The organism is Stenotrophomonas sp. YAU14D1_LEIMI4_1 (genome assembly GCF_003086815.1).
Classification (GTDB): Bacteria; Pseudomonadota; Gammaproteobacteria; order Xanthomonadales; family Xanthomonadaceae; genus Stenotrophomonas.
This window is the reverse complement of record NZ_CP025997.1, coordinates 3214262-3271932: the sequence shown is the minus strand read 5'-3', so window position 1 is coordinate 3271932 and position 57671 is coordinate 3214262. Positions and strand designations below refer to the sequence as shown.

48 protein-coding genes, 1 tRNA gene and 1 pseudogene (2 of these 50 running past the window's edge) are annotated in these 57671 nt (G+C 67.5%); 31 read left to right on the top strand and 19 right to left on the bottom strand.

Annotated features, from left to right (window positions below; all coding sequences use genetic code 11):
* A protein-coding gene (locus tag C1932_RS15170; protein WP_108762718.1) for an aminotransferase class V-fold PLP-dependent enzyme crosses the window boundary here: on the top strand, positions 1-1245 show its 3' portion. 42 nt of this gene lie to the left of the window's left edge; only the last 1245 of its 1287 coding nucleotides appear in the window; its start codon lies beyond the left edge, outside the window; it ends in the stop codon at positions 1243-1245.
* A 228-nt stretch (positions 1246-1473) separates the two neighbouring features.
* On the opposite strand, the gene ybaL is transcribed toward C1932_RS15170, so the two are convergent.
* Both ybaL and C1932_RS15160 read right to left on the bottom strand, forming a co-directional pair.
* Positions 1474-3171 (bottom strand): YbaL family putative K(+) efflux transporter, encoded by a 1698-nt coding sequence (gene ybaL / locus C1932_RS15165; RefSeq protein WP_108762717.1) that lies wholly within the window; start codon positions 3169-3171, stop codon positions 1474-1476.
* A gap of 157 nt (positions 3172-3328) precedes the next feature.
* Positions 3329-5716, bottom strand: a complete 2388-nt coding sequence (locus C1932_RS15160; protein WP_108762716.1) for a TonB-dependent receptor — start codon at positions 5714-5716, stop codon at positions 3329-3331.
* Between the two features lie 336 nt (positions 5717-6052).
* Between C1932_RS15160 and C1932_RS15155 the strand changes: the two genes are divergently transcribed.
* Entirely contained in the window at positions 6053-7918 is a 1866-nt protein-coding gene (locus tag C1932_RS15155) for an ABC-F family ATP-binding cassette domain-containing protein (RefSeq protein ID WP_108762715.1), read from the top strand.
* Between the two features lie 70 nt (positions 7919-7988).
* Here C1932_RS15155 and ampR read toward each other — a convergent pair whose 3' ends face one another.
* Positions 7989-8855, bottom strand: coding sequence for a LysR family transcriptional regulator AmpR (ampR, locus tag C1932_RS15150; RefSeq protein ID WP_108762714.1), 867 nt, complete (start codon positions 8853-8855; stop codon positions 7989-7991).
* A 176-nt stretch (positions 8856-9031) separates the two neighbouring features.
* On the opposite strand from ampR, the gene blaL2 reads away from it, so the two are divergent.
* Positions 9032-9946, top strand: coding sequence for a L2 family extended-spectrum class A beta-lactamase (blaL2, locus tag C1932_RS15145; RefSeq protein ID WP_108762713.1), 915 nt, complete (start codon positions 9032-9034; stop codon positions 9944-9946).
* Positions 9947-10010: 64 nt separating this feature from the next.
* Here the strand turns inward: blaL2 and ggpS are convergent, their stop codons facing one another.
* A complete protein-coding gene (gene ggpS, locus C1932_RS15140; RefSeq protein ID WP_108763464.1) occupies positions 10011-12260 on the bottom strand; it encodes a glucosylglycerol-phosphate synthase in 2250 nt (749 codons plus the stop codon).
* Between the two features lie 65 nt (positions 12261-12325).
* Positions 12326-13567 (bottom strand): MFS transporter, encoded by a 1242-nt coding sequence (locus C1932_RS15135; protein WP_108762712.1) that lies wholly within the window; start codon positions 13565-13567, stop codon positions 12326-12328.
* A 134-nt stretch (positions 13568-13701) separates the two neighbouring features.
* Between C1932_RS15135 and C1932_RS15130 the strand changes: the two genes are divergently transcribed.
* The 3 genes from C1932_RS15130 (at position 13702) to C1932_RS15120 (ending at position 17281) form a co-directional block, all read left to right on the top strand.
* Complete coding sequence (locus C1932_RS15130) at positions 13702-14913, top strand: cation:proton antiporter (RefSeq protein WP_108753931.1); 1212 nt, start codon at positions 13702-13704, stop codon at positions 14911-14913.
* A gap of 105 nt (positions 14914-15018) precedes the next feature.
* The gene (locus C1932_RS15125; RefSeq protein ID WP_108762711.1) at positions 15019-16578 is read left to right on the top strand and encodes a glycosyltransferase family 39 protein; all 1560 of its coding nucleotides are present in this window, start codon (positions 15019-15021) and stop codon (positions 16576-16578) included.
* A 58-nt stretch (positions 16579-16636) separates the two neighbouring features.
* Positions 16637-17281 carry a hypothetical protein gene (locus tag C1932_RS15120; protein ID WP_108762710.1) on the top strand — a complete coding sequence of 215 codons (645 nt, stop codon included), beginning with the start codon at positions 16637-16639 and terminating at the stop codon, positions 17279-17281.
* A gap of 172 nt (positions 17282-17453) precedes the next feature.
* On the opposite strand, the gene C1932_RS15115 is transcribed toward C1932_RS15120, so the two are convergent.
* Positions 17454-18197 (bottom strand): DUF3011 domain-containing protein, encoded by a 744-nt coding sequence (locus C1932_RS15115; protein ID WP_108762709.1) that lies wholly within the window; start codon positions 18195-18197, stop codon positions 17454-17456.
* A gap of 159 nt (positions 18198-18356) precedes the next feature.
* Between C1932_RS15115 and aspS the strand changes: the two genes are divergently transcribed.
* The 19 genes from aspS to C1932_RS15020 all read left to right on the top strand — a co-directional run bounded on the left by aspS (position 18357) and on the right by C1932_RS15020 (position 34835).
* A complete protein-coding gene (aspS, locus tag C1932_RS15110) occupies positions 18357-20108 on the top strand; it encodes an aspartate--tRNA ligase (protein ID WP_108762708.1) in 1752 nt (583 codons plus the stop codon).
* Positions 20109-20124: 16 nt separating this feature from the next.
* On the top strand, positions 20125-20442 hold the full coding sequence (locus C1932_RS19855) for a DNA primase (RefSeq protein WP_159094550.1): 318 nt from the start codon (positions 20125-20127) through the stop codon (positions 20440-20442).
* 32 nt (positions 20443-20474) lie between these two features.
* Positions 20475-20996, top strand: coding sequence for a GNAT family N-acetyltransferase (locus C1932_RS15100; RefSeq protein WP_108753925.1), 522 nt, complete (start codon positions 20475-20477; stop codon positions 20994-20996).
* Between the two features lie 78 nt (positions 20997-21074).
* Positions 21075-21707 (top strand): cobalamin adenosyltransferase, encoded by a 633-nt coding sequence (locus tag C1932_RS15095; RefSeq protein ID WP_108753924.1) that lies wholly within the window; start codon positions 21075-21077, stop codon positions 21705-21707.
* Between the two features lie 246 nt (positions 21708-21953).
* Complete coding sequence (locus C1932_RS15090) at positions 21954-22685, top strand: YebC/PmpR family DNA-binding transcriptional regulator (RefSeq protein ID WP_108753923.1); 732 nt, start codon at positions 21954-21956, stop codon at positions 22683-22685.
* A 105-nt stretch (positions 22686-22790) separates the two neighbouring features.
* Positions 22791-23312: a crossover junction endodeoxyribonuclease RuvC gene (gene ruvC / locus C1932_RS15085; protein ID WP_108750853.1), complete on the top strand. Its 522-nt coding sequence runs from the start codon at positions 22791-22793 to the stop codon at positions 23310-23312.
* A gap of 13 nt (positions 23313-23325) precedes the next feature.
* Complete coding sequence (gene ruvA / locus C1932_RS15080) at positions 23326-23919, top strand: Holliday junction branch migration protein RuvA (RefSeq protein WP_108750852.1); 594 nt, start codon at positions 23326-23328, stop codon at positions 23917-23919.
* 49 nt (positions 23920-23968) lie between these two features.
* Positions 23969-25888 (top strand): potassium transporter Kup, encoded by a 1920-nt coding sequence (locus C1932_RS15075; protein ID WP_108750851.1) that lies wholly within the window; start codon positions 23969-23971, stop codon positions 25886-25888.
* A gap of 462 nt (positions 25889-26350) precedes the next feature.
* The gene (ruvB, locus tag C1932_RS15070; protein WP_108762706.1) at positions 26351-27391 is read left to right on the top strand and encodes a Holliday junction branch migration DNA helicase RuvB; all 1041 of its coding nucleotides are present in this window, start codon (positions 26351-26353) and stop codon (positions 27389-27391) included.
* Positions 27381-27812, top strand: coding sequence for a tol-pal system-associated acyl-CoA thioesterase (ybgC, locus tag C1932_RS15065; RefSeq protein WP_108750849.1), 432 nt, complete (start codon positions 27381-27383; stop codon positions 27810-27812). Before ruvB ends, ybgC begins: the two co-directional genes overlap by 11 nt.
* Before the next feature lie 10 nt (positions 27813-27822).
* Entirely contained in the window at positions 27823-28602 is a 780-nt protein-coding gene (gene tolQ / locus C1932_RS15060) for a protein TolQ (protein WP_108750848.1), read from the top strand.
* Positions 28603-28626: 24 nt separating this feature from the next.
* The gene (gene tolR, locus C1932_RS15055; protein WP_108753920.1) at positions 28627-29055 is read left to right on the top strand and encodes a protein TolR; all 429 of its coding nucleotides are present in this window, start codon (positions 28627-28629) and stop codon (positions 29053-29055) included.
* On the top strand, positions 29045-30097 hold the full coding sequence (gene tolA / locus C1932_RS15050) for a cell envelope integrity protein TolA (RefSeq protein ID WP_108762705.1): 1053 nt from the start codon (positions 29045-29047) through the stop codon (positions 30095-30097). The genes tolR and tolA overlap by 11 nt, the downstream gene beginning before the upstream one ends.
* A 179-nt stretch (positions 30098-30276) precedes the next feature.
* A complete protein-coding gene (tolB, locus tag C1932_RS15045) occupies positions 30277-31596 on the top strand; it encodes a Tol-Pal system beta propeller repeat protein TolB (RefSeq protein ID WP_108762704.1) in 1320 nt (439 codons plus the stop codon).
* A gap of 64 nt (positions 31597-31660) precedes the next feature.
* Positions 31661-32176: a peptidoglycan-associated lipoprotein Pal gene (gene pal, locus C1932_RS15040; RefSeq protein WP_108762703.1), complete on the top strand. Its 516-nt coding sequence runs from the start codon at positions 31661-31663 to the stop codon at positions 32174-32176.
* A gap of 3 nt (positions 32177-32179) precedes the next feature.
* Positions 32180-33007 carry a tol-pal system protein YbgF gene (gene ybgF / locus C1932_RS15035; RefSeq protein ID WP_108762702.1) on the top strand — a complete coding sequence of 276 codons (828 nt, stop codon included), beginning with the start codon at positions 32180-32182 and terminating at the stop codon, positions 33005-33007.
* A gap of 156 nt (positions 33008-33163) precedes the next feature.
* Positions 33164-33865, top strand: a complete 702-nt coding sequence (queE, locus tag C1932_RS15030; RefSeq protein ID WP_108750842.1) for a 7-carboxy-7-deazaguanine synthase QueE — start codon at positions 33164-33166, stop codon at positions 33863-33865.
* A 78-nt stretch (positions 33866-33943) separates the two neighbouring features.
* Positions 33944-34609, top strand: coding sequence for a 7-cyano-7-deazaguanine synthase QueC (gene queC / locus C1932_RS15025; RefSeq protein WP_108750841.1), 666 nt, complete (start codon positions 33944-33946; stop codon positions 34607-34609).
* 150 nt (positions 34610-34759) lie between these two features.
* Positions 34760-34835, top strand: a tRNA-Lys gene (locus C1932_RS15020).
* Positions 34836-34881: 46 nt separating this feature from the next.
* Here C1932_RS15020 and C1932_RS15015 read toward each other — a convergent pair.
* From C1932_RS15015 to yghX, 4 genes are all read right to left on the bottom strand, one after another.
* Complete coding sequence (locus C1932_RS15015; protein ID WP_108762701.1) at positions 34882-35211, bottom strand: hypothetical protein; 330 nt, start codon at positions 35209-35211, stop codon at positions 34882-34884.
* Positions 35212-35323: 112 nt separating this feature from the next.
* Positions 35324-35614 (bottom strand): XRE family transcriptional regulator, encoded by a 291-nt coding sequence (locus C1932_RS15010; RefSeq protein ID WP_108762700.1) that lies wholly within the window; start codon positions 35612-35614, stop codon positions 35324-35326.
* Positions 35615-35704: 90 nt separating this feature from the next.
* Positions 35705-36067 (bottom strand): hypothetical protein, encoded by a 363-nt coding sequence (locus tag C1932_RS15005; RefSeq protein WP_108762699.1) that lies wholly within the window; start codon positions 36065-36067, stop codon positions 35705-35707.
* Positions 36068-36597: 530 nt separating this feature from the next.
* Complete coding sequence (gene yghX, locus C1932_RS15000) at positions 36598-37485, bottom strand: YghX family hydrolase (RefSeq protein WP_108750838.1); 888 nt, start codon at positions 37483-37485, stop codon at positions 36598-36600.
* A gap of 93 nt (positions 37486-37578) precedes the next feature.
* Between yghX and C1932_RS20055 the strand changes: the two are divergent.
* Positions 37579-38406 (top strand): annotated as a pseudogene (locus C1932_RS20055) (alpha/beta hydrolase-fold protein); the annotation flags it as partial.
* Positions 38407-39273 (top strand): alpha/beta hydrolase-fold protein, encoded by an 867-nt coding sequence (locus tag C1932_RS14995; protein ID WP_325051535.1) that lies wholly within the window; start codon positions 38407-38409, stop codon positions 39271-39273.
* Positions 39274-39365: 92 nt separating this feature from the next.
* Here C1932_RS14995 and C1932_RS14990 read toward each other — a convergent pair whose 3' ends face one another.
* On the bottom strand, positions 39366-39788 hold the full coding sequence (locus tag C1932_RS14990; protein WP_108750836.1) for a response regulator: 423 nt from the start codon (positions 39786-39788) through the stop codon (positions 39366-39368).
* 164 nt (positions 39789-39952) lie between these two features.
* On the opposite strand from C1932_RS14990, the gene C1932_RS14985 reads away from it, so the two are divergent.
* Positions 39953-40273, top strand: a complete 321-nt coding sequence (locus tag C1932_RS14985) for a zf-TFIIB domain-containing protein (protein WP_108762698.1) — start codon at positions 39953-39955, stop codon at positions 40271-40273.
* Positions 40274-40370: 97 nt separating this feature from the next.
* On the opposite strand, the gene C1932_RS14980 is transcribed toward C1932_RS14985, so the two are convergent.
* The 6 genes from C1932_RS14980 to C1932_RS14955 form a co-directional block, all read right to left on the bottom strand.
* Positions 40371-40883, bottom strand: coding sequence for a GNAT family N-acetyltransferase (locus C1932_RS14980; RefSeq protein ID WP_108762697.1), 513 nt, complete (start codon positions 40881-40883; stop codon positions 40371-40373).
* 68 nt (positions 40884-40951) lie between these two features.
* Complete coding sequence (locus C1932_RS14975; protein ID WP_108762696.1) at positions 40952-41887, bottom strand: copper resistance protein B; 936 nt, start codon at positions 41885-41887, stop codon at positions 40952-40954.
* A complete protein-coding gene (locus C1932_RS14970; RefSeq protein WP_108762695.1) occupies positions 41884-43701 on the bottom strand; it encodes a copper resistance system multicopper oxidase in 1818 nt (605 codons plus the stop codon). The genes C1932_RS14975 and C1932_RS14970 overlap by 4 nt, the downstream gene beginning before the upstream one ends.
* A gap of 74 nt (positions 43702-43775) precedes the next feature.
* Positions 43776-44156 (bottom strand): CopL family metal-binding regulatory protein, encoded by a 381-nt coding sequence (locus C1932_RS14965; RefSeq protein WP_108762694.1) that lies wholly within the window; start codon positions 44154-44156, stop codon positions 43776-43778.
* A 100-nt stretch (positions 44157-44256) separates the two neighbouring features.
* Positions 44257-46062, bottom strand: a complete 1806-nt coding sequence (recQ, locus tag C1932_RS14960; RefSeq protein ID WP_108753906.1) for a DNA helicase RecQ — start codon at positions 46060-46062, stop codon at positions 44257-44259.
* Positions 46063-46818: 756 nt separating this feature from the next.
* Entirely contained in the window at positions 46819-47367 is a 549-nt protein-coding gene (locus C1932_RS14955; RefSeq protein ID WP_108753905.1) for a Dps family protein, read from the bottom strand.
* Positions 47368-47453: 86 nt separating this feature from the next.
* Here C1932_RS14955 and hrpA point away from each other — a divergent pair, with 86 nt between their 5' ends.
* Positions 47454-51536, top strand: coding sequence for an ATP-dependent RNA helicase HrpA (gene hrpA, locus C1932_RS14950; protein WP_108762693.1), 4083 nt, complete (start codon positions 47454-47456; stop codon positions 51534-51536).
* Positions 51537-51569: 33 nt separating this feature from the next.
* Here hrpA and C1932_RS14945 read toward each other — a convergent pair whose 3' ends face one another.
* Complete coding sequence (locus C1932_RS14945) at positions 51570-52109, bottom strand: hypothetical protein (RefSeq protein ID WP_108762692.1); 540 nt, start codon at positions 52107-52109, stop codon at positions 51570-51572.
* A 132-nt stretch (positions 52110-52241) separates the two neighbouring features.
* On the opposite strand from C1932_RS14945, the gene C1932_RS14940 reads away from it, so the two are divergent.
* Positions 52242-54398: a bifunctional (p)ppGpp synthetase/guanosine-3',5'-bis(diphosphate) 3'-pyrophosphohydrolase gene (locus C1932_RS14940; RefSeq protein ID WP_108762691.1), complete on the top strand. Its 2157-nt coding sequence runs from the start codon at positions 52242-52244 to the stop codon at positions 54396-54398.
* 30 nt (positions 54399-54428) lie between these two features.
* A complete protein-coding gene (locus C1932_RS14935) occupies positions 54429-55994 on the top strand; it encodes a hypothetical protein (protein WP_108762690.1) in 1566 nt (521 codons plus the stop codon).
* Here the strand turns inward: C1932_RS14935 and C1932_RS14930 are convergent.
* On the bottom strand, positions 55991-57671 hold the 3' portion of the coding sequence (locus C1932_RS14930; protein ID WP_108762689.1) for a glycosyltransferase. Its footprint extends 419 nt past the window's final position; the window shows 1681 of its 2100 coding nt (coding positions 420-2100); its start codon lies off the right edge, out of view; it ends in the stop codon at positions 55991-55993. The genes C1932_RS14935 and C1932_RS14930 overlap by 4 nt on opposite strands.

Below are 57671 nucleotides of genomic sequence, written 5' to 3'. Positions count from 1 at the left end.
GGCGGCTACCGTCCTGACCCGACCACGCGTGCGGTGGCAGTGCCGATCTACCAGACCGTGGCCTATGCCTTCGATGACACCCAGCATGGCGCGGACCTGTTCGACCTGAAGGTGCCGGGCAACATCTACACGCGCATCATGAACCCCACCACCGATGTGCTGGAGCAGCGTCTGGCCGCGCTGGAGGGCGGCATCGGTGCGCTGGCCCTGGCCTCGGGCCAGGCGGCGATCGCCTATGCAATCCAGACCATCGCCGAGGCAGGCGACAACATCGTGGCGGCCAGTGCGCTGTACGGCGGCAGCCTGAACCTGCTGGCGCACACCCTGCCGCAGTACGGTATACAGGCGCGTTTCGCCGACCCGGCCGACCCGGCCGCGTTCGCCGCACTCATCGATGCGCGCACCAAGGCGGTGTTCGTCGAATCCATCGGCAACCCGCGCGGCAATGTCACCGACATCGCGGCCATTGCCGAGGTGGCACACGCCGCCGGCGTGCCGCTGATCGTCGACAACACCGTGGCCACGCCCTTCCTGCTGCGCCCGTTCGAGCACGGTGCCGACATCGTGGTGCATTCGCTCACCAAGTACCTGGGTGGCCACGGCAACAGCCTGGGCGGGGCGATCATCGATTCGGGGCGGTTCGACTGGGCCGCGCACGCGCAGCGCTTTCCGCGGCTGAACCAGCCCGACCCCAGCTACCACGGCGTGGTGTACACCGAAGCGCTCGGGCCGGCCGCCTATATCGGCCGTGCGCGGGTGGTGCCGTTGCGCAACACCGGCGCTGCGCTGTCACCGTTCAATGCCTTCCTGATCCTGCAGGGCATTGAAACACTGGCACTGCGCATGGAGCGGATCAACGCCAACGCGCTGGCCGTGGCGAAGTTCCTGAAGGCCCACGCCAAGGTGGCCTGGGTGCGCTATGCCGGCCTGCCTGACGACCCCGAACACGCTGCCGCGCAGCGCTATCTGGGCGGGCACGGTTCCGGCGTACTGACCTTCGGCCTGCCGGGCAGTCGCGCGGCAGGGGCGCGCTTCCTGGATGCATTGAAACTGTTCACCCGGCTGGTGAACCTGGGCGATGCCAAGTCGCTGGCCACCCACCCGGCCTCGACCACGCACCGTCAGCTGGATGCTGCAGAACTGGCGCGGGCCGGCGTGAGCGAGGATACGGTACGGCTGTCGATCGGCATCGAGCACATCGGCGATCTGCAGGCCGATCTGCAGCAGGCGCTGGACAGCGCCTGATAGCCGCACGCTTGGTCGTCATCGCCGAAGGCGATCACCACCGGTCGCGCGATGCGTTACGGTGGAACTGCCTCTCCAAGGCGTGGCAAACATGGAAATGCAGATCCCCGGCGGGTGCGGGCCCGCCGGGGATTTTTTGTTTCTGGGGTCAGATCCGTTTTCCGCAGGAAAACGGATCTGACCCCATGCGCCACCGTGTCGACCAAGGTCGACACCTACCCACGCCCGTTACACCACCGGAATGCTGTTCTGCCCCAGGTTCCGGTACGGCGGGGTGGACATGATCATTTCCGCCAGCGAATAGGCCAGCTCGCGCTCGGCCATCACCGTGCCGTCGGCGCCGTGTTCCAGCAGATGCTTCACTTCGGCATCGCTGTGCGCGCGTGCCAGCAGGGTCAGGTCGGGATTGATGGCGCGCAGCTTGGCCAGCGCTTCACCGGCTTCCAGCGGCTGCGGAATGGCCAGCACCGCGATCTTGGCGCGTTCGGGATGGGCCTCGGCCAGCACCCGGTCGGCGGCCGCACTGCCGCGGATCGCCGCCAGGCCCTTGGCATGCGCCTGCTCGACGTGTTCCTTGTTGTCATCGATCACCAGCACCGGCACGCCGCGGTCGCGCAGCACCTGGGCCAGCTCGCTGCCCACCCGGCCGTAGCCGATCACGATGGCGTGGTCATGCAGATCGCGCGAGGGGCCAATGGCCTCTTCCGGTTCCGCTGCCTGCGGCAGCTGCTCCTGCTTGGCCTGCCAGCGGTCCAGCAGGCCGAACACCAGTGGGTTCAGCATGATCGACACCAGCGCACCGGCCAGCACCAGCGACTGGCCTTCCTTGGGCAGGATCTGCAGCGCCACGCCCAGGCCGGCGATGATGAAGGCGAACTCGCCGATCTGCGCCAGGCTGGCCGAGATGGTCAGCGCGGTGCTGGTGGGGTGGCCGAAGGCGCGCACGATGAAGAATGCGGCGGCCGACTTGCCGAACATGATGATCGCCACCGTAGCCAGCACCTGCCAGGGGTGCTGCACGATGATGTTGGGGTCGAACAGCATGCCCACCGAGACGAAGAAGAGCACCGCGAAGGCGTCGCGCAGCGGCAGCGAATCGTGCGCCGCCTTGTGGCTGAGCTCCGATTCGTTCAACAGCATGCCGGCGAAGAAGGCGCCCAGGGCGAAGGACACGCCGAACAGCATGGCCGAGCCGAATGCCACGCCCAAGGCGATGGCCAGCACCGAGAGCGTGAACAGTTCGCGCGAACCGGTGCCGGCAATGCGTTCCAGGATCCACGGAATGACCCGGCGGCCGACCACCAGCATCACCGCCACGAACAGGCCCAGCTGCACGAACGTCCAGCCGATATCGGCCAGCACGCTGCCCAGGGTGTGGGTTTCCTTGGCGGCATCGGGGCCGAACACACCGGCCAGCACCGGCATCATCACCAGTGCCAGCACACAGGCCAGGTCTTCCACGATCAGCCAGCCGACGGCGATCTTGCCGCGCATGGTTTCCAGCAGGCGCCGCTCTTCCATGGCCCGCAGCAGCACCACGGTACTGGCGGTGGCCAGCGAGAAACCGAAGATGACCCCGTGCAGCGCCGGCCAGCCCATCAACCAGGCCACGCCCCAGCCGAGCAGGGTGGCCACGGCGATCTGGCCGATGGCACCGGGAATGGCGATGGCCTTGACCGCCATCAGGTCCTTCAGGGAAAAGTGCAGGCCGACGCCGAACATCAGCAGCATCACGCCCAGTTCGGCCAGCTGGTTGGCCAGGGCCTGGTCGGCCACGAAGCCGGGGGTGAACGGGCCGACGCAAACGCCAGCGACCAGATAGCCGACCAGAGGCGACAAGCGCAGCTTGTTGGCCAGGGCACCGAAAATGAAGGCGAGCCCCAGGCCAACGGCCACGATGTTGATCAGGTCGGTGTCATGGTGCATCGGCACTCGCAGGTAATCGGGGGATGCCCCGATTTTCACCGATGCGGCCACATACGGCAAACCGAAAATGCGAACGGGGTCAGATCCCTTTTCTGGCGAAAAGGGATCTGACCCCGGGTCAGCACCGCCGGGCGTGGCCCGGCACTACCGATACCGCTTACCAGTTGTACTTGATGCGGCCGTACACATACGCGCCGTTGAAGCCGAACGGCGAGTAGTTGCTGTAGGGCAGCATACCGAAGGTCGAGTTCTGCAGGTCTTCGGTGCGGTCCGGGTACTCGTCCAGCAGATTGTCCGCGCCCAGGGTCAGGGTCCAGTTGCTGCTCGGCTTGTAGCTCACCGAAGCGTCCAGCACCCACTTGTCGCCGTAGGTCTGGTCACGCAGGGCGGTGGCGGAGTTGCGCACGGTGAATTCGCCGTAGCGGGTGGCCGCCAGGCCCAGTTCCCAGTGGTCCGAACGCCAGGTGCCGCTGACAATGGTCTTGTCGCGCGGGAAGCTGTCTTCGATGCGGCCGATCTCATCACGGCCGATCAGCGACTGGGTCAGGCCCAGCGTGCTGAACACTGCCGGGGTGCCGCCTACGCGGCGCACTTCGGTGTCGTTGTAGCTGTAGGCGGCGGTCAGTTCCAGGCTGCTGGCGCTGAACGGAATGGTGTAGCTGGACACGAAGTCCACGCCGCGGGTGCGGGTATCCAGGCCGTTGGTGAAGTACGAGAACGCGGTGACCTGCGGCAGCCCCAGACCGGCCAGCAGGTTGCTGGTGGCGGTGTTGGTGGTGATGCTGGAGGACAGCGCGATGCGGTCATCGATGTCGATCTGGTACGCATCCACGGTCACGTACAGGCGGTCCACCGGCTGCAGCACCAGGCCCACGCTGTAGCTGGTGGAGGTTTCAGCCTTCAGCGGCGAAGCGCCCAGTGCCTGTGCGGCGGTGCTGGTGGTCGGGAAGGTGCCGCGTTCGACGAACACGCCGTTGGTGAACTGGCTGGTGACCGCCTGGTAGCCCTGCTGGGCCAGCGACGGTGCGCGGAAGCCGCTGGAGGCGGTGGCCCGCAGCGCAACCTTGTCGGTGAAGGCGTAGCGGGCCGACAGCTTGCCCGAGAAGCGGTCGCCGAAGTCCGAGTAATCCTCGTAGCGACCGGTGATGCCGGCGGAGAACTTGTCGGTCAGGTCCGCTTCCAGGCCGGCGTAAACAGCGTAGTTGTGGCGGTCGGCATGCACTTCATTGGTGGGGGTGAAGCCGCCGAAGCCCTGCGCGCCGCTGCCGGTGTAGGAGTTCAGTTCGCCCGGGTTCTGGTCCCACTTTTCCTTGCGGTATTCACCGCCGAAGGACAGGGTGACCGGATAGGCCAGGCCCCAGTCCAGCGACTTGGTGATATCGGCATTGAACACGTCCTGCTGGTACTTCAGCGTGCCGTCGTAGAACGAGCGCGGGCTGGTCGCACCGAGGCTGTAGTTGATGCTGTTGCGGGTGTGGAAGTCCAGGGTGTTCTCGCCGTGGTTCAGGCTCAGGTCCCAGGTCCAGCCGCTGTCGGTGTTGCCCTTGACCCCGGCCACCACCGAACGGTCCTTGGAGTACTGGTTGATCTCCGGCACGAAGCCGTCCGGGTAGACCTGGGCCAGCAGCGCAGTCTGGCCGTTGTGGTTGCGCGAGCGGTAGAACGCGAACGAGGTGATGTCGCGGTTGCTGAGGATCGCGTTGGCGTAGCCGGTGATGTGGTCGCTGAAGTCGAAGCTGGCGTTGGCCGACACGGCGGTGGCGTCCACCTTCGGGTCGCCCACCACGAAGGTGGTCTGGCCGATGGACGGGTAGTTGCCGGTGTTCGGGGTGGTGCCGCGGTACGGGCCGGCGCGGTTGCTTTCATCCTGCTGGCTGATCTGGCCGGCCACGTGCACGCGGCCACGGCCGCCGCCGAATTCCAGGCCGGTATCGCCGGAGAGCTGGTACTTGTTGCCGTCACCGGCCGAGTACTGGCCGTAATCGACCGCCAGGCTGCCGCCACTGCCGCTGCCCTTCAGCACGATGTTGATGACGCCGGCGATGGCGTCCGAGCCGTACTGCGCCGAGGCACCGTCGCGCAGCACTTCCACGCGCTCGATGGCGGCGATCGGAATGGCGTTGATGTCCACCGCCGACGAACCGCGGCCGATGGTGCCGTTGACGTTGATCATGGCCGAGGTGTGGCGGCGCTTGCCGTTCACCAGCACCAGCACCTGGTCGGGCGACAGGCCGCGCAGCTGCGCCGGGCGCACGCCGCTGGTGCCGTCGGTCAGGGCCGGGCGCGGGAAGTTCAGCGAGGGCAGGGCGCGCGACAGCGCTGTGGCCAGTTCACCGCTGCCGGTGGACTGCAGGACTTCCGGGGTGATGATGTCGATGGGCGACTGCGATTCGGCCACGGTGCGGTCGGCCACGCGGGTACCGGTGACGATCACCGTGTCCAGGGTGTTGGCGGCGGTGCCGGTCTGCTGGGCCAGGGCGGCGAACGAGGAACCACCGAGGGCGACAGCGACGGCGGCGGCGATCAGGCTGGTCTTGCGGGTCATCGGGAGGGGGCTCCGGTTGGCGGGGGCGGGCACCGGAATCGACATCACAGGGTGAGGCGGACGACGGTTGTTGCGGTGCGCAATGCAGGAATTAACGGGATATTCAGTGCCTGTCAAATGGTGGTAACAGGAAAAAACGTTTCCGTGGCAACCATTTAGCTGTGACGGGCAGTGAAGCGGGGGGAGGGGCCGGGGGCTGCGCGGGGCCGACGCGGGAGAGAGTTGGCCTGCCACCGCGCATCCCGGGGCGCGTCAAGTATTCGTTAACGCTAGAATTGCGTCGCAGGAACAGTGCTCACCAGCACATTCCATTCGGTTATATGGACGCCTTCCCCCATGATTTCGCTTCGTAATTTCGCCTTGCGCCGCGGCGAGCGGCTGCTGTTGTCCAACGTCGACCTGACCCTGCACGCTGGTTACCGGGTGGGCGTGGTTGGCCGTAACGGGGCCGGCAAGTCCAGCCTGTTCGCTGCAGTGAAGGGCGAACTGGAAGCCGACAAGGGCGATGTGGACCTGCCCGGCAAGGTGCGCATCGCCAGCGTGGCCCAGGAAACCCCGTCGCTGCCCGACCCGGCGCTGAGCTTCGTGCTGGGTGGCGATACCGAGGTGGCCGCGGTGCTGGCGGCCGAAGCCGATGCAACCGCCCGCGAAGACTGGGAAGCGGTGGCCGAAGCGCATACGCGCATGGCCGAACTGAACGCCTACGACGCCGAAGCACGCGCCGGCAAGCTGCTGCACGGCCTGGGCTTCCCGGCCGAGACCCACCACCGCGCGGTGTCTTCGTTCTCCGGCGGCTGGCGCGTGCGCCTGAACCTGGCGCGCGCGCTGATGATGCCCAGCGACCTGCTGCTGCTGGACGAACCGACCAACCACCTGGATCTGGACGCGGTGTACTGGCTGGAACAGTGGCTGCTGAAGTACCCGGGCACCCTGCTGCTGATCTCGCACGACCGCGAGTTCCTGGACAACGTGGCCACCCACACCCTGCACCTGCACGGTGGCGGGGCCAAGCTGTACCCCGGTGGCTATACCGACTTCGAGCGCCAGCGCGCCGAACAGCTGCGCCAGCAGCAGATCGCGCACGAGAAGGAGCAGGCCGAGCGCGCCCACCTGCAGAGCTTCATCGACCGCTTCAAGGCGCAGGCCAGCAAGGCCGCGCAGGCGCAGAGCCGCATGAAGCGACTGGCCAAGCTGGCCGGTACCGAAGCGGTGCGTGCCGAGCGCGAATTCCGCATCGAATTCGCACCGCCGGCCAAGCTGCCGTTCTCGCTGATCCGCCTGAACCACGTCGAGGCCGGTTACGGCAGCGACGCGGTGATCCTGAACAACGTGGGCTTCGGCCTGGAAGCGGGCCAGCGCATTGGCCTGCTGGGCCCCAACGGCGCCGGTAAGACCACCCTGGTGAAGACCCTGGTGGGCGAGCTGAAGCCGATTGCCGGCGAGCGCTCGGCGCACCCGGACCTGCGCATCGGCTACTTCGCCCAGCACACGGTGGAATCGCTGCACGAAGGGCAGTCGCCCATCGAGCATTTCCGCGAGATCGCCCCGGATGCGCCGAACCAGGCCTTCCGCGATTTCCTCGGCAAGTGGAATTTCCCCGGTGACCGCGCATTCGAGCCGGTGGACGGTTTTTCCGGTGGCGAGCGCGCGCGCCTGGCGCTGGCCCTGATCGCCTGGCAGCAGCCGAACGTGCTGCTGCTGGACGAACCGACCAACCACCTGGATCTGGAAATGCGCGAGGCGCTGGCCGAAGCGCTGGCCACCTTCGAGGGCGCGATCGTGATGGTGTCGCATGACCGCCATCTGATCGGCCTGGTCTGCGATACCTACTGGCGCGTGGCCGATGGTGTGGTCGAACCGTTCGATGGCGACCTGGATGCCTACGCCGCCTGGCTGCGCACCCGCCCGCAGGCGCAGGGCACCAAGGCGCGCATGGAGCAGGTGGAAGAGCCGGTGGTGGTCAAGACCGCACCGGTGGCGCAGGTGGTGCAGAAGAAGCCGGCCAACCCGCACAAGCTGGCCAGCGCCGAAGCCAAGGTGGCCGAGCTGGAAGCCAGCCTGGCCGAGCTGGACCGCCAGCTGGCTGACCCGGCCAATTACGCCGATGCCACCCGCATGGCCGTGCTGGGGCGCGAGCGCGAGACCACCGCCGCGCAGCTGGAAAAAGCCGAAGCGGCGTGGATGGAGCTGCTGGAAGCCTGATGGCGTCCGCCGGGCACGGCCCGGCGGCTTTCCCCGATCCGCTGCGCTCGCCGGGCCGTGCCCGGCGGGATCACCCGCCCTGCGCCTGCAACCATTCGCGGAATCGCTTGGCCGGTTCGCGTTCGCTGCGCGAGCGCAGCCGGGTCAACCAGTAGCGGCCCAGTTCCAGCGTGGTGGCAAATGGCTGCAGCAGGCGGCCTTCGGCCAATTCCTGTTCGAACATGCGCAGCGGCAGCAGGGCAACCCCGGCGCCACCGGCTGCAGCGGCAGCCAGAGTCAGCGAAGAGTCGAACACCGGGCCTCTGGCCTCCACGCCGCTGGTGGTGGCCGCCTGCAGCCAGCGCGGCCATTCGTCGCTGCGGTACGAGCGCAGCAGCGTCACCGCGGCCAGATCGCGGGGGTGCTTCAATCGGCGCGCCAGCGCGGGCGCACACAGCGGCGCGAAGGGCGCCTCCAGGATGGCCGTGCAGTGTTGCCCCTGCCAGTCGCCCTCACCGAAGCGGATGGCCAAGTCCAGCCCTTCGCCGGCCAGATCGATGCGGTTGTTGTGGGTCTGCAGGCGCAGCTCGATATCCGGGTGCGCCGCCTCGAAGGCCGCCATGCGCGGCAGCAGCCAACCGGTGGCGAACGTGCCCACCACCCCGATCGTCAGCACTTCGCGCGCTGGCCCGCCGGTGTAGCGGGCGATGCTGGCCGAGATGCGCTCGAACGCTTCATGCAGCACCGGGAACAATGCGGCGCCCTCGTCGGTGAGTGCCACGCCGCGCGGCAGGCGGTGGAACAGGCGGATGCCCAGCCGGTCTTCCAGCCCACGGATCTGGTGGCTCAACGCGGCCTGGCTGACGCACAGCTCCAGCGCCGCACGGGTGAAGTTCTGGTGGCGGGCCGCGGCCTCGAAGGCGCGCAGGGCGTTGAGCGGCAGGGTGGGGTGCAGCATCGGGAGGTGTGAGGCAGGCTGATGGGTGCATCCTAGCCTGTTGACCCATGCAGCCGTCAAAGAAAGGGTTGAACACGTTAGGCATTAGATTTGTTCATGTCTGACCCTGAAAATTCGCGTTGGTCGCGTGTGCACCATGCTTTCAATAATCCGGGTTCGTTTCCCGGAGCCCGCCCATGCACGCCCGCCGTCGATTCCTGCAGTTCAGTGCCGCCACCGTCGCATCGTCCCTGCTTGCGCCCACCCTTGCGCGGGCCGCCGTGCCTGCCCCTGCCGGCCCGGCCACGTCCGCCGCCATTGCCGGTGCGGTGGATTTCGCCGCGCTGGAAAAAGCCAGCGGCGGCCGCCTTGGCGTGACCGTGCTGGACACCGGCAGCGGCCGCCGCCTCGGCGGGCATCGCCAGGACGAGCGCTTCCCGATGTGCAGTACGTTCAAATCGATGCTGGTGGCCCACATCCTGAGCCTGGCCGACGCCGGTCGTCTTTCGCTGGACACCCGCGTGCCGATCACCGAACGGGATCTGTTGTCCTACGCCCCGGTAGCCCGCCGCCACGTCGGCAAGGACCTGAGCGTGCGCGACCTGTGCCGCGGCACGCTGACCACCAGCGACAACACTGCCGCCAACCTGCTGCTGGGGGTGAACGGGGGGCCCGCGGCGCTGACCGCCTTCCTGCGTGCGCAGGGCGACCGGGTCACCCGCAATGATCGCTACGAGCCGGACATGAACCGGTTTGCGAAGGGCGACCCGCGCGACACCACCAGCCCGGCGGCGATGGCGGCCAGTCTGGCCCGGTTCGCGGTGGGCAGTGGCCTTCTGTCGCCTTCGCGGCTGCAGTTCGCCGATTGGCTGATCGACAACCAGACCGGCGATGCCTGCCTGCGCGCGGGCCTGGGCCCGCGCTGGCGGGTGGGTGACAAGACCGGCAGCAACGGCGAGGACACGCGCAACGACATCGCCGTGCTGTGGCCGCGTGCGGGCGGAACGCCGTGGGTCATCACCGCCTATCTGCAGGGGGCCCGCGTGGACGAGGCGCAGCGCGCTGCGGTGCTGGCGCGTGTCGGCGCCCTGGCCGATGCACTGATCGGCTGAAATGCAGGGGCGCGTTGCGGGGTCGGAGCCGCTTCCGGTGGAAACGGATCCGCCCCCCGCTGCATCAGCTGGCCGCTGTGTCGCTGCCTTCCACCGCGGCCAGGAAATCACGGCCCCAGCGGTCCACGTCGTAGTACTCCACGATGCCCTGCAACTGGCGCAGGCGCGCGCTGGCCTCTTCTTCGGGCATGGACAGCGCCTGCAGCAGGCCGGCCGCCAGATCGGCCGGATCGTGCGGATTGGTCAGCACCGCGCCCTTCAATTCGGCCGCCGCGCCGGCGAATTCGCTCAGCACCAGAACGCCGGGCGTGCCTTCAATGCCCTGGGTGGCGACGAATTCCTTGGCCACCAGGTTCAAGCCATCACGCAGCGGCGTGATCCACATCACCTGCGCGGCGGCGTAGTGCGCCACCACCTGTTCGAAGGGCAGGGCCTGGGCGAAGAAACGTACCGGGGTCCAGTCCAGCCGCGAGAAGCGGCCATTGATGCGGCCCACCGCCTGTTCGATCTGGTTCTGCAAGGTGCGGTAGACGGTCATCTCGCGCGCGGCCGGCACGCAGACCATCAGCAGGGTGACCTTGCCGCAGTGCTCGGGGTGCTGTTCCAGCACGCGTTCGAAGGCTTCCAGTTTGGCCAAGGTGCCCTTGGTGTAGTCCAGCCGTTCCACCGACAGCACCAACTTGCGTGCGCCGATCTCGCGGCGCAGCTTGAACAGGTCGTTGCGCACCTCGGCACGCGCCAGCAGGTTGCGGATGCGGCGCACGTCGGTGCCTACCGGGTGCGCACCCAGCGCCACATCGCGGTCGCCCACGCGCAGGCGGGTGGTCATGGTGTCCAGGCCCACCGCGCAACCATAGGTCAAAAAGCGCGGCGCACAGCTTTCCCAGGCCAGGCGCTCGGCCGGCATGGCGCCACGCACCACGTCCACGAAGTTTTCCACCTGGCGCGGAATATGGAAGCCGATGTAATCGCAGCACAGCAGGCTGCCGATGATCTCGCGCCGCCACGGCACCACGTTGAACACATCGGCGGAAGGGAAGTAGGTGTGGTGGAAGAAGGCGATCTTCAGGTCCGGGCGCAGTTCGCGCAGCGCGGCCGGCACCATCCACAGGTTGTAGTCGTGGATCCACACCGTGGCGCCGTGCGCGGCCTCGTCGGCCACGGCCTCGGCGAAACGGCGGTTCACCTTCAGGAACACCTGCCAATCGTCTTCGCGGAACCGCGCGCGTTCCCAGAACACGTGCAGCATCGGCCAGAACGCTTCCTTGGAAAACCGCTTGTAGAAAATGTCCACGTCCTGGCGACTGAGCGGCACGCGGGTGGCGCGCAGGGTCGGGTAGCGCTGCGCGTCCACCTGCACATGGCGCTGGAACGGGCGGTGCTTGGGATCGTCGATGCCCCAGGCCACCCAGCTGCCACGCTGGCCACCTTCAAAGAAGCTCAGCAGCGAGGGGATGATGCCGTTGGGTGAGCGCGGCGGTCGCTGCACCAGCTTGCCGTCCTCGATGGCTTCATCGAAGGGCAGCCGGTGGTAGACCATCACCAGTTCGGCGCCCTGCGCGCGCGCGGCGGTCGGCGCATGCAGGTACGGATCATCGGCGGCCAGCAGGCCGAAGTGTTCGATGGCTTCCACGATGCCGCCGCAGCCGGGTTCGCGGGCGTGGTAGGTGTTGGCCAGATCAGCGGTGGCCGCGGTCAGTGCCGGCTCCGATTCGCCCACGCACACACCGCGGAAACCGGCCTGGTACATGGACAGATCGTTCAAGGTATCGCCGGCCACCAGGATGCGCTCGCGCGGCAGTTCCAGCAGGCGCGCCAGCGCGGCCAGGGTGCGGCCCTTGTCGGTGTCCGGCGGCAGGATGTCCAGGTAGCGGTCGGCCGAATACAGCACGTCACAGCCCAGTTCCGCCGCGGTCTGCTGGATCTGCGCGCGCAACGGGGCCAGCGTGGCCGGATCGCAGAAATAGGAGCAGCGGCGTTCCTGCGGAACATCCTGGCGCTGCAGTGCGGTGAACGGCCGCATCGCTTCGGCCACCACCTGTTCGCCGGGCCAGTGCGCGTCGATCATCGACTGCAGCGGCTGCAACGGCTGCAGGGTGTGGCCGTGCACCACGGTGGCGCCCACGTCGCAGACGATGTAGTCGGGGCGGGGAATGGCCGGGTCGGACAGCAGCGGCATCACCGCTTCCAGACCGCGCCCGGTGATGAACACCAGGGCGATGCCCGGGTGCTGGTCTACCAGCCGGTACAGGCGGTGGCGCTGGGCGGCGCTGCCGGCCAGGAAGGTGCCATCCAGGTCGGTGGCCAGGATCAGCTGTGGCCCGGTGGCCGTGCTGCTGGAAAGAAGGGGGTTCGGAATCAGGGTCGGGGACTCGACAGTCAATGCACTTCCTTCGTGGGTACGGTGGGAGATTCGGTTTCCGGCATCAGTTCCAGGGCCGCAGGCGTGGTCCGCAGCATGGGCCGGAACGGCGCCGGGTGGGTGCGCAGGCGTGCGTGGCGCAGCAGGCGCAGAGCGGTGAAGGCGGCCAGCGCGGTCAGCACGGCGGTGAAGTACAGCGGCAGGGCTGGCGCGCCGTAGCGCTGCATCAGCGCACCGGCCAGCGCCGGCCCGATGGCCGCGCCGATACCGTGCACCAGCAGCAGGCTGCTGCAGCCGGACAGCAGGTCCGGCGTGGGCAGGTAGTCCAGCATGTGCGCCACGGCGAACGGATAGAGCGCGAACGCCAGGCCGCCATAGCAGAACACCAGCACGAACATCAGGTGCACCTGCTGCGACAGCGGCGGCAATGCGGCCAGCGCGGCCACGGCGGCGGCCAGCACGCTCAGGCACAGCAGGCCCAGTCGACGGTCATGGCCATCGCTTATTCGGCCCAGTGGCCATTGCAGCAACGCACCGCCAGCAATTGCCGCCAGCATGAACAGCGGTACCTGCGCATCGCGCAGACCGATCTGTTCGGCATATACCGGCAGCAGGCCCCAAAACGGCCCCATCGCCAGGCCGGACAGCGCGGCGGCGACGGTGGCCACCGGCGCCAGCGCGTACAGACGCTGCAGCGTAAGCCGCGGCACGCTGGGCACCTCCGGCTGCTGCAGGCGGGTGGCGGTAACCGGCAGCATGGCCGCGCACACCAGCAGGGCGGTGAGCGAGAACATGGTGGCCGCACCGGTATCGCCGGCGAGCAGCAGCACCTGGCCCAGCGCCAGCGCCGACAGGTTTACCATCATGTAGACCGAAAACACCTGGCTGCGCCGCTGCGGGTCGGGTTCGGCGTTGAGCCAGCTTTCTATCACCGTGTACAGGCCAACCAGTGCCACGCCGGTCACCACGCGCAGCACGATCCAGCCGGCTGCGCTGATCCATAGCGGGTGCAGCAGCACGGCCATGGTGGCCAGCGCAGCGTGGAAGGCAAATGCCCGGCTGTGGCCGATGCGGCGGATCAAGGGCGGGGCGGTGAAGGTGCCGATGAAATAGCCGGCGAAGTAGGCCGACATCACCCAGCCCAGGGTGCCGGCGCTGAAGCCTTCCTGCCCGCCGCGAACGGCCAGCAGGGTGCCCAGCAGCCCGCTGCCGGTCAGCAGCAGCGCCACGCCCAGTAACAGGGCCGTCAGCCGCCACATGGGTGCGGCCTCGATGGAGAAGGTGGAGAAAACACCTGTCCCACCCTAACACACCCGCATTTCAGCCCCGTTCGATTTGCAGCGCGGCGCAGCCACGCGCATGCTGCGCGCGTTCGTTCCACACGGAAGTCACGATGAGCCATGAACTGATCTACCTGCTGCTGATCTTCGCGCTGCTGGTCATACCGCGCGCGCTGCAGCGTTTCAGCCTGCCGGCACCGCTCACCTGCCTGCTGTTCGGCATCATCGCCATGCTGTGGCTGGGCGAGCGTTCGCACGATGCGGTGATCGGCCTGCTGGCGACGCTGGGGATTTCTTCACTGTTCCTGTTCGCCGGGCTGGAAGTGGATCTGGCCGCGCTGCGGCGTGGGCTGTGGCCGCTGCTGGCGCACCTGGTCATCCGCAGTGCAACGCTGTTCGGGGTGGGCTGGCTGGCCTGGCGCTACGCGGGCCTGCCGTGGCAGGCCGCGGGTCTGCTGGCGCTGGCCCTGCTCACCCCGTCCACCGGTTTCATCATGGATTCGCTGTCTCGGCTGGGCCTGAGCGAAGACGAACGGTTCTGGGTAACCAGCAAGGCCATTGCCGGTGAACTGCTGGCGCTGGCGGCGTTGTTCGTGGTGCTGCAGGCCGGCGATCCGTGGCACATGGCAATGTCCAGCAGCGCCTTGCTGGCCATGATGGTCGGCCTGCCGCTGCTGTTCATCGCCCTGGGGCGCTGGGTGGCGCCGCATGCGCCGGGTTCGGAATTTTCGCTTCTGGTGATGGTGGGCATGGTGGCGGCCTACATCACCTACCTGCTGGGCGTGTACTACCTGGTGGGCGCGTTCATCGCCGGCCTGGTCGCGCGCCTGCTGCACCAGCGCATGCCGCTGCTGGCTTCGCACGAAAACCTGCACGCGCTGCGCCTGTTCGCCTCGTTCTTCGTGCCGTTCTACTTCTTCAATGCCGGCACCAAGGTGCCCAGCGAAGCGCTGAGCTTCGAGGCGCTGGGGCTGGGCGTGGTGATCACGATGGTAGTGCTGCCGCTGCGCATCGCCGTGGTGTGGCTGCAACGCCGGGTCATGTTCGGCGAAAGCTTCCGCAGCAGCCTGCGGGTGTCGCTGGCGCTGGCACCCACCCTGATCTTCACCCTGGTGCTGGCGGCGATCATGCGCGAGCGCTTCCAGATTCCGGCGGTGTTGTTCGGTGCGCTGCTGCTGTACGCCGCGCTGACCACGCTGCTGCCGTCGCTGGTGTTCCGCACGCCCTTCGATGTCGATCCGGTGGAGCAGGAGCCTGCAGGTGAAGGCGAGGGCGCGCCGGTGGCGGCGACCGAAGTGATCGCGCCGGTGCCTGTGCGCGACTGAGTGCGCAGGCGCGCGCTGCGCTTGCGTTGCGGCAGCGCAGACCGGACACTGCGCGCCCCGGCCGCACCGCCCTGGCGCGGGCCGGCCTGCACAGGAGCGCCACGCGTGATCGAGGAAGTGAACCACCGCCGCAGCTTGCTGCCCGCCCGTATCCTGCTGGGGTTCTCTGCGGTCGCGCTGTTGATCCTGTTCGCCAGCAGCTGGTCGATGCCGCCGGTGGATGCATCGGGCTTCCGCCAGACGCAGACCGCGCTGTCGATCGACTGGCTGCTGCGCGGTGGGCCCTGGCTGGATTACCTGACGCCGGTCATCGGTGCGCCCTGGTCCATTCCCTTCGAGTTTCCGCTGTACCAGTGGCTGGCCGGGCTGTTGTCGGCAGCCACGGGCCTGAGCGCAGACAACAGCGGGCGTCTGGTCTCGCTGCTGTTCCACGTGGGCAGCATCTTCATGGTCTACCGCACGGTGCTGGCGTTCCGCCCGGACCGCCTGCTGGCACTGTGCGTGGCCGCGGCCTTCGCCGTTTCACCGTTCGCCCAGTTCTGGGGACGGGCGGTGCTGATCGAATCGACGGCGGTGTTCTTCGGCCTGGTGTTCGTCTGGGCCATGGCTGGCCTGCGCAGCCGGCCAACGGCGCTGCTGGGCGGGGTGGCGGTGCTGGCGGCGGTGCTGTCGGCGCTGGTGAAGATCACCACGTTCTTCGCCTATGCGGCCTTTGTGGCGCTGGCCTTCCTGTGGCTGGCGGTGCGCGAACACGGCTGGCGCCCGCAGTGGCTGGCCGCGCACTGGAAGCTGCTGGCCTGGGGCGTGGCCGCCGCGTTGGCCGTTCTGGCCACGCTGCTGCTGTGGCTGCAGCACGCCGATGCATTGAAGGCGCAGTCGGCGCTGGGCCAGCAGGTGACCTCCGAAGGCCTGAGCGCGTTCAACTACGGCACCCTGCAGCAACGGCTGGACCCGGCCACCTGGGGCGCGGTGTTCAAGAAGCGCTTCGGCGCCGCCACCGGCTCGAACTGGGTGTTCGTGCTGATTGTTGCCGCCGGCCTGGGCATGCGCCGTACGCGCGCGGCGGTGGCGTTGCTGCTGCTGGCCTATCTGGTGCCGTTCCTGGTCTTCACCAACCTGCAGGTGGTGCACCCCTATTACCAGGCCGCGCAGGTGGTGTTCGCCACGTCCATCGTGGGTCTGGTGCTATGGATGCTGGTACTACGCGCGCAGGCCAGTGGGCGCTATCGCTGGCCGATCGCTTTCGCCGTGCTGCTGTGCCTGCTGTCCACCGGGTTCGGTCTGGCCCATTACCTGAAGAACATGAAGGAAGCGCGCCAGCCCAGCGACATTTCGCAGATCGCCGCACTGATCCAGGCGGGCACGCCGCAGGATGGCGTGGTGCTGGCGCTTGGCCAGGACTGGTCGTCCGAGCTGCCTTACCGTGCCGGCCGGCGCGGGGTGATGGTGCCGGACTGGGCCTCGGATGACGTGCTGCGGTCGCTGGTGGAAACCGACGTGGCGTTGGGTGGCCTGCCCCTGGCCGCGCTGGTGGTCTGCCCCAACCAGCTGGCCAGCACCGCCGAGCGTGCGCACTGGCAGGCGCAGCTGCTGCAGCGCTATTCGACCGGTGCGCAGAAGCAGGTGGTGGGGCAGTGCGAGGTCTGGTTGCAGCCCGCGCGCTGACCGTGGCGGCCGGCGCCCGCGGTTTGCGCGCGCTGGCCATGGCCGTTAGGGTGGGGCCATGACTGTCCGTTCCGCCTCCGTGTCCGCCGCGTTGTTGCTGGCCCTTGCGGCCTGTTCGCAGCAACAGCCCCCGATCAGCCACGATGTGGCCACTGCGCCTTCCGATGCCTTCATGGCCGCCGTGGCCGCGCACTGCGGCCAGGCGTTCGCCGGCCGGGTGGTGGAAGACACCCCGGCCCCCGCGGGCGACGATCCGTTTGCCGGCAAGCCGCTGGTGATGCACGTGCGCGGCTGCGACGACCCTGGCCATGAGCTGCGCATCCCGTTCCATGTGGGCGATGACCATTCGCGCACCTGGATCCTGACCCGCACCGAGCATGGGCTGAAACTGAAGCACGACCACCGGCACGCCGATGGCAGCCCCGATGTCATCACCCTGTACGGCGGCGACAGCACGCCACCGGGCACCGCCGAGCGCCAGCAGTTCCCGGCAGATGCCGATTCGGTGGCGATGTTCCGCCGCGCCGACATGCTGGCCTCCACCCACAACGTGTGGGCGATGGAGATCGAGCCGGACCAGCGCTTCGTCTATGAACTGACCCGCCCCGGCGGGCGGCGTTTCCGCGTCGAATTCGACCTGGGCAAGCCGGTGGCGCTGCCGCCGGCGCCGTGGGGTTCCGAGCAGGCACCGGCCCGGCCTTGAACGGATTGGGGGTCGGATCCCCTGCCCAAGGCAGGGGCTCTGACCCCATCGGGCAGCCAGCGCAGGGGTCAGAGCCCTGGCCGATGGCCAGGGATCCGACCCCGCCCCGTCGGCACCTTGGGCGGATTGGGGTCAGATCCCGTGCCGCAGGCATGGGCTCTGACCCCATGCCTCAGCGGGTACCAAAGCGTGCCCGGCAACCGTTGCTGACCCACACGCTGCCGCGCGAGTAGCCCCAGCTGCGGCCTTCCTGGCAGGCACTGCCGGACAGCTGCTGCTGCAGCACCGGTCGGCCCTGGCGCTCATCCCAGTTGCAGTTCTGGGTACGGTTGTTGTTGCTGCTGCAGGTAACGGTGTAGTTGCTGTTGCCGCCGCCCCAGCCGCCACCATTGCCACCGCCCCAGCCGCCGCGGCTTTCGGCGAATTCACCGCGGCAGCCGCGGTTGACCCAGATGGCGCCGCGACGCACGCCCCAGGTCTGCCCTTCCACGCAGGCCGAGCCGGAGATCTGCCGCACCAGGGTGGCCCCGCGCCAGTTCACCGGACAGGTGCGCTCGCGGTTGTCCTGGCTTTCGCAGCGGATGGTGCGGCCGCTGTTGCCGCCGCCCCAGCCGCCGCCGTTGTTGCCGCCCCAGCCGCCGCGGCCTTCGACGAATTCGGCGCGGCAGCCGCCGTTGACCCAGATGCTGCCATTGCGGCTGCCCCAGGTGCGACCCTCCACGCAGGCCGAGCCGGACAGCTGGCGTACCAGCTGGGCATCGCGCCAGCCGGTGCTGCAGACCCGTTCACGGTTGTTCTGGCTTTCGCAGCGGACCACGCCGGTCTGCGCGGCGGCGGGGGCGGGGGACAGGGTCAGCCCGGCAAGGGCGCCCAGGGTCAGGGTGGTGGCCAGACTGGCCAGGGACAGCGCTTTCATGGCAAATCCCCATACGGTGTGTGGTGCGCGACTATAAGGACGGGACGGATAAAGCCCGCGTGACCGTCCGCATTTGCCCCAGCCGGGCCCTCGGCCGCAGAATACGAGGCTTTCCGGCCCCCGTCGGGTGCCGGCGTTCTCCAGCGGAGCTTTCCCCCCATGCGTACCCACTTCTGCGGCCTGGTCAACGAGACCCTGATTGGCCAGACTGTCACCCTCGCCGGCTGGACCGACGTGGCCCGTAACCAGGGCGGCGTCTGCTTCATCGATCTTCGCGATCATGAAGGCATCGTGCAGGTGACCGTGGAGGTGGACAACGCCGAAGTATTCGCCGTGGCCGCCAGCCTGGGCTACGAGGACGTGCTGCAGGTGGAAGGTGTGGTGCGTGCGCGCCACGCGGTGAACGACAAGATTGCCACTGGCAAGGTGGAAGTGATCGCCACCGCCATCACCGTGCTGAACAAGGCCGCGCCGCTGCCGTTCCACGCCCACGAGAACCCGGGCGAAGACACCCGCCTGAAGTACCGCTACCTGGACCTGCGCCGCCCGGAAATGCAGCGCATGCAGCGCACCCGCATCAAGCTGGTGCAGGCCCTGCGCCGCCACCTGGACGAGCGCGGCTTCCAGGACATCGAAACCCCGATCCTGACCAAGGCCACCCCGGAAGGCGCGCGCGACTTCCTGGTGCCGGCGCGCATGCACCCGGGCGAGTTCTACGCGCTGCCGCAGAGCCCGCAGCTGTTCAAGCAGATCCTGATGGTGGCCGGCTTCGACCGCTACTACCAGATCGCGCGCTGCTTCCGCGACGAAGCCCTGCGCGCCGACCGCCAGCTGGAATTCACCCAGCTGGACATGGAATTCGCCTTCGTGCGCGAGCGCGACGTGCAGGATTTCGTTGAAGACATGATCCGCGCCATTTTCAAGGAAGTGGTGGACGTGCCGCTGGCGGCCAGCTTCCCGCGCATGACCTGGGCCGAGGCAATGCGCCGCTACGGTTCGGACAAGCCGGACCTGCGCATCGCGCTGGAGCTGGTGGACGTGGCCGAACTGGTCAAGGAAAGCGAGTTCGCCGTGTTCACCGGCCCGGCCAACGATGCCGACGGCCGCGTGGCCGCGCTGCGCATTCCGGGCGGTGCCACCCTGTCGCGCAAGCAGATCGACGAATACGCCGCGCACGCCGCCAAGTACGGCGCCAAGGGCCTGGCCTACATCAAGATCGCCGACAACGGCGAAGTCAGCTCGCCCATCCAGAAGTTCTTCAGCGAAGAGCGTTTCGCTGCGCTGGTGGCCCACGTCGGTGCCGGCAACGGCGACATCGTGTTCTTCGGCGCCGGCGGCTACAACAAGGTGTCCGACTTCATGGGCGCGCTGCGCCTGAAGGCCGGCAAGGACTTCGGCCTGGTCGCCGACGGTTGGGCACCGCTGTGGGTCACCGACTTCCCGATGTTCGAATGGGACGAGGAAGAAAAGCGCTACGTCGCCCTGCATCACCCCTTCACCGCGCCGGCCGTGGACGATATCGCCGACCTGCGCGCCAACGCCCGTACCGCCGTTTCGCGCGGCTACGACATGGTGCTCAACGGCAATGAAATCGGCGGCGGTTCGATCCGTATCCACCGCCCGGACATGCAGAGCGCGGTGTTCGAGCTGCTGGGCATCGGCGCCGAAGAAGCCCGTGCCAAGTTCGGCTTCCTGCTGGACGCGCTGAACTACGGCGCGCCGCCGCACGGCGGCATCGCCTTCGGCATCGACCGCATTGCCGCGCTGATGGCCGGTACCGAATCCATCCGCGACGTCATTCCGTTCCCGAAGACCACCGGTGCGCAGGATCTAATGACCGATGCGCCGTCGCCGATCGTCGACGTGCAGCTGGCCGAAGTGCATATCCAGGTTCGCCCCAAGACCAACTGATCAGGAGATCCACGCAATGACCGAGTTCGCGTTTTCGCTGGAGTGGGAAAAGCTGGGCAATGAAGGCTCCGAGGCCACTCTGGTCACCGAGCGTGCACGTGTATTCGGTGGTTGGCTGGTCCGCGTCGGTACCAACCCGGCGGCGATGGCGCTGACCTTCGTCGCCGACGGCGAAGGTCGTTGGGACGGTGAAGACTTCGGCGTCGAGGATTACGAAGACGACGAAGAGGAAGAGTTCGACGAGGACGAGGAAGAAGAGGACGAGGACGAAGAGGAATACGAGGAAGAGGACGAGGAAGAAGAGGACGAAACCGAGTCGTCGGAACGGGCTTGACCCCGACCGTCGCTCTGGCGTCCACTCGACCCATGTATTCGATCCGCCGCGCCACCGTGGACGACGCGCCGACCCTGTCGGCGCTGGCCGCGCGCACGTTCACTGAAACCTTCGGCCATCTGTACCCGCCGCAGGACCTGCAGGCCTTCCTGGAGGAGGCCTACACGGTCGAGCGCCAGCGCATCATCCTGGCCCACCCCGACTATGCGGTGTGGCTGCTGGAACGGGGCGGGGAGGCCGTCGGCCATGCTGCCGCCGGCCCCTGTGGCCTGCCGCACCCGGACGTGAAGCCCGGCGATGGCGAGCTCAAGCGCCTGTACCTGGTGAAGACCGAGCAGAGCTGTGGCTGGGGCAGCCGCCTGCTGGAAACCGCGCTGGCCTGGCTGGAGCGCGACGGCCCGCGCACGCTGTGGCTGGGCGTGTGGTCGGAAAACTTCGGCGCGCAGCGCTTCTATGCCCGCTATGGCTTCCAGAAAGCCGGTGAGTACCTGTTCCCGGTCGGCCAGATCAACGATCTCGAATTCATCCTGCGCCGCGAACCGCGCCCGGCCTGAGCGCGTTCACTGCCGCTTGCCCCGCGATTTCGTTCAATCACTGCAGATCCCGCCCCGCCCAACGCCAGGCTGTCACGCATGAATCCCCCTGTTTTGCTGCTGCATGGCATCTGGAATGCCCGCGCCTGGGTCGGGCCGTTGGCCTGGCGCCTGCGCGCGCGTGGTTTCCAGGTGCACACCTTCGGTTACGCCTCGATCTTCGGCGGGCCGGACGTGGCCGTGCCGCAGTTGCTGGAACGCCTGGCCGGCACCGGGCCGCTGTCGCTGGTTGGCCACAGCCTGGGCGGGTTGGTGGCGCTGGAAGCCCTGCGCCGGCAGCCGCAGTTGCCGGTACAGCGGGTGGTCTGCCTGGGTTCGCCGCTGCGCGGCAGTGGCACGGCGCGCTCGCTGTCCGAACACGGCTGGGGTCTGGCCCTGGGGCGCAGCAGCGAACTGCTGCTCGATGGCCTGCCGGACTGGCAGGGCAGGGCGAAGGTCGGGCTGATCGCCGGGTCGGTGCCGCATGGCCTGGGCAGCCTGCTGGGGGCCATGGGCGAAGCGTCCGACGGTACGGTGGCGCTGGACGAGACCCGGCTGCCGGGCCTGGCCGACCATTGCGTGGTGCGCACCAGCCACAGCGGCCTGGTGGTATCGCCCGATGCCGCGCGGCAGACCGCGCATTTCCTGCAGCACGGCCAGTTCGACCACAGCCGCGACGCCGCCGCCGCATAGGTAGGTGCGAACCTTGGTTCGCACGCCATTCGCCGGGCATGGCCCGGCGCTACCGACCTGCCCTGGTGGGTGCGAACCGACCTGCCCTGGTGGGTGCGAACCGACCTGCCCTGGTGGGTGCGTACCTTGGTTCGCACGCTCTTCCCCGGCCACACCCGGCACCCTCCATCCACCCTAGACACGGTTGCCGCCCCCGATCAGGTAGAATCCGCGCCTTGATCCTGAAGCAGCCAGACGGTAGCACCCATGGGTAGAGGCCCCTCCATCGAAGCCCGCAAGAACGCGTCCGACGCGAAGCGTGGCAAGATTTTCACCAAGATCATCCGCGAGATCGGCGTGGCCGCGCGCGGCGGTGGAGGCGACCCCAACAACAACCCGCGCCTGCGCGTGGCCATGGACAAGGGCCTGGGCGTGAACATGTCCAAGGACGTGATCGAACGCGCCATCAAGAAGGCCACCGGTGAACTGGAAGGCGTCGATTACGAGGAAATCCGCTACGAGGGCTACGCCCCCGGTGGCGTGGCCGTGATCGTCGACTGCCTGACCGACAACCGCGTGCGTACCGTGGCCGATGTGCGCCACGCGTTCAGCAAGTGCGGCGGCAACATGGGCACCGAAGGCTCGGTCGCCTTCATGTTCAAGCGTCTGGGCGTGCTCAGCTTCGCTCCGGGCGCCGACGAAGAGGCGATCACCGAGGCGGCCATCGAGGCCGGCGCCGACGACATCGTGGTCTACCCGGACGACGGTTCGATCGACGTGGTCACCAGCCCTGACGCGTTCAACGCGGTCAAGGACGCGATGGCGGCCGCCGGGCACGTGCCCGGGCACGCGGAAATCACCTTCCGCGCCGACAACGACATCAAGGTCGAAGGCGACGTGGCCCTGCAGGTGAAGAAACTGCTGGACATGCTGGAAGACCTGGACGACGTGCAGGACGTGTATTCCAACGCCGAACTCGGCGCCGACGCCTACGCCTGAGCCGTCTTCGACGGTCTGGGCGCGGGCCGTTGAACGGTCACCGCGGACAGTCATGAGCCCATACGCCTGCCAGCGCTTCCCGTTCCACCCGGCCAGGAGTGCCGCATGACCCGCATCCTCGGCATCGACCCCGGTTCGCAGCGGACCGGGGTCGGCATCATTGATGTCGACGCCGCCGGCAAGGTCAGCCACGTGCACCACCAGCCGCTGGTACTGCTGGGCGCCGACGATTTTCCCCAGCGCATGAAGCTGCTGGTGCTGGGCCTGGCCGATCTGTGCCGGGAGTTCCAGCCGCAGGAAGTGGCGATCGAAAAAGTGTTCATGGCGCGCAACCCGGATTCGGCGCTGAAGCTGGGCCAGGCCCGCGGCGCGGCCATTTCCGCGGTGGTGCTGCGCGACCTGCCGGTGCACGAATACGCCGCCAGCGAGATCAAGCTGGCTGTGGTCGGCCGTGGCGGCGCGGAAAAACAACAGGTCCAACACATGGTCGGGCTCATGCTGAACCTGAAAACCAAGCTGCAGGCCGACGCCGCCGACGCGTTGGCAGTAGCCATCACCCATGCCCACGTAAGGGCAACGGCCAACCGCCTGGGGCTCAGTGCCCGCCAGGCGTGGGGCCGCAAATGAGGAGCTGCACGCAATGATCGGTCGACTGCGCGGGATCGTCGCCTACAAGGCGCCGCCGTGGCTGGTGGTGGATGTGAACGGGGTGGGCTACGAGCTGGAGGCGCCGATGAGCACCTTCTACGACCTGCCCGAACTCGGCCGCGAGGTCATCCTGTACACCCATTATTCGCAGAAGGAAGACAGCGTTTCGCTGTACGGCTTCCTGCGCGAGGGCGAGCGCCGGCTGTTCCGCGATGTGCAGAAGGTCAGCGGCATTGGCGCGAAGATCGCGCTGGCCGTGCTGTCCGGGGTCACCGTGGAAGAGTTCGCGCGCATGGTCCAGGCCGGCGACATCACCGCCTTGACCCGCATTCCGGGCATCGGCAAGAAGACCGCCGAGCGCATGGTGCTGGAGCTGCGTGACCGCGCCGCCCAGTTCGGTGCCGGCGGTGCGCTGCCCACCGGCAGTGGCCCGGCACCGGCCGATCCGCTGGCCGATGCCACCGTGGCCCTGCAGCAGCTGGGCTACAAGCCTACCGAAGCGGCCCGCATGGCCCGCGATGCCTTCAATGAAGGCGACGAAGTGGCCACGGTCATCCGCAAGGCCCTGCAATCGGCGCTGCGCTGAGCCGCGCCCTCCATCCCCTACACCACGCCTGAGCCCCGCCAGGAGCCCCATGTCCAGCAGTCAAACTCCGCACGATGCCGCCCACGGCGGCCACGGTCACGCTCCCCCGGCCGGGGGTCTGGCGCTGATCATCGGTGCGATCGGCGTGGTGTTCGGCGATATCGGCACCAGCCCGCTGTACACGCTGAAAGAGGCGTTCTCGCCGCACTACGGGCTCACCAGTGACCACGACACCGTGCTGGGCGTGCTGTCGCTGGCGTTCTGGGCACTGAACATCGTGGTCACCCTGAAGTACGTGACCATCATCATGCGTGCCGACAATGATGGCGAAGGCGGCATCATGGCGCTGATGGCGCTGACCCAGCGCACCCTGCGCAACGGGTCGCGCTCGGCCTACGTGGTGGGCATCCTTGGCATCTTCGGTGCCTCGCTGTTCTTCGGCGACGGCGTGATCACGCCGGCCATTTCCGTGCTGGGCGCGGTGGAAGGCCTGGAAGTGGCCGCGCCGGGGCTGCATGCGTTCATCGTGCCTATCACCGTGATGGTGTTGCTGGCGGTGTTCGCGGTGCAGCGCTTTGGCACCGAAAAGATCGGCAAGCTGTTCGGGCCGATCACCTCGATCTGGTTCATCTCGCTGGCGGCGATCGGCATCTACAACATCGTCGATTCGCCGGAAGTGCTGAAGGCGTTCAACCCCTGGTGGGCCATCCGCTTCTTCATGGACCACAGCTGGCACGGCATCTTCATCCTGGGCGCGGTGGTGCTGGCGGTGACCGGTGGCGAAGCGCTGTATGCGGACATGGGCCACTTCGGTGCCAAGCCGATCCGCCATGCCTGGTACTTCTTCGTGCTGCCGTGCCTGGTGCTGAACTACCTGGGGCAGGGCGCGCTGGTGCTCAACCACCCCGAAGCAGTGAAGAACCCGTTCTTCGAAGCGGTGCCGTCGTGGGCGCTGTACCCGATGATCATCCTGGCCACCATGGCCGCGGTGATCGCCTCGCAGTCGGTCATCACCGGCGCGTTCTCGGTGTCGCGCCAGGCCATGCAGCTGGGCTACATCCCGCGCATGCGCATCAAGCACACCTCGCACGACACCATCGGCCAGATCTACATTCCCGGTATCAACTGGGGCATCGCGGTGATGGTGATCGGCCTGGTGCTGGCCTTCCGCAGCTCGTCCAACCTGGCCGTGGCCTACGGCATCTCGGTGTCGGCCACCATGCTGATCGACACCCTGCTGCTGGCCCTGGTGGCCCGCTCGCTGTGGCCCAAGGCGCGCAACTGGATCCTGCCGCTGTGCGTGGTGTTCTTCATCATCGATCTGGGCTTTGTCATCGCCAACGGCGCCAAGCTGCTGCAGGGCGCGTGGTTCCCGGTGGTGCTGGGCATCTTCCTTTTCACCATGATGCGCACTTGGCGCCGCGGCCGCGAGCTGCTGCGCGATGAGATCCGCAAGGACGGTATCCGCATCGACACCTTCCTGCCGGGCCTGATGCTGGCGCCGCCGGTACGCGTGCCGGGCACCGCGGTGTTCCTGACCGCCGACCCGACCGTGGCCCCGCATGCGCTCATGCACAACCTGAAGCACAACAAGGTGCTGCACGAGCGCAACGTGTTCCTGCACGTGGAAACCCTGCCCATTCCGTATGCGGTGGAGGGGCAGCGGCTGAAGATCGAATCGGTGGGCGATGAGTTCTACCGGGTCTACGTGCGCTTCGGTTTCATGGAAACCCCGGACGTACCGCTGGCGCTGATGCGCTCGTGCGACCACGGCGGCATCTACTTCGACCCGATGGACACCACGTTCTTCGCCAGCCGCGAAACCATCGTGGCCACCGCCAACCGTGGCATGCCGATCTGGCGCGACAAGCTGTTCGCGCTGATGCATCGCAACGCCGCCCCGGCCACCGGCTTCTTCCGCATTCCCGGCAACCGCCTGGTAGAGCTCGGCGCCCAGGTCGAAATCTGACCGCAGGGGTCGGATCCCTTTCCGCAGGAAAGGGCTCTGACCCCATGTGTCGCGCATCCGGCAGTGGGGTCAGAGCCGTTTTCCGTTGGAAAACGGATCCGACCCCGTGCCGACCCACGGTCGGCACCCACCAAAGCAGAACGCCGTTCCGACAGACCGCAGCAAACTGTCGAAGGCGGGGTGGGTCCGGTTGCGGGGGCGTGAGGCGCATGGGCCCGAGGCATGCCTCGGGCGGGTTGGGCAGGACGCCCAACCCCGGTCTTGCCGTGTGCGCAGGACAGCGCCCACGAGCAAGCGCGACCGAGCTTACAGGGACGTACTTGCAGCGTCCCCCGCAACCGGACCCACCCTGCCATTCCCCAGGAAGCCCGCTTCGGCTGTTGCTCTGGATGTTGCTGTTGCTTCTGCGGGTGCCGGGGCGCAGCCCGGCCGAAACCCGTACTTTTGCCGCATAATCAGCAGATGACCGACGACCGCATCATTGGCGCCGGCGCCACCCGCGAGGATGACGCCGCCGACGCCAGCATCCGCCCCAAGCGCCTTGCCGATTACCTCGGCCAGGCGCCGGTGCGCGAGCAGATGGAAATCTACATCCAGGCCGCCAAGGCCCGTGGCGATGCGCTGGACCACGTGCTGATCTTCGGGCCCCCGGGCCTGGGCAAGACCACCCTGAGCCACGTGATCGCCAACGAACTGGGCGTGGCCCTGCGGGTCACCTCCGGCCCGGTGATCGAAAAGGCCGGCGACCTGGCCGCGCTGCTGACCAACCTGCAGCCGCACGATGTGCTGTTCATCGACGAAATCCACCGCCTTTCGCCCGTGGTGGAAGAAGTGCTGTATCCGGCGATGGAAGACTTCCAGATCGACATCATGATCGGCGAGGGCCCCGCCGCCCGCTCGATCAAGATCGACCTGCCGCCGTTCACCCTGATCGGTGCCACCACCCGCGCCGGCCTGCTGACCGCGCCGCTGCGCGACCGCTTCGGCATCGTGCAGCGCCTGGAGTTCTACAGCGTTGAGGAACTGACCCGCATCGTGCGCCGCTCGGCCGCCATCCTCGGCATCGACTGCACCGCCGACGGGGCAGGGGAGATCGCCCGCCGCGCGCGTGGCACCCCGCGTATCGCCAACCGCCTGCTGCGCCGCGTGCGCGACTACGCCCAGGTCAAGGCCGGCGGCCATATCGACGAAGCCGTGGCCCAGGCCGCCATGCAGATGCTGAAGGTCGACCCGGAAGGCTTCGACGAACTGGACCGGCGCCTGCTCAAAACCATGGTCGACTACTTCGACGGTGGCCCGGTGGGCATCGAATCGCTGGCCGCGGCGCTGTCCGAAGAGCGCGGCACGCTGGAAGACGTGGTTGAACCCTACCTGATCCAGCAGGGCTTCCTGGTGCGCACCGCGCGCGGCCGCATGGTCACCCACAAGGCCTACCGGCACATGGGGCTGAAGCCGAAGAACCCGCCGCAGGACCTGTTCGCGGAGGTTCCCGATGTCGGTTGAACCGCGATTCAGTTGGCCGACACGCATTTACTGGGAAGATACGGACGCTGGCGGGGTGGTCTACCACGCCCGCTACGTGGCCTTCATGGAACGGGCCCGGACCGAATGGATGCGCGCACTGGGCTACGGCCAGGAGCGCATGCGTGCCGAACACGGGCTGGTTTTTGCGGTGCGTTCGATGCAGATGGACTTCCTCAAGCCGGCCCGGCTGGATGATGCCCTGCAGGTGAGCGCCACCCTGGTCCAGCTGAAGAAGGCCAGCATGGTCTTCGACCAGCAGGTCCTGCGCGAGGGCCAGCTGCTGCTGTCCGCGCAGGTCCGCATTGCCGCACTGGACGCGGCCAGTTTCCGCCCGCGTGGCATGGACGATGCCGTCCTGGCCGCGCTGCACCCCCACCTCCACCCTGAATCCGAACACTGAGGAACAACGGATGATCGCAACGCTCCTGGCCCTGCAGGCCACGGTCACCGAGGCACTGCCGGCAGACGTCAGCAACGCCGCGACCCAGACCCTTGCCCAGGCCACCACCGGCGGCGGCATCAACTACCTCGAACTGATGGCCAAGGCCAGCCTGCCGGTGAAGATCATCGTGCTGCTGCTGCTGATCGGTTCGTTCGTCAGCTGGGTCATCATTTTCCGCAAGGCCCGCGTGTTCAAGCAGGCCACCCGCGAGGCGGACGAGTTCGAGAACCGCTTCTGGTCCGGTGCCGACCTGGGCAAGCTGTACAGCTCGGCCACCGACCGCAGCCGCAATGTGGGCGGCCTGGAAGCCATCTTCGAAGCCGGTTTCCGCGAATACACCCGCCTGCGCGACAAGCGCCGCCTGGATGGCCGCGCGCAGCTGGAAGGTGCCCAGCGCGCCATGCGCACCACCTACACCCGCGAAGTGGACCAGCTGGAACGCAACCTCGAACTGCTGGCCAACATCGGCTCCACCGCCCCGTACGTGGGCCTGGTCGGCACCGTGTTCGGCATCATGGTGACCATGCACGACATGATCAGCAGCGGCGCCCAGGCCGGTATCGCCTCGGTGGCCCCGGGTATTTCCGAAGCGCTGTTCGCCACCGCCATCGGCCTGTTCGTGGCCATTCCGGCGGTGTGGGCCTACAACCGCTTCACCACCCGCGTTGAGCGCATGTCGGTGCGGTTCGAGACCTTCGCCGAGGAGTTCAGCTCCATCCTGCAGCGCCAGAGCGCTGGCGACGAGTAAGCGCCTGACCCGGGAGTCCAAGCCATGTCCGCTGCCATCGGTCGCCGCAAGCGCCGCAAGCTGAAATCGGAAATCAACGTCGTTCCCTATATCGACGTCATGCTGGTGCTGCTGATCATCTTCATGGTCACCGCGCCGCTGCTCACCCTCAGTTTCGATGTCGATCTGCCCACCTCCAACGCCAAGGCGCTGGAAAGCAAGCAGGACCCGGTCATCGTGTCGGTGCGCCAGGACGGCCAGCTGAGCCTGAAGCTGCCCGACGCCAAGGAACCGACCGCCGTCACCGCCGAGGAACTGGAAGGGCGCCTGTCCGGCATTGCCGCGCAGGACAAGGACGTGCGCGTGATCGTGGCCGCCGACCGTGCCGTGGCCTATGAAAAGGTCATCGCCGCGATGGACGTGATCAAGCGCTCGAAAGTGGACAAGGTAGGCCTGGCCACCGATGCACGCTGACGCCCTGCCACCGCCGCACAAGCAGGAACCGGGCTGGGGCTTGCCCCTGGTCCTGGCCGTGCTGGTGCACCTGCTGGTCGCTCTGGTCTTCATCGGCGCTTGGCTGTGGTCGCCCCAGCGCAACACTGAAGCGGCCGCCGGCGATCCGTCGGTCGAGGCCAGCCTGGCCGTGTCTTCGTCCGAAGCCGCCGCCGCCCGCCAGGCCCTGCGCCAGTCGGAAAAGCTGGAAGAGCTGCCCGAGCCGGTGGCCGAGCCCATTCCGGTGCCCGAAGACACCATTCCGCCGCCGCAGCCGATCGAGGAACCGCGCCCGCAGGACGCGCCCACGCCGCAGCAGCAACAGGCGCAGGAACGCGTGGCCCAGCCCGACACGCAGGACCAGGAAGCGGTCAATGCGCTGGCCATTTCGCAGGAAAAGGCCAAGCAGGAACAGGAAGCCAAGCGCCGCCAGGAACAGATCGACCTGACCGAGCGCAAGCGCCAGGAAGAGGCCGAGCAGAAGGCACGCCTGGCCAAGCAGCAGGAAGAGGACGCCAAGAAGAAGATTGCCGATCAGCAGCGCGTGGCGGCCGACAAGGCCGAAGCGGACCGGCAGAAGAAGATTGCCGAGATCCGCGCCAAGCGTGAGCAGGCCGAAAAGGAAGCCAAACTGGCCGAGCAGAAGCTGCGCCAGGTGGCCGCCGCACGCAACGCCGCCGGCAGTGCCAACGCCGGCAGCAGTGGCCAGACGCAGCCGGCCGGCGGCGGTGGTGGCACCAGTGATGATCTGTCGGCCAAGTACGCCGCTGCGCTGGTCAACAAGATCCGCGGTTCGTGGACCCGTCCCGACAGCGTGCCGCTGGGGCAGAAGTGCCAGATCACCATCACCCAGATTCCGGGTGGGCAGGTGCTGCAGGCCAAGGTGGGTGCCAACTGCCCCTATGACGAGGCCGGCAAGCGCTCGATCGAGGCCGCCGTGCTCAACGCCCAGCCGCTGCCGTACCGCGGCTTCGAACAGGTGTTCGCACGCACGCTCAACCTGACCTTCACCCCGCAGGACTAAGCCCCGGATGTGCACAGATGCCCTCGTCCGCAGCATCGGGCGGGGGGCGTCAGGTCAACGCCGCGTGATGGCGTGGGCTGGCACTGACCCGGAATTCACGTACCCTTGGTTCATGATTGCGAAGCGGTTCACTCGCCGTTTGCTATCCCTCGTACCGGTTTCCCCTCATTGAGCGCTCCATGAAGAAGATGCCTCGCTGGCTTGCCGTGTTTGCGGCCCTGTTGCTGCCCTTCGCTGCCTTCGCGCAGCAGAGGAGCCTTGACCTTGAAATCATCGGCGGCAATGCCTCCGCGCTGCCGATCACCATCGTGCCCATGCCTTACCAGGGTTCGGCCGGTGCCCCGCAGACCGACGTGGCCGGCGTGGTCCGCGCCGACCTGGAGCGTTCGGGCCAGTTCCGTACGCTGCCCGAAGCGCAGATCGTGGAAAAGCCCACCCGTGGCGGCGACATCCAGTTCGCCACCTGGCGCGCGCTGAAGCAGAACTACATCGTGGTCGGCCGGGTGATGGACGCCGGTGCCGGCGCCTACCGCGTGGAATACGAACTGTTCGACGTGCCCAAGGGCGAGCGCCTGCTGGGCCTGGCCATGACCGCCCGTGGCAATGCCATGCGCGATGTGGCGCACCAGATGGCCGATGCCATCTATGAAAAGATCACCGGTGTGCGCGGCGCCTTCTGGACCCGCATCGCCTACATCACCGCCAGCGGCAAGGGCGACGCCATGCGCTATGCGCTGATGGTGGCCGACTCCGATGGCTACAACCCGCAGACCATCGTGCGCTCGGCCGAGCCGCTGCTGTCGCCTTCGTGGAGCCCGGACGGCAGCAAGCTGGCCTACGTCAGCTTCGAGCGTGGCAATTCGGCCATCTACATCCAGAACATCTCCACCGGCGCGCGTGAGCTGGTCACCAGCTTCCGTGGCATCAACAGCGCCCCGGCGTTCTCGCCGGACGGCCGCAAGCTGGCCCTGACCCTGTCGCGTTCGGGCAATCCGGAAATCTACGTGATGGACCTGGGCAGCAAGCAGCTGACCCAGCTGACCAACCACTTCGCCATCGATACCGAGCCGACCTGGGCCGCCGATGGCAGCGCGGTTTACTTCACCTCCGACCGTGGCGGTCGCCCGCAGGTCTACAAGGTCGGTGCCGGCGGCGGCAGCGCCGAGCGCGTCACCTTCCAGGGCAACTACAACGCCAAGCCTTCGGTGTCCTACGACGGCAAGAAGATCGTGGTGGCGCAGGGTTCGGGCAACAGCTACAAGATCGCCATGATGGACAGCTCGCTGGGCTCGCCGCGCTGGAGCACCCTGTCCCCGGGCTCGCTGGACGAATCGCCCAGCTTCGCCCCGAACGCCAGCATGGTGTTGTACGCCGCCCGCGAGGGTGGCCGTGGTGTGCTGTACGCCGTTTCGGCCGATGCACGGGTGCGCCAGCGCCTGGTCCTGGCTGACGGTGATGTGCGCGAACCGGCATGGTCCCCCTACCGTACCCAGCGCTAAAAGAGTGTTAATATTTCCGCTGTTTTGAACCCCTCATCGGCCTAGGAGCCACAAAGGTATTGCCATGAACAAGACCACCCGCGTTCTGCTTGTTTCCCTGCTGTCTGTGGCCGTCCTGGCCGGTTGCTCGAAGAAGGTGAAGGAAGAAGCCCCGGCTTCGGTCGACACCGGTTCGACCACCCAGCCGACCGGTCCGGCTACCTCCGGCCTGTACGGCCCGGGCGACCTGGACACCGACGCTTGCCTGCGCCAGCGCGTTGTCTACTTCGACCTGGACAAGGAAGACGTGAAGCCGGAATTCCAGGCGATCATGGCTTGCCACGCCAAGTACCTGCGTGACCGTCCGTCCTCGCGCATCACCCTGCAGGGCCACACCGACGAGCGCGGTTCGCGCGCGTACAACCAGGCCCTGGGCGAGCGTCGTGGCAATGGCGTGAACTCGGCCCTGCAGGCCAACGGTGGTTCGGCTTCGCAGCTGACCGTCGTGTCCTACGGTGAAGAGCGTCCGGTCTGCACCGAGTCGAACGAGTCCTGCTGGTCGCAGAACCGTCGCGTCGAAATCGTCTACACCGCGCAGTAATCCATGCGCATCGGCATCAAACTGATGCTGGTCGTTGCGGCAGCCCTCGTGGCTGCCGCACCGGCGCAGGCACAGCGACAGAGCCTGGCCGATCGTGTCGGCGCGCTCGAGCAGCAGATGTACAACAACAGTGCCAACCAGGACCTGTTGAACCAGATCAATCAGCTGCGCCAGCAGGTCACCAGCCTGCAGGCTTCCATCGAGCAACTGCAGCACGACAACGCCCAGCTGAAGCAGTCCGCCCAGGACCAGTACCTGGATCTGGACAGCCGCCTGAACCGGTTGGAAGGGGGCTCTGCCGCCCCGGCCCTGCCGCCCGTTCCGGCCGGTGCTTCCACCGCGCCCAAGGCCCCCGCGGCCCCGGCCAAGCCCACTGCAGCGGCCACTTCCGAGCGGCCGCCATCGGTGCACGGGGATCCGGGTAGCCTGGTTGCTACCGGCGATGAACGTACCGCCTACAACGTCGCTTTCGACGCGTTGAAGGCCGGCAAGTACGACGATTCGGCGCAGCTGTTCCTCAGCTTCCTCGAGCTGTACCCCAATGGCGTCTACGCCCCCAATGCCTTGTATTGGCTGGGCGAAAGCTACTACGCCACCCGCAATTTCCCGATGGCCGAGTCCCAGTTCCGCGAACTGCTCTCGCGCTATCCCACCCACGACAAGGCCGCCGGCGGCCTGCTGAAGGTCGGCCTCTCGCAGTATGGCGAGGGCAAGGTTGACCAGGCCCAGCAGACCCTGGAAACCGTCGTGGCGCAGTACCCGGGTTCGGATGCCGCGCGCACCGCCCAGGACCGCCTGCAGTCCATCCGCCTGGGCCAGCAGATCCGCTGAGCCGCTGCCCCGGCGTACAATGCGTCACCCGTAGAGCCGAGCCCATGCTCGGCTGCTTGCGTTGTAGTCCCTGTAGAGCCGAGCCCTGCTCGGCTGCCTTTGCTTGTGGCGCCCGGCCATCCATCGGGCTGCCCGCCCCATGAAGAAGTGCCCGCCATGACCGCCGTCCCCCTGTCCGCCGCCGTCGCCACGCCCAGCGAGATCGTGCAGTCACCCTTGCCCCGGCTGAAGATCACCGAGATCTTCACCTCGCTGCAGGGTGAAGCCGATACCGCCGGTTGGCCGACCGTGTTCGTGCGCCTGACCGGCTGCCCGCTGCGCTGCCAGTACTGCGACACGGCCTACGCCTTCCACGGCGGCACCTGGTGGGATATCGACGACATCGTGGCCGAAGTGCTGGCCCAGGGCGTGCACCACGTCTGCGTGACCGGCGGCGAGCCGCTGGCGCAGAAGCGCTGCCTGATCCTGCTGGAAAAGCTCTGCGATGCCGGCCTGGACGTCTCGCTGGAAACCTCCGGCGCGCTGGATGTGAGCGCGGTCGATCCGCGCGTGTCCCGCGTGGTCGACATCAAGACCCCCGGTTCGGCCGAAGTGGCGCGTAACCGCTGGGAAAACCTGCCGCTGCTGACCCGCCGCGACCAGATCAAGTTCGTCATCTGCAGCCGCGAAGATTACGACTGGGCCAAGGGCCTGCTGGCCGAACACGATCTGGTGAAGCGCTGCACCGTGTTCTTCTCGCCCAGCAAGGGCGAGATCACCGCCCGCCAACTGGCCGACTGGATCGTGGAAGACCGCCTGCCGGTGCGCTTCCAGATGCAGTTGCATAAAATCCTGTGGAACGACGAACCGGGCCGATGAGCCCGGGCGTAGTGCCCTGATGTAGTTCCGGCGCGGGACAGCGTGCTGGCTTTCCCCTCCCAACCGGAAGATTTCCCCATGAAGAAGGCAGTCGTGCTTCTCTCCGGCGGCATGGATTCAGCCGCCGTCATCGCCATGGCCCAGGAACAGGGCTTCGCCGTACACGCCCTGAGCGTGCGCTACGGCCAGCGCCACACCTCTGAACTGGACGCCGCCGCTCGCGTGGCCAAGGCCATGGGCGTGGTCGCGCACAAGACCGTGGACGTGGACCTGCGCAGCATCGGCGGTTCGGCACTGACCGACGATATCGACGTGCCCGAAGCGGGCGGCGAGGGCATTCCGGTCACCTACGTGCCGGCACGCAACACCATCATGCTGTCGCTGGCCCTGGGCTGGGCCGAAGTGCTGGGCGCCAACGACCTGTTCTGCGGCGTGAACGCCGTGGACTACTCGGGCTACCCGGACTGCCGCCCCGAGTTCATCGCCGCCTTCCAGGCGCTGGCCAACCTGGCTACCAAGGCCGGCGTGGAAGGCGCGGGCATCCGCGTGCACGCACCGCTGCAGTTCCTCAGCAAGGCGCAGATCGTGAGCGAAGGCGTGCGCCTGGGCGTGGATTTCGGCCTGACCGTGTCCTGCTACAACGCCGATGCCAACGGCGCCGCCTGCGGCCACTGCGACGCCTGCCGCCTACGCGCCCAAGGCTTCGCCGACGCCGGCGTAGCGGACCCGACCCTCTACGCCTGATCGGCCCGCTTTGGCGGGTGCGACCACCCGAATGATGGGTGCGAACCGCCCGATTGGTAGGTGCGAACCTTGGTTCGCACGCTTTTGCCTTCCCACCAAGCCATCAAAGTAGGGTAAAATGCCGACCCCGCCGAAAGGTTGGGCATGCATGGGCCGTTAGCTCAGTCGGTAGAGCAGAAGACTTTTAATCTTTTGGTCGATGGTTCGAATCCATCACGGCCCACCAATGCAGCAATGACTCAGGCGCCCGATGGGCGCCTTTTTCATTTCGCCTACTTCGCCTCAGCGCGCTTGGCCCGCGCGGCCTCGCGCTCCGCCGCCGCATGAGCGGCCACATCGGCCGCCCTGGCCGCAGCATCCGCTGCGCGCTGGGCAGCCATGCGATCCGCATCGAACTGCACTTGGCGCTGCGCAGCGTGGCGACGTTCCAGTTCCAGCGAAGCCGCGAAGCTTTCCGGGTGCTTGGCGGCGCAGGCCTGCTGCACCAGATTCACCGCGCGATCGGACAGGCCTGGCTGGATGTTGCCGAGCAGGCAGTCGCCGTAGGGCGCGGAAGGGGATGAAGCAGCGGCCAGCGCGGCCATCATCAATGCATTCAACATGTGTACCTCCTTGTAGGCTGCAGATAGAGCGAGTTACGCCTCGATTAGAACACGGCTGTGTTCCGTCAACCGCTCACCCAATGGTGGCGCCTGTTCCGGTCTGTGTCTTCCTTCACTCGGCCGCAACAAGATTGACTTTGATTCGATAGCCCAAGGTGGTAGCGGTTCGACTGAGGGTTCTCAGCGTGAGGCCTGTATTGGATTCATTCAATATCCGGTCCAGATGAGAACGACTGGTGTGCATGCGCTTCGCCAAGGCCGCCTTGCCGGTGTTCGTCGCCGTCATTGCGTCGATAACCTGCCATGCAAACTCCCGCTTCAGAGCCACGGCTGCCGATTCGTGCAATTCTTCGGATTCGAGAACGTCGTCGACGTTTGAACCAACGTGTTTGTTCCTGCTCACTTGATACCCCCATTGCCTCGCATTCTGGCGAGCTATACATGTGGCCTTCGAGCTCCATGGGGGCTCGAAGGTTGCGCCGATACGCGAGCACTACACGGGCGGCCGGATCTCCCCACACACCTTCTCCGCCAAGCCACGCAGGGCCAGGAACAAGCCGTCCACCACGCCCTCATCCAGATGCTGCGCAGGCGTACCGGTCAGCCGACAACGCTCGGCGGCATGCAGTACTTCCGCGACGGTCAGCAACCCAACGGCGGCACGTTCTGTCCGCGCCAGCGCCAGTTGCCTACCGGGCGGCAATCCGGTTTCCGGCCACGGCTGTCCATCTGCGGCATCGCCACGGCGAATGCCCTTCAGGCATCCCCAGACGGTGCTGAGTTCGGGGGCGGGGTTGTCATCGTCATTCACGCTGTCGTGGTGGGCGTACAGCGGATGCGGCGGCGGTAGGGTCATGTCGGCGTCCTCGGCAAAAGGGCAGGCGTGCCACCGTGCGGGGCGGGTGGCGGGCGGTGCGTGGCTGCAAGCCGGAATGACATCAAGCAATTGACCGGCGGGCCCGAAGGCCCCCACGCACCGCCCACCATGAAGGCCGACGGATCACCCGCCGGCACCATCCAGAGACAGTGCCGACGGGCGAGCGTAAACAACGTGCTTGATTGTCATTCCGGGCTTGCAGGCCCGGTGCCACCCGTTGTCGGTGGCGCTGCATGTTGGTTACGCCCGCGCTTGGGTTTCAATCAGAATTGTCTGAAACAGCGTTCCAACCCCAGGGCGCACCTGCATTGTTGCAGGTGCAGCCAGCGCAGCAAGCGACAGCGCAGGACGCTTCCGCGCCAGCGGCTGGCGGATTGCGCTCAAACATGTCGCAAAGCGCGAAGCAATGCGCGACTGCTGTGAGCGCCTTCCATGATCCAAGCAAAGGCGCTGATGCGTGACGAGCGCGGCGCGTCGGTCCAAACGCGACATGCGCGCCCTACATCCACTCACGCCAGATAACGCTGGAACCACGCCAGCGTGCGCTCCCACGCCAGATCGGCGGCGGCCTTGTCGTAGCGCGGTGTCGAATCGTTGTGGAAGCCGTGGTTGGTACCCGGGTACACATACGCCTGGTAATGCGTGCCGGCCTGTTTCAGCGCGGCCTCGTACGCCGGCCAGGTGGCATTGACGTTGTCATCCTTCTCGGCGAAGTGCAGCAGCAGCGGCGCCTTGATGCGTGGCACGTCTTTTGGGTCGGCCTGGCGCCCGTAGAACGGCACCGCCGCGTCCAGTTCCGGGTAGGCCACAGCCGCCGCATTGCTGACGCCGCCGCCATAGCAGAAACCGGTGATGCCGACCTTGCCGCTGGCCTGTGCATGCGCGCGCAGATATTCGATGGCCGCGAAGAAATCGTTCATCAGTTTCTGCGGATCGACCTGCTTCTGCAGTTCGCGGCCGCGATCATCATTGCCCGGATAACCGCCTACCGAACTCAGGCCATCCGGTGCCAGTGCGATGTAGCCGGCCTTGGCCACGCGGCGCGCCACGTCTTCGATATAGGGATTCAAACCACGGTTCTCGTGCACCACCACCACCGCGGGCAGGCGCTTTTCCAGCTTGGCCGGGCGCACGAAGTAGCCGCGTACCTGGCCATGTCCGTTGGGCGAGGGGTAGGTGAGGTATTCGGCGTGGATATCGGGATCGGTGAAGGACACCTGCTGCGCCAATGCGTAGTCGGGCGTGAGCGCGGCCAGCAGCGTGCCCGCAGTGACACCAGCCACGGCGAAGGCCGCAGCGCGATCCAGGAAATCGCGGCGGCTCATGCGCCCATGCACGTAACCGTCGTACAGCTCCAGCAGTTCGGCGGGAAAGTCCTTGGCGGTCAGTCGGGTCATGCGGGCACTCCAGGGGCAGGGGCGAATGCCGAATCTAGCACTGTCCTGCCGCAGGCCGTTATGCTCGAAGAATTTCCGGTGAAGGATTCCACCATGCGCGCGTTCGTGCTTCCGTTCCTGCTTCTGGCCGCCTGCGCCGTACCGCTGCACGCGGCCGAACCGGCGCCGCCCGCGCAGTCGGCTGCCGCCGCGCCGTTGGCCGTCGGCGAAACCTTCACGATCGAATCGAAGGCATTGGGCGAAACCCGCCGCATCAACGTCTACCGGCCGCAGCCCTGGGGGCTGGACCCGAAGACGCCGCTGCCGGTGCTGTACATGCCCGACGGTGGCATCGGCGAAGATTTCCTGCACGTGGCGGGGCTGGTGCAGGTGCTGACCGGCAACGGCAGCATGCGCCCGTTCCTGCTGGTGGGCATCGAAAACACCGAGCGCCGCCGCGACATGACCAGCCCCAGCAGCGACCCGCAGGACCAGAAGATTGCCCCGCGCATTGGCGGTTCGGCGGCCTACCGCAGCTTCCTGCGCGATGAACTGATGCCGCAGGTGCGTCAGCGCTACGCCACCACTGACGAACGCGCGCTGATGGGCGAATCGCTGGCCGGCCTGTTCGTGGTGGAAACCCTGCTGCAGGAACCGGGGCTGTTCAACAGCTATATCGCGCTGGACCCCAGCCTGTGGTGGAACAAGGGCGCGTTGCTGGCGGCGGCGCCGAAGCGCTTGCCGGCCGTGGCCAAGGCGGGCCCGCGCGTGTTCCTGGCCAGCAGTGGCCAGCCGGAACTGGCCGCTGCCAGCGCCAAACTTGCCACGCTGCTGCAGCAGGCCTCGCCGTCGCCGCTGGTGAAGTACCAGCCGCTGCCGGATGAAACCCACGCCACGATCTACCACCCGGCCGCGCTGCAGGCACTGCGCACCTTGTTCCCGCTGCCCGCCGCCGCGCCGGCCGTTGCCGAAGCCGCGCCGGCGCAGCCGTATGTAGCGCTGCCCGATACCCAGACGCTGCGTGTGCACGATCCGGCGGGCCGCGATTATCCCATCTGGGTGGCCTTGCCGGCCGGCTATGCCGAACACCCGCAGAAGCGCTATCCGGTGCTGTACGTGACCGATGCGCTGTACAGCTTCCCGCTGGTGCGCAGCGTGCGCAACCTGGTGGGGCAGCAGGGGCAGAACATCGAGGACTTCATCCTGGTCGGGTTGCCGCCGCAGGAAGGCCTGACGTCCAAGCAGAGCCGCTCGCGCGACTACACGCCCAGCAACCCGGCGCGTATTCCTGCCGACTACTACAGCAGCGATGTGACCTACGGCGGCGCCGCGCATTACCGCGATTTCCTGGCCGCGCAGGTGCTGCCGCTGGTCGATGCGCGCTACCGCACCGATGCGGCCCGACGCACGTTCGCCGGGCATTCCTATGGCGCCCTGTTTGGCGCGTATGTGCTGACCACGCAGCCGGACCTGTTCAGCACCTACATCCTGTCCAGCCCTTCGCTGTGGTTCGACCAGGGGCTGCTGCCGCGCCTGCAGGAGGCCGCTGTCATCCCCGCGCAGCCGACCCGCGTGCTGCTGTCGGTTGGCGGCTACGAAACCATCAAGCCCGGCCCGCGCTATTCCACCGGCAATGACATGCTGCGGCAGGCGGCCGATTTCACCACCCAGCTGCAGCGCCCTGGCCGCAACCTGCAGGTGGACAACGTTGTGATCGACGGCGAAGACCATCTGACCGTGTACCCGCGGGTGATCACCCGTGCGCTGTTGGACGTGCTGCCGGGGGAGGGGCCGTATACCGGTGGCTGATGGTTGCCGCCATCCACGCATGGCGTGGATCTACTGACGGCGGAGCCGTGGCGTGGATGCAGGTAGATCCACGCCATGCGCGGATGAGGGCGCTACGCTGCCTGCGCGTCCGGCCCGGTCAACACGCCGGCATCGGCGTGGCGGAAGCACAGCCGGATCGCATCCAGCAGCTCGCTCATGTTGTACGGCTTGGGCAGGAAATGAATGCCTGCGCGCAGTTGTGGCAGCACGCTGTGCTGGTCCATGCCCGAGGTGACCAGGATCGGCAGCTGCGGGTACAGCCCGCGCACCTGGTTGGCCGCCTCGATGCCACTGACCCGGCCCAGGTTGACGTCGGTGAACAGCAGATCGAAGCGTTCACCGGCGGCCAGCAGGCCCAGCGCGGCCTCGGCGCTGCTGACGCCCACCACGTGGCAGGCCTGGCTTTCCAGCGCCATGCGGCTCAGCTCGCGGGTTTCTTCGGCATCCTCGATCAGCAGGACGCGCGGTTCAACGTGGCGCTTGGACAGCAACATGACGCGACAACTCCGGACAGCAGCGGTGAAAAGGCGCGCAAGTATGCCCGCCGCCCCAGTGAGGCCGGTGTGCAGGGCACGCTAAACCGGCGTTACACGGCATGTTGCCGAACAGTCATCGATAGACAGGTACAGTCAAGGACAGACTGAAAGGAGCGACGCCCATGCAGTGCCCCGTGTGTACCACCCAGACCCTGCAGATGGCCGAGCGCCATGGCATTGAAATCGACTACTGCCCCAGCTGCCGCGGCGTGTGGCTGGACCGTGGTGAACTGGACAAGATCATCGAGCGGGCTGGCGCTGCTGCGGGCGCTGCCGTGGCGCCGCCGGCACCGGTGCAGGCACCGCCGCAGGTGGCCGCGCAGGTGGTGCATCGTGATACCCGCCATCTGGGCCAGCGCTATGACGACAGCCGCGGGCAGCATGGGCAGGGTTACAAGAAAAAGAAGAAGGAAAGCTTCCTGTCGGAGCTGTTTGATTTCTGAGAACGGCAGTTAGAGTCGAGCTTGCTCGACTGCAGGAGAAGCAGTCGAGCATGGCTCGACTCTACAAGAAGCGAAAGGCAGTCGAGCAAGCTCGACTCTACCGGCGGCGCAGGATGTATTCGCGGTCGTGGGTGCTGCCGACGATGAAGTCGTACTCGCCGGCTTTTTCGCAGCCGTAGCGTGCGTAGAAGCGCTGGGCGGCGACGTTTTCTTCCCACACGCCCACCCACAGGGTGCGGCGTTGCGGCTGGTCCAGCCAGGCGATGAAGGCGTCCATCAGGCGCGCGCCGTGGCCGCGGTTGTGGTGCGCGGCCAGGATGTACAGGCGCTTCAGTTCAATATCACCATCGCGCGCTTCGGCGTGCGGCAGGGTGTTGGCGCCGGCCGCCAGGTAGCCGACCACCTGTTCGCCGTCCAGCAGCAACCAGACGGCGCTGCGTGGGTCGCACAGTTCTTCGCGCTGCGGCGCCAGGCCGTAGTGTTCCTGCAGGAAGACGTCCAGTTCCTGCGGCGGGTACGAGTCGCCCCAGGTTTCGGTGTACGTGGCAATGGCAATGGCCGAAAGCGCTTCGGCATCGGCCAGGGTGGCGCGGCGGATCTGCAGGGACATGGCGGTGGCGGTGGTCAAGCGTGGCGCAGTGTAGCCGGCCCCGGCGCGAACCGGGGCCGTGCAGTGCCTTAGAACCACATGCGCACGCCCGCGACCCAGCGCGTGTCGCGTGCGTGGTCGCCGGCATGGTCGGCGGCATCACCGAAGCTGCGCTCGTGGCTGATGCCGATGTACGGCGCGAAGCGGCGGCTGAACTCGTTGCGCAGGCGCAGGCCGGCCTCGATCTTGTTCAGGCCCTGGCCAATACCGTGCTCCGGTTCATCCTTGGCCGCCAGCGTGGCTTCCACCAGTGGTTGCAGGATCAGCCGGTTGGTCAGCAGTACGTCGTATTCCACTTCGGCCTTGGCCAGCACCTGCCCGCCGGAACCCAGGTACAGCGTGGCCGAGCTTTCGAACTTGTACGGCGCCAGGCCCTGGATGCCGATCGCCGCCCAGGTGCGCGAATCGGCGGGGCGGAAATCCTGTCGGACGCCGACCAGCACGTCCCACCACGGCGAGACGCTGCGGCCGTACAGTGCTTCCAGCGATGAGGATTCGGTGCGACCGCCACTGCGTTCACCATCGCTGCGCAGCCACAGACGGTTGATGTCGCCGCCGATCCAGCCGCTGGCTTCCCAGGCCTGGCCCTTGCCGTCCTGGCCATCCCAGTGTTCCAGGCGGTCGATCAGCAGCAGGCTGTTGATCTGCGGCGCATGTTCCATCGCATCGTGATTGATGGGCGGGAAGGCCGCGGCGCGGTCAGCGTCGGTAGGCACGGGGATGGGTTCGCGGGGTTCGCTGGGCGCAGGCATGGCGTGGCCCATCGCGGCGTGGTCCATCTGCGCGTGGTCCATCGTTGAATGGTCCATCTTCGAATGATCCATCTTCGAATGGTCCATCTTCGAATGATCGACCGGTGCCGCTGCGGGCATGGCCATGTCATGGCCGGCATGCGACTGCGCGAAGGCGGGCAGGGCAGTGGCCAGGCCCACGGCCAACAGACTGCGGGAGACGAGGCGGCTCATTCTTCGATCCTCACTTCGCGCATCATGCCCGCTTCCATGTGGTACAGCAGATGGCAGTGGTAGGCCCAGCGGCCCAGTGCATCGGCACGGACGCGGTAGCTGCGGCGGGTGCCAGGCGGCATGTCCACGGTGTGCTTGCGCACCTGGAACTCACCGGCGGCGTTTTCCACATCGCTCCACACACCGTGCAGGTGGATCGGGTGCTGCATCATGGTGTCGTTCACCAGCACGATGCGCATGCGCTCGCCGTAGTTCAGCCGCAGCGGTTCGGCACTGGCGAAGGGAACGCCGTCGAACGACCAGGCGAATTTCTCCATGTGCCCGGTCAGGTGCAGCTCGATCTCGCGGCCGGGCTCGCGGCCATCCGGGTCGTCGAACAGGCTGTGCATTGCACCGTAGGTCAGTACCTGGCGGCCGTTGTCGCGCAGGCCGATGCCGGGGTCATCCAGCTTGGGTTCGGTGGCGCCGCTGCGCATGTCCACCAGCGGGCTGGCCAGTTCGCTGGCCGAATGCTTCGGCGCCTTGCTGGCGGCAGCGCTGCCATGCGCGCTGTGGTCCATGTGGGCGCCACAGCCACCCTCCATGCTTTTCATGGCTGCCATGTCGTGGCCGCCGTGGCCCGCCATGTCATGCCCCGACATGTCATGCCCCATGTCGCTCATCGTCAGCAGTGGGCGCGGGTCGCGCTGCGGAATCGGCGCCTGCAGGCCATGACGCACGGCCAGGGTACCGGCGGCAAAGCCGGTGCGGCCCATGTCCTGGCAGAAGATGGTGAAGGCGTCCTGGCCGCTGGGCTCCACCAGCACGTCGTAGGTCTCGGCCGGGGCGATGCGGAATTCATCGATGCTGACCGGGTGGATGTACTGGCCGTCGGCGGCCACCACGGTCATCTTCAGGCCGGGAATGCGCACGTCGAAATAGGTCATCGAGGCGCCGTTGATGAAGCGCAGCAGCACCTTTTCGCCACTGCGGAACAGCCCGGTCCAGTTGCCGGCCGGCGCCGTGCCGTTCATCAGGTAGGTGTAGGTGTGCGCATTGACGTCGGAAATATCGGTGGGGGTCATCCGCATGCGGCCCCACATGCCGCGGTCGGACAGCGCCGCCGACCAGCCGTCGCGGCGCACGTCGCGCACGAAGTCGGGCAGGGTGCGCTTGTAGTAGTTGTCATGCTCGGCCAGCTTCTTCATGCGCCGGAACAGCGCGCCCGGGTCCATGTCGGTCCAGTCCGACAGCAGGACCACGTGCTCGCGGTCGTGCTGGTACGGGGCCGGTTCGGCGGGGTCGATGATCAGCGCGCCGTACAGGCCGGCCTGTTCCTGGAACATCGAATGGCTGTGGTACCAGTAGGTGCCCGACTGCTTCAGCTGGAAGTGGTAGTGGTAGGTCTCGCCGGGGCCGATGCCGTTGAAGCTGAGCCCGGGCACGCCGTCCATGTTGGCCGGCAGCAGGATGCCGTGCCAGTGGATGGAGGTGGGGTGGCGGTCCAGCGTGTTGCGCACGAACAGGTCCACGGTCTGGCCTTCGCGCCAGCGCAGGATGGGCGCCGGCAGCGAGCCGTTCACGGTGATCGCCGGGCGGGTGCGGCCGGTGAAGTTGGCCAGTGATTCGCCGATGGCCAGTTCAACGCGGGTGTCGGTGAGCACGGCCGGTGCGCCGGCCAGGCGTGGCGTGGCGCTGGCAGCGGCAAGCGCGCGCTGCGGCACGCCGATGGCGGTGGCGCCAGCGACCACGCCGCCAGCGGCCAGGCCCTGTACGAACAGGCGGCGCGACGGCATGGGCAGGGCGCCCGGGCCGGGGGGAATACGGGTATTCATGGGTGACTCCGGAACACGGGTACGACCGGCACAGGGCCGGCAGCGAAGCGCGGTGCGCCCGCAGGCGCGCGGAATCAGCCGATGGGAGGGCGTGAGAGGGGCGGCAGCGGCGGCGCGGGACGGCCGCTGGCGTGCACCGGCGGCGGTGCCAGCGACCATGCCGGGCCGACCGGCAGGGCCAGCGGCTGCACGGCCAACAGGGGCTGCTGGGCACAGCTGCGCACGCAGTCCTTCATCTGGCAGTGGCGGTCGTGGGCCGGGGCCTGGGTTTCGGGGGCCGGTTCGGCCTGCATGCCAGCATGGTGGTGGCAGTCGGGTTCAATTGCCGCCGCGCTGGCGTTTTCATGCGCCATCGGGCCCATCTGCGCGTGCCCACTGGCCATGGCCGCGTTCACCCCGTTGAGCAACAGGCTGAGCATGAGCACGACACGCAGCAGGGTGGAGGCGACGGACATGGGCATCAATCTAGCGGCAAGCGGGGCGGGATGCACACCCGCATGAACAAGCGGTTCAAGGTTGGAGCAGGGCCAGGGTGTGTCATCCCGCGGCCGCACATTACCCTTCCTCGCGCACGATCTCGACCAGGCGCGGGCCGTAGCGGCTGAGCTTGGTGCCACCGATGCCGCCCACCCGGGCCAGTTCATCCAGCGAGGTCGGGCGCTGTTCGGCAATGTTGCGCAGGGTGCTGTCGTGGAAGATCACGAAGGCCGGCACGTTCTGTTCGCGCGCCAGTTCGGCCCGCAGGCCGCGCAGGGCGTTGAACAGGGCCAGGTCCTGCGGCAGCACCGACAGGCCGGTGCGTTGCGCGCTGCGTTCGCGGCCTGCGGTGGCGCTGGCGGCATCGCGGCGCATGCTGATCTGGCGGCGCCCGGTCAGCACTGCGCGGCTGGCGTCGGTCAGGCGCAGGCCGCCATGGCCCTCGCTGTCCACTTCCAGCAGGCTGGCCGCCACCAGTTGCCGGAACACGCTGCGCCAAGTGCGCGCATCCAGGTCGCGGCCGATGGCGTAGGTACTCAGCTTGTCGTGGCCCTGCTGCTTGATCTTCTCGTTCTCGCTGCCGCGCAGGATATCGATCAGGTGGCCCACGCCGAAGCGCTGGCCGCTGCGGTACACGCAGCTCAGGGCCTTCTGCGCGGGAATGGTGGCATCCCAGGCCGCCGGCGGGGTCAGGCAGTTGTCACAGTTGCCGCAGGGCTGCGGATAGGTTTCGCCGAAACCGGCCAGCAGCACCTGGCGGCGGCACTGCATGGATTCGCAGTAGCCCAGCAGATGGTCCAGCTTGGACCGTTCCAGCTGCTTGCGCTCTTCGCTGGCTTCGGACTGCTCGATCATCTGCTTCAGCAGCACCACATCGCCCAGGCCGTAGCACAGCCAGGCCTCGGCGGCCTCGCCATCGCGGCCGGCGCGGCCGGTTTCCTGGTAGTAGCCTTCCATCGATTTGGGCAGGTCGGTATGCGCCACGAAGCGCACATCCGGCTTGTCGATGCCCATGCCGAAGGCGATGGTGGCGCACATGACGATGCCATCCTCGCGCAGGAAGCGGCGCTGGTTGTTGGCGCGCACTTCCGGCGGCAGGCCGGCGTGGTAGGGCAAGGCATTGAAGCCCTGGCCGCAGAGGAATTCGGCGGTTTCTTCCACCTTGCGCCGCGACATGCAGTAGACGATACCGGCCTCGCTGCGGTGGCCGCGCAGGAAATCGGTCAGCTGCTTGCGCGCGTTGTCCTTCTGCACCACGGTGTAGCGGATGTTGGGGCGGTCGAAGGAGCTGACGAAGTGGCGGGCCTGGGCCAGGTCCAGGCGCTCGGCGATCTCGCGCTGGGTGGGCGGATCGGCGGTGGCGGTCAGGGCGATGCGCGGAATGTCCGGCCAGCGCTCGTGCAGCACCGTCAGCTGGCGGTATTCCGGGCGGAAATCGTGGCCCCACTGCGACACGCAGTGCGCTTCGTCGATGGCGAACAGCGCGATGTGGCTGCGCGAGAGCAGGGACAGGAAGCGGCCGGTCAGCAGGCGCTCGGGGGCGACATAGAGCATGTCCAGTTCGCCGGCCAGCAGTTCGCGCTCGACCCGGGCGGCGGTTTCGCCATCCAGGGTCGAATTCAGGTATTCGGCGCGCACGCCGAGCTGGCGCAGGGCTTCCACCTGGTCCTGCATGAGTGCGATGAGCGGGGAGATGACGATGCCGCAACCGTCACGCAGCAGGGCCGGGACCTGGTAGCAGAGCGACTTGCCGCCGCCGGTGGGCATCAGCACCAGGGCGTCATGGCCGGCAGCCACATGCTCCACGATGTCCTGCTGGGGACCACGGAAATCGTCGTAACCAAAGACGCGTTGGAGCAGATCGTGCGCAGGACGGGAAGCCATCCACCTAGTTTACCCCGGCGGGGGTGGTAGGGGTTCGGCAGGGCTGCGCCCTGCACCGCTGTAGAGTCGAGCCATGCTCGACTGAAGCAACGTCAAAAGCGGGCTATCCGTGGGTTGGCGGGGCGGTGTCGGATTGCGGGGACGCCGCAAGTACGTCCATGTAGGCTTGGCCGCGGCATCCATGCCGCGGACACCCCGCAATCCGACACCGCCCCGCCTCTGACGGGTTCACGCGGCTGTGGGTAGGTGTCGACCTTGGTCGACACATCTGTCAGATATCGAATGAACAAAATGGGGTCGGAGCCGTTTTCCTGCGGAAAACGGGTCCGACCCCAAGCTTTGCCGGCAGATCGCGGAGGTCTGTCGGAGGCGGGCTGGGTCCGGTTGAGGGGGTATCCGCGCCATGGATGGCGGCTGTGGGTAGGTGTCGACCTTGGTCGACACATCTGTCAGACATCGAATGAATCTTCCACGCGTGGCGTGGCTCTACTGTGTCGACCAAGGTCCACACCTACCAGAGCATTGGGCCGTTCCGGCAGATCGCGCAGGTCTGTCGAAGGCGGGGTGGGTCCGGTTGCGGGGTATCCGCGCCATGGATGGCGCGGCTAAACCCCCATGGATGGGTTTACGGCGTCCCCCTCAACCGGACCCACCCCGCCAACCCACAGGAAACCCGCCTTCGACGTTGCTTCAGTCGAGCATGGCTACAGGGGGGGGGGGCAGGGCTGCAAGCCCTGCCGAAAAACCCCCAAACCCTTACTGGAGCAGGGAGCGCAGCATCCAGGCGTATTTCTCGTGGGTCTGCAGGCGCTGGGTCATCAGATCTTCGGTCGGGGCGTCGTCGGCATCGTCGGCCACGTCCAGCACTTCACGCGCCGTACGGCACACCGCTTCGTTGGCGACCACCAACTGGCGTACCATTTCACGCCAGTCCGCGCTGTCGGTCAGGCCCGGCTCCTCGGCAATCGAGGTCAGCGCAGCGAATTCCCGGTAGGAGCCCGGGGCATTGAACCCCAGGGCGCGGATGCGCTCGGCCACATCGTCCAGAGCCGCCCATTGCTCGGTGTACTGGGTCTCGAACATGGTGTGCAGCGAATTGAACATCGACCCGGTCACGTTCCAGTGGAAGTTGTGGGTCTTCAGGTAGAGCGTGAACGCATCGGCCTGGAACCGCGACAGACCGTCGGCGATCTTCTTGCGGTTGCCCTGGGTGATCCCGATATCGATGTTGGGTGCCGACGGCGCCGCCGCCGCAAGCTTCTGCTTGCCGGTCTTGGGCTTGGTCGTGCTCTTGGTCTTCGCCATGGGGTTCCTCCTTGTGGAATCGTAGGCCTTCACAGTAAATCAGTCGTGATGACTGGTCGCTTTCAAAGTTTTGAACGAACCGATTGATGAACGCTATCAATAAAAATCCGCCGCCCCGCCTGCGCCAACAGCGCGCCGCCATCGATGGCGCCATGAGCCGCGACCGGGGCCGTCTGCTGGGCATGCTGTCGCGTTGCCAGGCCAAGCCCGAAGATGCGGGCCTGGCCGTCACGTTCGAGCAGGCCCTGCAGGCATCGGTGCAGCGCCGCCAGCAACGGGCGCAGCAGCAGCCATCCATTACTCTGGACCCGCAGCTGCCGATTGCGCGTGAAGTCGAGGCGATCATCGGCCTGATCCGCGACCACCAGGTGGTGGTGATCGCAGGCGAAACCGGTTCGGGCAAGACCACCCAGCTGCCGAAGTTGTGCCTGGCTGCTGGCCGTGGCCAGGCCGGCATGATCGGCTGCACCCAGCCGCGACGGATTGCCGCACGTGCGGTGGCCAGCCGCGTGGCGCAGGAACTGCACAGCGAACTGGGTCAGCTGGTCGGCTACCAGGTGCGCTTCAACGACAAGGTCAGCGAAGACAGCCGCATCAAGTTCATGACCGACGGCATTCTGCTGGCGGAGATCGCCAGCGACCGCTGGCTGTCGAACTACGACACGATCATCGTGGACGAGGCGCACGAACGCAGCCTCAACATCGACTTCCTGCTGGGCTACCTGAAGCAGCTGCTGCGCAAGCGCCCGGACCTGAAGCTGATCGTCACCTCGGCCACCATCGACACCGAACGCTTCGCCCAGCATTTCGACAATGCGCCGGTGATCAGCGTGGAAGGGCGCACCTTCCCGGTGGAAGTGCGCTACCGCGCGCTGGAAGGCGAGGGCGAGCAGGAGGGCGAGCGCACGGTGAACGACGCCATCGTGTCGGCCATCGATGAGATCACCCGCCTGGATGCGCGTGGCGACGTGCTGATCTTCCTGCCCGGCGAACGTGAGATCCGCGATGCGCACCAGTCGCTGGAGCGCCGCAAGTACCGCAACACCGAGGTGCTGCCGCTGTACGCGCGGCTGTCCAACCAGGACCAGGACCGGGTGTTCAACCCCGGCCCGAACCGGCGCATCGTGCTGGCCACCAACGTGGCCGAGACCTCGCTGACGGTGCCGCGCATCCGCTACGTGGTCGATCCGGGCTTCGCCCGCGTCAAGCGCTACAGCCCGCGCAACAAGCTGGACCGCCTGCATATCGAGCCGATCTCGCAGGCCAGTGCCAACCAGCGCAAGGGCCGTTGCGGTCGAATTGCCGAGGGCATCTGCTACCGCCTGTATGCCGAAGCCGATTTCCAGGCACGGCCGGAGTTCACCGATCCGGAAATCCGCCGCTCCAGCCTGGCCGGGGTGATCCTGCGCATGCTGCAGCTGGGCCTGGGCCGCATCGAGGACTTCCCGTTCCTGGAAGCGCCGGACGAGCGCGCGGTGGCCGATGGTTGGCAGCAGCTGACCGAACTGGGCGCGATCGATGCCGAGCGGCGCATGACCACCATCGGCAAGCAGATGGCACGCCTGCCGGTGGACGTGAAGCTGGCGCGCATGCTGGTGGCCGCGCAGGCGGCAGGTTGCCTGCGGCCGATGCTGGTGATCGCCTCGTTCCTGGGCATCCAGGACCCGCGCGAACGCCCGCCCGAAGCGCGCGGTGCGGCTGACAGCGCGCATGCGCAGTTCGCCGATGGGCGCTCTGAATTCGTGGGCGTGCTGCGCCTGTGGGATGGCTATCGCACGGCCCACGAAGACCTGACCCAATCGAAACTGCGCGACTGGTGCGGCCGCCATTTCCTGGGCTTCCTGCGCATGCGCGAATGGCGCGAGCTGCACCGCCAGCTGCGCTTGTTGTGCGAAGAGCTGGGCTGGAAGGAAGAAGCCAGCGATGCGGCGATGGCACCGCTGCTGGCCGGCAGCAGTGCGCCGGCCCCAGCGCGTGACGACGCGGCTGCAGTGAAGGCCACCCGTGGCCAGTTGCACCGCGCTGCGCGCCTGGCCCGCGAGGGCAAGACCGAAGCCGCGCCGGCACCGGTGGCGGCGCGTGCGCAGAAGGATGAAGTGCCTGCCGGTGGTGGCTTCAGCGAGCGCGTACGCGCCAGTGCCTACCAGACCCTGCACCGTGCATTGATTGCGGGCCTGCCGACGCAGGTGGGCCACCGTACCGACAAGGGCGATTTCCAGGCGCCGCGCCAGCGCCGCTTCCTGCCGTTCCCGGGTTCGGCGCTGTCCAAGCGCCCGCCGCCGTGGCTGCTGGCGGCCAACCTGCTGGACACGCAGAAGGTCTGGGGCATGACCCTGGCGGCCATCGAGCCGGACTGGGTGATTGCCGAGCTGCCGCACCTGCTGCTGCGCAAGCACTTCGACCCGCACTGGTCGCGTGCGCAGGGCCAGGTGCTGGCCTCGGAACAGATCAGCCTGTTCGGCCTGGTGCTGGCACCGAAGAAGCCGGTGCACTACGGCCGCATCGAACCGGGCGAGGCGCATGACATCTTCGTGCGCCAAGCGCTGGTGACCGGCGAAATCAACACCCGCGCCAGTTTCGTTGCCGACAACCACAAGGTGCTGGAACAGGCGCGCGAGGAAGAGGCCAAGCTGCGCCGCGCCGGCATCGTGGCAGACGAGGACTGGCAGGCGCGCTGGTACCTGGACCGCGTGCCGCCGCAGATCCATTCGGCATCCGGCCTGGATGCGTGGTGGAAAACCCTGCCGCCGGAACAGCGCAAGGGCCTGCACTGGTCGCTGGTCGACCTGTTGCCCGGCGAAGGCAGCGAACAGGAGCGCTACCCGAAGTATCTGGCGCTGGGCCAGGCGCGTCTGCCGCTGCACTACCGCTTCGAGCCGGGCAGCGACGACGACGGCGTAACCCTGGACGTGCCGTTGCACCTGTTGAACGCGCTGGACCCGGTGCAGCTGGGCTGGCTGGCGCCGGGCTTCGTGGCCGACAAGGCCGCCGCGCTGATCCGCAGCCTGCCCAAGGCCATGCGCCGCAACTACGTGCCCGCACCGGACTTCGCCCGGGCATTCTTCGAAGCCTTCCCGCAGCCCAGCGCCGATGCGATCACCGGTGAGCTGGCGCGTTTCCTGTCGCGTGCCACTGGCGCGCAGGTGGCAGCCACCGATTTCGAGCCCGCCTCGATCGAGCCGCACCTGCACATGAACCTGCGGCTGCGCGATGAGCAGGGCAAGGTACTGGCCAGTTCGCGCGACCTGGACGCGCTGCGCGCGAAGTTCGGCGGCCGTGCCGGCGACGCGTTCGCTGCACGCGCCGGGCGCGAGATGGCGGCCGACGGCCTGCGCAGCTTCCCGCCCACGCCGATCCCGCTGCAGGTGCCTGGTGAAGCCGGCGTGCCCGCCTACCCGGCGCTGCTGGATGAAGGGGACAGCGTGGCGCTGCGCATCTTCGCCGACCGCCAGCAGGCCGAGGAAGCGCATCCGCTGGGCGTGCGCCGCTTGCTGGAAATTGCCCTGTCGGACAAGGTGAAGCAGGCCCGCAAGCAGTTGCCGGTGGGCGCCAAGACCGGCCTGCTGTACGCCGCCATTGAATCGCAGGAACGCCTGCGTGGCGATCTGGTGGATGCGGCGATGAACGCGGTGTTGGCCGACGGTCTGGGTGACATCCGCGATGCAGGCGCCTTCGAGCAGCGACGAGAACAGGTGGCCAAGGCGCTGTTCGGCGAGGCGATGCAGCGGCTGAAACTGGCCGAGACCATCCTGGGCCTGGTGGGCGAACTGAAGCCGCTGCTGGAGGCGCCGCTGATGGGCTGGGCGCGCGGCAACCTGGATGACATGGAAGCGCAGTTGGTGGGCCTGATCCACCCCGGTTTCCTGCGCGATACGCCGGCCGATGCGTTGGCCCAGTACCCGCGTTACCTGAAGGCGATGATCCTGCGTACCGAACGCGCCAAGCGCGATCCGCCGCGCGACCAGGCACGCATGCTGGAACTGCATCCGTTCCTGGAGGCGTTGCGCACCGGCGAGGAGCAGGGACTACGCGAGCGCCCCCAATGGCAGGCCCTGCGCTGGGATCTGGAAGAGCTACGTGTTTCTCTGTTCGCCCAGGAGCTGGGCGCACGCACCGGCATTTCAGCCAAGAAGCTGGCGCAGCGGGTAACCGCACTGCGCCAGCTGTAATCGGATAGCGCCGGGCCAGGCCCGGCGCTGCCCTTACTTGATACGGCGCACCTTGGGCTGGGTGTTCACGCCGTCGACCTTCATGTACCACACGCCCATCACGCCCGGGCTGATGCTGACACCCGGGTTCTGCTTGCGCACGCCGCTTACGGTGCTGGCGTCGATCTGTTCCCACTGCTGGCCGTTGTCCAGTGCGTAGACCCGGCCCTGGCCGAAGCCACGGAACTCGCCCTGCAGGGTGGCCTTGATCGGCTCGTTGCTGCCGAAATCAAAGAACCCACGGTTCTTCACGATCACTTCCTGGCGGCCTTCTTCGCGGGCCTCTTCGCGCACGGCGGCCACGGCCTGGGTGGTGGCCGCTTCCACCTTGCCCTGCAGCCAGCGGTTCAGCGACGCCAGTTCGGTGGCGGACAGTTTGTCCAGGCCAGCGGCCTGGAACTCGGCCGGGCTCATCTGCTGCTGCAGATCGCCTTCCACCACGCGCTGGGCCAGCGCAGGGGTGGACAGGGACAGCAGCAGCGCAGCGCCGGCCCACAGGCGCAGCCGTGCACGGGGAAGAGGGCGGGAAACCATGGGCGGGACTCTCGTTTTGGATGACCGCGAGTGTAACGGCATGTGTTCATGCCCGGTCATGCGCAGCGCGGCGATTGTTCCTGAACGGTGCTGGCGCTAGTGTAGAGGCCTCATTGTCCAACGTTCGATGCTGTGAACCGCGCTTCTGTCCCCGGCCTGGATGCCTTGTTGAACCGTCCCTCTGCAGCGGTGCTGCCGGACCCGCTGCGCCAAGCCCTGCGCGAGCGGTGGCCGGGCGTGGATGCAGAGCCGTCCATGCGCGCCAACTGGTCGGTGCTGGGTGACACCCTGGATGCGCTGGCCATGCTCACTTCGGATGAAAGCGTAGTGCTGGCCGCGCTGTTGTTCGATCTGCCGGCCCTGCGCGAGCACCTGGACGCGTTGCCGCTGGGCAACCATGCCACGGCTGTGGCCGGGCTGCTGGACGGCCAGGACGCGGCCGATCCGGTGTGGGCGCTGCACGCCGGTCGCGAAGCGGGCCGCAACAGCGAAGGCCTGCGCCGCCTGCTGCTGGCCATCATCCGCGACCTGCGGGTGGTGCCGATCCTGCTGGCCCGACAACTGGCGCGCATGCGCGCGGCTGACAAGCTGGACGAACCGCAGCGCCGTGCGCTGGCCCAGCTGACCCGCGACATCCATGCGCCGCTGGCCAACCGGCTCGGCATCTGGCAGTTGAAGTGGGAACTGGAAGACCTGGCGTTCCGCCACTTGGAGCCGGACACCTACCGACGCATTGCGCGCGAGGTGGACGAGACCCGTATCGCCCGCGAGCGCTACGTGGAAAACGTGAAGAAGGTGCTGTCGCGCGAACTGGCGGCGCAGGGCCTGCAGGCCGAAGTCAGCGGCCGCCCGAAGCACATCTACAGCATCTGGCGGAAGATGCAGAAGAAGCGGCTGGCCTTCGACCAGCTGTACGACATCCGCGCGGTGCGGGTGATGGTGAACGACGTGGCCGCCTGCTACGCCGCGCTGGGCGTGGTGCATGCACTGTGGGCGCCGGTGCCCAGCGAGTTCGACGATTACATCGCCCGGCCCAAGGCCAACGACTACCGTTCACTGCATACCGCCGTGGTCGGCCCGGAAGGGCGCACGATCGAAGTGCAGATCCGCACGCACGACATGCACGCCCAGGCCGAACTGGGCGTGGCCGCGCACTGGAAGTACAAGGAAGGCGGCAAGGGTGCGGAAAAGGCCTTCGACCGCAAGATCACCTGGATGCGCCAGCTGCTGGAGCAGGCGCAGGATGGCCAGGGCAATGAACTGGCCGGGGCGCTGGATGCCGAACTGACCGAAGACCGGGTCTATGCGCTCAGCCCGAAGGACGAAGTGCTGGACCTGCCGCAGGGCGCCACGCCGCTGGATTTCGCCTACCAGGTGCACACCATGGTGGGGCACCGCTGCCGTGGCGCGAAGGTCAACGGCCGCATCGTGCCGCTGACCTACCGGCTGCGCAGTGGTGACCGTGTCGAGATCCTCACCGGCAAGGAGGCCGACCCGCGCCGCGACTGGCTGATGCCCGCGCTGGGTTTCCTGGCCAGCAACCGTTCGCGCGAAAAGGTGCGCAGCTGGTTCCACAAGCTGGACCGGGCGCGCAACGTGCATGCCGGGCGCGAGCTGCTGGAACGCGAACTGAAGCGGCTGGGCCTGCAGCATGCCGACCTGGCCGGCGCCGCGAAGAAATTCCATGCCGACAGCGTGGACGATCTGTACATCCAGGTGGCGCTGGGCGACACCGGGCCCAACCAGGTCAGCCGTGCATTGCTGGAAGCCGAACGTGCGGCCAGCCAGCCGGCCCCGGCGCCGGCCCTGCCGCGGCCGACCGCGCGCCGGGAAAACCTGGGCAAATCCAAGTTCACCGTGCAGGGCGTGGGCAACCTGCTGGTGCAGCTGGCGCGCTGCTGCCAGCCGGTGGCCGGCGAACCCATCGTCGGTTACCTGACCCGCAGCCGGGGCGTGACCGTGCACCGCGCCGACTGCGCGGCGCTGGCCCGACTGGCCGCGACCAGTCCGCAGCGGATCCTGCCGGTGGAATGGGGCCAGGCCGGCGGTGGCTACGAAGTGGACGTGGTGGTTGATGCGGTGGACCGCCGCTGGCTGCTGAAGGACATCACCAACCTGATCGCGCAGGAAGATGCCTACGTGCTGGATATCCACAGCGACAACGTGCGCAACAGCGGCCGCGCGCATCTGCGGCTGCGCCTGAAGGTGACCGACTATGGCCAGCTGTCCAACCTGCTGGGCAAGCTGGATGCGCTGCCGGGCGTGAGCGAGGCGCGTCGTCTGGGCTGAGCTTCACGCTGCCCCGGCTACCCTGCACGCATGGAACGCGAGCCCCCGCACCCCGCACACGGCACGGCGCACCCGGCGCTGGCCCGTGTCCGTCGCGAGGGGCGCTGGTGGTGGCTGCAGGCCCGGCATGCACGCCGGGTGTGGCGCTGGGCGCTGCTGGCGGCCGTGGCGGTGTTTCTGCTGCTGGTGCTGGTGCGCAAGCCCTTGGCCGACTGGTTCTGGGATGATTCGCAGATCGAGCAGTTGCTGGCCGAGGGCGACCGCGCGCTGGCTGCCGGGCGCCTGACAGCGGCCGACGGCAGCGGCGCACGCGAACGTTACCAGGCGGTGTTGGCACTCGATGGCGACCGCCCGTTGGCGCGCCAGGGGCTGGCGCAGACCGGTGCGGCCGCGCTGCAGCAGGCCCGTGAGCGGCTGCAGGCCGGTGATCTGGACGGCTGTGCGCAGCGGCTGGCGCTGGCCCGCGAACTGCAGGTGCCGCAGGCACAGACCGATGCCGTGGCGCAGCAGCTGCTGGCGCGGCGGCGTGCCGGGGCTGGCGTCGGCGCGCTGCTGGCGCAGGCCCGCAATGCCTTCGCGGCGGGGCGCCTGGACGAGGGCGAAAACAGCGCACTGCCGCTGTTCCAGCGGGTGCTGGCCTTGCAGCCGGACAATCTGTCGGCGCTGGAAGGGCGCGAAGACGCGCTGAGCGATCTGTTGCAGGAAGCGCGCGTGCAAGCCGGGCAGGGCGCGTTGGCCGCCGCGTCGGACACGGTGCAGCGGGCGCGCCGTTTCGATCCCGGGCATTCGGACCTGCCAGCCACCCAGGAGGCACTGGCTCAGGCCACCGAGCAACGCCTGCGGCAGGCCCAGCGTGCGCTGCAGCGGCAGCAGCTGGATGCCGCTGCCGAGGGTTTCCTGGCCGTGCTGGCGGTGACCGCAGATGATGCCGCGGCGATCCGTGGCCGCGAGCAGACCCTGCAGGCGCTGCTGCTGCGAAGCCAGCGCCATGCCGAAGATTTCCAGTTCCAGGCCGCCGAACATGATCGCGGCCTGGCCACCGCGCTGGGCGCTTCGCCACTGGCCCTGCAGCAGGACCTGCAACGCGTGCAGCGCGCCCGCCAGGCCGAACAGGCGCTGCAGCAGCCGGGGCAGGGGCGTGCGCAGCGCGAGCGTCTGCTGCGCGGACATCTGGCCCGGATCGAACGCGCTGAACGTGCCCAGCAGTGGATCAGCCCGCCAGGGCACAGTGCCTACGATGCCTTGCGCGAGGCGCAGTCACTGGCGCCGCGCGATCCCCGCGTGAAAGCGGCGGCGGCGCGGCTGCTGCCGGCCAGCCAGCGCTGCTTCGATGACAATCTGCGGCAGAACCGCGTGCAGGCTGCCGGGGCCTGCCTGCAGGCGTGGCAGACCCTGGCGCCCACCGCATCGGCCTTGCCCGGCGCGCGGGTGCGCTTGGCCCAGCGCTGGCTGGCGATCGGCAGCGAACGCCTGGGGCGCGGCGATGTGCAGTTCGCCGCCGGCGCGGTCGAGCAGGTGCGGCGACTACAACCGGACCTGCCCGAACTGGCCGCCTTCGAACAGCGGCTGCGCCAGGCCGGTGGCCAGACGGACTAGCTGAAGAACACGCGCTGCACGGTGGTGCGTGCGGCATCCAGCGAGAAATGCCGGGCGACATTCTCCAGCCCCGCATCGGACAACTGCTGCCACAGCTGCGGGTCCTGGTACAGGCGCGCGACGGCGTCGGCAAATGCTTCGGCGGTGTCGGCCACCAGCACGTCGCGGCCGGCCTGCAGGTGCATGCCTTCCACCGCGCAGGTAGTGCCGACCACGGGCTGGCCATGGGCCATGCTCAGGTTGATCTTGCCCTTCACCCCTGCGCCGAAGCGCAGCGGCGCGATGGCGATGCGCGCACCGTCCATGTACGGGGTGATGTCTTCCACGAAGCCGTGCATCTGCACGCCTGGCTGGGTGGCCGCCAGCGCCTTCAGGCTGTCCGGGGCGCCGGCACCGATCACGTGCAGCTGCACCTGCGGCAACCGCGCGCGCAGAACGGCAAAAACGTCACCGATGAACCATTCCATCGCATCCAGGTTTGGCGGATGGCCGAACCCGCCCACGAACACCAGATCGTGGCGCTGGGCCCAGGGCGCGCCGGCACCCGCGACTTCGTGCAGGTTGGAAATCAGTTCCACCTGGACCTGTGGCGCGTCGGCCTGCAACTGCTCGCGCTCGGCGGCGCTGACCAGCACCGTCACGTCGCACTGGTCCATCACCGCCAGTTCGCTGGCGCGGGTGCGCTCGGCATTGCGCACCAGGCCGGCATCGCCGGCCACTTCGGCACCGCGGCGTTCGCGCAGGTAGTGCAGATCGACCGTGTCGAACACGGTGCGTGCCTGCGGTGCGTAGCGCTTGACCAGTGGCAGGCAGGCGTTGGCGACGTGGTGGCGCACCAGCATCACCACATCGAAACGTGCGCCGTGGGTACGCAGCCAGCCGGCCACGCCGTCCAGGAACGGCGCATACCAGACTTCCACGCCCATCCGCTGCAGGGCTTGGGTGGCCACGCCGGCATGCTCGCGGCGGGTCGGCACGAACACCACGTGGGCGCCGCCCTGCAGCAGCAGGCGGATCAGGTTCACCTGCCGCAGCGAGCCGGAATCGCGCTCGGGGCGGGGCACTTCTTCATCCAGGATCAGCACCTGGCGGCGACCGCGCAGCAGCAGGGCCGGCGAGGGCACCTCGCCCACCGCCGGGTGCGTGGCCAGTTCAGCGGCCCACTTGCTGGCAAAAATGCCCTGGTTGCGCACCTGGTAGGCCTTCACCCCGCTGCCGGTGTCGGTGCCATTGCTGGTGCCTTCGTCATGCACCACGCGGCTGGCCGGCTGCACCAGCACGCGCAGGCCGTGCGCACGCACGCGGAAGGCCAGGTCGGTGTCTTCGTAGTAGGCCGGCTTGTAGCGGGTATCGAAGCCGCCCAGCTGCTGCCACAGGGCGCGCGGCAGCATCAGCGCGGCACCCGAGCAGTAGTCGACATCGCGCAGGCTGGCGTAGCGCGGATCGTCGGCAGCTTCGAAACGGCCGTAGCTCCAGCCACTGCCGTCGCGGAAGATCACTCCGCCCGATTCCTGCAGGCGGCCGTCGGGGTAGAGCAGCTGGCTGCCCACCAGGCCCGCGTCGGGCACGCTGTGGAAGGTGTCCAGCAGAGCGTCCAGCCAGCCGGGCTGCGGCACCGTGTCGTTGTTCAGCAGCACCACATGGTCGCCGCGCGCACGCGACACGCCGTCGTTGCAG

Coding starts and splice junctions, on each gene's coding strand:
- C1932_RS15120 (WP_108762710.1), top strand. CDS start 16,637: ATGACTGTCCGTTCCGCCTCCGTGTCCGCCGCGTTGTTGCTGGCCCTT.
- C1932_RS14935 (WP_108762690.1), top strand. CDS start 54,429: ATGGAACGCGAGCCCCCGCACCCCGCACACGGCACGGCGCACCCGGCG.
- hrpA (WP_108762693.1), top strand. CDS start 47,454: ATGAACGCTATCAATAAAAATCCGCCGCCCCGCCTGCGCCAACAGCGC.
- blaL2 (WP_108762713.1), top strand. CDS start 9,032: ATGCACGCCCGCCGTCGATTCCTGCAGTTCAGTGCCGCCACCGTCGCA.
- C1932_RS14955 (WP_108753905.1), bottom strand. CDS start 47,367: ATGGCGAAGACCAAGAGCACGACCAAGCCCAAGACCGGCAAGCAGAAG.
- tolA (WP_108762705.1), top strand. CDS start 29,045: ATGCACGCTGACGCCCTGCCACCGCCGCACAAGCAGGAACCGGGCTGG.
- ybgF (WP_108762702.1), top strand. CDS start 32,180: ATGCGCATCGGCATCAAACTGATGCTGGTCGTTGCGGCAGCCCTCGTG.
- tolQ (WP_108750848.1), top strand. CDS start 27,823: ATGATCGCAACGCTCCTGGCCCTGCAGGCCACGGTCACCGAGGCACTG.
- C1932_RS15095 (WP_108753924.1), top strand. CDS start 21,075: ATGAATCCCCCTGTTTTGCTGCTGCATGGCATCTGGAATGCCCGCGCC.
- tolR (WP_108753920.1), top strand. CDS start 28,627: ATGTCCGCTGCCATCGGTCGCCGCAAGCGCCGCAAGCTGAAATCGGAA.
- C1932_RS15155 (WP_108762715.1), top strand. CDS start 6,053: ATGATTTCGCTTCGTAATTTCGCCTTGCGCCGCGGCGAGCGGCTGCTG.
- ampR (WP_108762714.1), bottom strand. CDS start 8,855: ATGCTGCACCCCACCCTGCCGCTCAACGCCCTGCGCGCCTTCGAGGCC.
- C1932_RS14990 (WP_108750836.1), bottom strand. CDS start 39,788: ATGTTGCTGTCCAAGCGCCACGTTGAACCGCGCGTCCTGCTGATCGAG.
- recQ (WP_108753906.1), bottom strand. CDS start 46,062: ATGGCTTCCCGTCCTGCGCACGATCTGCTCCAACGCGTCTTTGGTTAC.
- ybgC (WP_108750849.1), top strand. CDS start 27,381: ATGTCGGTTGAACCGCGATTCAGTTGGCCGACACGCATTTACTGGGAA.
- C1932_RS15015 (WP_108762701.1), bottom strand. CDS start 35,211: ATGTTGAATGCATTGATGATGGCCGCGCTGGCCGCTGCTTCATCCCCT.
- C1932_RS19855 (WP_159094550.1), top strand. CDS start 20,125: ATGACCGAGTTCGCGTTTTCGCTGGAGTGGGAAAAGCTGGGCAATGAA.
- ybaL (WP_108762717.1), bottom strand. CDS start 3,171: ATGCACCATGACACCGACCTGATCAACATCGTGGCCGTTGGCCTGGGG.
- C1932_RS14980 (WP_108762697.1), bottom strand. CDS start 40,883: ATGTCCCTGCAGATCCGCCGCGCCACCCTGGCCGATGCCGAAGCGCTT.
- C1932_RS14975 (WP_108762696.1), bottom strand. CDS start 41,887: ATGAGCCGCCTCGTCTCCCGCAGTCTGTTGGCCGTGGGCCTGGCCACT.
- ruvB (WP_108762706.1), top strand. CDS start 26,351: ATGACCGACGACCGCATCATTGGCGCCGGCGCCACCCGCGAGGATGAC.
- C1932_RS14985 (WP_108762698.1), top strand. CDS start 39,953: ATGCAGTGCCCCGTGTGTACCACCCAGACCCTGCAGATGGCCGAGCGC.
- C1932_RS15090 (WP_108753923.1), top strand. CDS start 21,954: ATGGGTAGAGGCCCCTCCATCGAAGCCCGCAAGAACGCGTCCGACGCG.
- C1932_RS15075 (WP_108750851.1), top strand. CDS start 23,969: ATGTCCAGCAGTCAAACTCCGCACGATGCCGCCCACGGCGGCCACGGT.
- ruvA (WP_108750852.1), top strand. CDS start 23,326: ATGATCGGTCGACTGCGCGGGATCGTCGCCTACAAGGCGCCGCCGTGG.
- C1932_RS15130 (WP_108753931.1), top strand. CDS start 13,702: ATGAGCCATGAACTGATCTACCTGCTGCTGATCTTCGCGCTGCTGGTC.
- C1932_RS15005 (WP_108762699.1), bottom strand. CDS start 36,067: ATGACCCTACCGCCGCCGCATCCGCTGTACGCCCACCACGACAGCGTG.
- ruvC (WP_108750853.1), top strand. CDS start 22,791: ATGACCCGCATCCTCGGCATCGACCCCGGTTCGCAGCGGACCGGGGTC.
- C1932_RS15115 (WP_108762709.1), bottom strand. CDS start 18,197: ATGAAAGCGCTGTCCCTGGCCAGTCTGGCCACCACCCTGACCCTGGGC.
- C1932_RS15100 (WP_108753925.1), top strand. CDS start 20,475: ATGTATTCGATCCGCCGCGCCACCGTGGACGACGCGCCGACCCTGTCG.
- yghX (WP_108750838.1), bottom strand. CDS start 37,485: ATGACCCGACTGACCGCCAAGGACTTTCCCGCCGAACTGCTGGAGCTG.
- C1932_RS14965 (WP_108762694.1), bottom strand. CDS start 44,156: ATGTCCGTCGCCTCCACCCTGCTGCGTGTCGTGCTCATGCTCAGCCTG.
- C1932_RS14970 (WP_108762695.1), bottom strand. CDS start 43,701: ATGAATACCCGTATTCCCCCCGGCCCGGGCGCCCTGCCCATGCCGTCG.
- queE (WP_108750842.1), top strand. CDS start 33,164: ATGACCGCCGTCCCCCTGTCCGCCGCCGTCGCCACGCCCAGCGAGATC.
- C1932_RS15135 (WP_108762712.1), bottom strand. CDS start 13,567: ATGTGGCGGCTGACGGCCCTGTTACTGGGCGTGGCGCTGCTGCTGACC.
- aspS (WP_108762708.1), top strand. CDS start 18,357: ATGCGTACCCACTTCTGCGGCCTGGTCAACGAGACCCTGATTGGCCAG.
- queC (WP_108750841.1), top strand. CDS start 33,944: ATGAAGAAGGCAGTCGTGCTTCTCTCCGGCGGCATGGATTCAGCCGCC.
- pal (WP_108762703.1), top strand. CDS start 31,661: ATGAACAAGACCACCCGCGTTCTGCTTGTTTCCCTGCTGTCTGTGGCC.
- C1932_RS15160 (WP_108762716.1), bottom strand. CDS start 5,716: ATGACCCGCAAGACCAGCCTGATCGCCGCCGCCGTCGCTGTCGCCCTC.
- tolB (WP_108762704.1), top strand. CDS start 30,277: ATGAAGAAGATGCCTCGCTGGCTTGCCGTGTTTGCGGCCCTGTTGCTG.
- C1932_RS14945 (WP_108762692.1), bottom strand. CDS start 52,109: ATGGTTTCCCGCCCTCTTCCCCGTGCACGGCTGCGCCTGTGGGCCGGC.